The 43,413-nt window shown below is 63.5% G+C and carries 33 protein-coding genes and 1 tRNA gene (1 of these 34 running past the window's edge); 16 read left to right on the top strand and 18 right to left on the bottom strand.

Annotated elements, in window-relative coordinates; translation table 11 throughout:
- Positions 1-111: 111 nt before the first annotated feature.
- The 12 genes from rplI to V6584_RS07185 all read right to left on the bottom strand — a co-directional run bounded on the left by rplI (position 112) and on the right by V6584_RS07185 (position 13,131).
- The gene (gene rplI, locus V6584_RS07240) at positions 112-564 is read right to left on the bottom strand and encodes a 50S ribosomal protein L9 (protein WP_340469814.1); all 453 of its coding nucleotides are present in this window, start codon (positions 562-564) and stop codon (positions 112-114) included.
- Between the two features lie 14 nt (positions 565-578).
- Positions 579-827, bottom strand: a complete 249-nt coding sequence (gene rpsR / locus V6584_RS07235) for a 30S ribosomal protein S18 (protein WP_340469815.1) — start codon at positions 825-827, stop codon at positions 579-581.
- Between the two features lie 62 nt (positions 828-889).
- A complete protein-coding gene (locus tag V6584_RS07230; RefSeq protein ID WP_340469816.1) occupies positions 890-1,495 on the bottom strand; it encodes a single-stranded DNA-binding protein in 606 nt (201 codons plus the stop codon).
- Positions 1,496-1,636: 141 nt separating this feature from the next.
- The gene (gene rpsF / locus V6584_RS07225) at positions 1,637-1,933 is read right to left on the bottom strand and encodes a 30S ribosomal protein S6 (protein WP_340469817.1); all 297 of its coding nucleotides are present in this window, start codon (positions 1,931-1,933) and stop codon (positions 1,637-1,639) included.
- 263 nt (positions 1,934-2,196) lie between these two features.
- Entirely contained in the window at positions 2,197-3,216 is a 1,020-nt protein-coding gene (rfbB, locus tag V6584_RS07220; protein WP_340469818.1) for a dTDP-glucose 4,6-dehydratase, read from the bottom strand.
- Positions 3,217-3,290: 74 nt separating this feature from the next.
- Complete coding sequence (locus tag V6584_RS07215) at positions 3,291-4,547, bottom strand: ABC transporter ATP-binding protein (protein WP_340469819.1); 1,257 nt, start codon at positions 4,545-4,547, stop codon at positions 3,291-3,293.
- Positions 4,547-5,395, bottom strand: a complete 849-nt coding sequence (locus tag V6584_RS07210) for an ABC transporter permease (RefSeq protein ID WP_340469820.1) — start codon at positions 5,393-5,395, stop codon at positions 4,547-4,549. Before V6584_RS07210 ends, V6584_RS07215 begins: the two co-directional genes overlap by 1 nt.
- A gap of 115 nt (positions 5,396-5,510) precedes the next feature.
- The gene (locus tag V6584_RS07205) at positions 5,511-7,379 is read right to left on the bottom strand and encodes a glycosyltransferase (RefSeq protein ID WP_340469822.1); all 1,869 of its coding nucleotides are present in this window, start codon (positions 7,377-7,379) and stop codon (positions 5,511-5,513) included.
- A 52-nt stretch (positions 7,380-7,431) separates the two neighbouring features.
- Positions 7,432-9,249: a hypothetical protein gene (locus V6584_RS07200; RefSeq protein ID WP_340469823.1), complete on the bottom strand. Its 1,818-nt coding sequence runs from the start codon at positions 9,247-9,249 to the stop codon at positions 7,432-7,434.
- A gap of 95 nt (positions 9,250-9,344) precedes the next feature.
- Positions 9,345-10,331, bottom strand: a complete 987-nt coding sequence (locus V6584_RS07195) for a glycosyltransferase family 2 protein (RefSeq protein ID WP_340469825.1) — start codon at positions 10,329-10,331, stop codon at positions 9,345-9,347.
- Positions 10,332-10,384: 53 nt separating this feature from the next.
- Entirely contained in the window at positions 10,385-12,145 is a 1,761-nt protein-coding gene (locus tag V6584_RS07190) for a GH25 family lysozyme (protein WP_340469826.1), read from the bottom strand.
- 194 nt (positions 12,146-12,339) lie between these two features.
- Positions 12,340-13,131, bottom strand: a complete 792-nt coding sequence (locus V6584_RS07185; protein ID WP_340469827.1) for a metal-dependent transcriptional regulator — start codon at positions 13,129-13,131, stop codon at positions 12,340-12,342.
- A 197-nt stretch (positions 13,132-13,328) separates the two neighbouring features.
- Between V6584_RS07185 and V6584_RS07180 the strand changes: the two genes are divergently transcribed.
- The 8 genes from V6584_RS07180 to V6584_RS07145 all read left to right on the top strand — a co-directional run bounded on the left by V6584_RS07180 (position 13,329) and on the right by V6584_RS07145 (position 21,102).
- Positions 13,329-14,744 carry an Nramp family divalent metal transporter gene (locus tag V6584_RS07180; protein WP_340469829.1) on the top strand — a complete coding sequence of 472 codons (1,416 nt, stop codon included), beginning with the start codon at positions 13,329-13,331 and terminating at the stop codon, positions 14,742-14,744.
- A 277-nt stretch (positions 14,745-15,021) separates the two neighbouring features.
- Positions 15,022-16,467, top strand: a complete 1,446-nt coding sequence (locus V6584_RS07175) for a catalase (protein ID WP_340469831.1) — start codon at positions 15,022-15,024, stop codon at positions 16,465-16,467.
- A 193-nt stretch (positions 16,468-16,660) separates the two neighbouring features.
- Positions 16,661-16,748: transfer RNA gene (locus V6584_RS07170), tRNA-Ser, on the top strand.
- Positions 16,749-16,931: 183 nt separating this feature from the next.
- Positions 16,932-18,467 (top strand): hypothetical protein, encoded by a 1,536-nt coding sequence (locus tag V6584_RS07165; protein ID WP_340486337.1) that lies wholly within the window; start codon positions 16,932-16,934, stop codon positions 18,465-18,467.
- Between the two features lie 33 nt (positions 18,468-18,500).
- Positions 18,501-19,169, top strand: coding sequence for an NUDIX hydrolase (locus V6584_RS07160; protein ID WP_340469833.1), 669 nt, complete (start codon positions 18,501-18,503; stop codon positions 19,167-19,169).
- Positions 19,170-19,308: 139 nt separating this feature from the next.
- A complete protein-coding gene (locus tag V6584_RS07155) occupies positions 19,309-19,728 on the top strand; it encodes an SRPBCC family protein (RefSeq protein WP_340469834.1) in 420 nt (139 codons plus the stop codon).
- The gene (locus V6584_RS07150) at positions 19,721-20,173 is read left to right on the top strand and encodes a MarR family winged helix-turn-helix transcriptional regulator (RefSeq protein ID WP_340469835.1); all 453 of its coding nucleotides are present in this window, start codon (positions 19,721-19,723) and stop codon (positions 20,171-20,173) included. The genes V6584_RS07155 and V6584_RS07150 overlap by 8 nt, the downstream gene beginning before the upstream one ends.
- 431 nt (positions 20,174-20,604) lie before the next feature.
- Positions 20,605-21,102: a hypothetical protein gene (locus V6584_RS07145; RefSeq protein WP_340469836.1), complete on the top strand. Its 498-nt coding sequence runs from the start codon at positions 20,605-20,607 to the stop codon at positions 21,100-21,102.
- 65 nt (positions 21,103-21,167) lie between these two features.
- Here the strand turns inward: V6584_RS07145 and V6584_RS07140 are convergent, their stop codons facing one another.
- The 3 genes from V6584_RS07140 to V6584_RS07130 form a co-directional block, all read right to left on the bottom strand.
- Positions 21,168-22,160 (bottom strand): aldo/keto reductase, encoded by a 993-nt coding sequence (locus V6584_RS07140; RefSeq protein ID WP_340469837.1) that lies wholly within the window; start codon positions 22,158-22,160, stop codon positions 21,168-21,170.
- Between the two features lie 178 nt (positions 22,161-22,338).
- Positions 22,339-24,078 (bottom strand): ABC transporter ATP-binding protein, encoded by a 1,740-nt coding sequence (locus V6584_RS07135; protein WP_340469838.1) that lies wholly within the window; start codon positions 24,076-24,078, stop codon positions 22,339-22,341.
- 7 nt (positions 24,079-24,085) lie between these two features.
- On the bottom strand, positions 24,086-26,062 hold the full coding sequence (locus tag V6584_RS07130; RefSeq protein WP_340469839.1) for an ABC transporter ATP-binding protein: 1,977 nt from the start codon (positions 26,060-26,062) through the stop codon (positions 24,086-24,088).
- Between the two features lie 199 nt (positions 26,063-26,261).
- Here V6584_RS07130 and V6584_RS07125 point away from each other — a divergent pair, with 199 nt between their 5' ends.
- Together V6584_RS07125 and V6584_RS07120 are read left to right on the top strand one after the other, a co-directional pair.
- On the top strand, positions 26,262-27,323 hold the full coding sequence (locus V6584_RS07125) for a helix-turn-helix transcriptional regulator (RefSeq protein ID WP_340469840.1): 1,062 nt from the start codon (positions 26,262-26,264) through the stop codon (positions 27,321-27,323).
- 46 nt (positions 27,324-27,369) lie between these two features.
- On the top strand, positions 27,370-27,984 hold the full coding sequence (locus V6584_RS07120) for an isochorismatase family protein (protein WP_340469841.1): 615 nt from the start codon (positions 27,370-27,372) through the stop codon (positions 27,982-27,984).
- A 78-nt stretch (positions 27,985-28,062) separates the two neighbouring features.
- Here V6584_RS07120 and V6584_RS07115 read toward each other — a convergent pair whose 3' ends face one another.
- Positions 28,063-30,219: a DUF6541 family protein gene (locus tag V6584_RS07115; RefSeq protein ID WP_340469842.1), complete on the bottom strand. Its 2,157-nt coding sequence runs from the start codon at positions 30,217-30,219 to the stop codon at positions 28,063-28,065.
- 209 nt (positions 30,220-30,428) lie between these two features.
- On the opposite strand from V6584_RS07115, the gene V6584_RS07110 reads away from it, so the two are divergent.
- From V6584_RS07110 to galE, 5 genes are all read left to right on the top strand, one after another.
- Entirely contained in the window at positions 30,429-32,483 is a 2,055-nt protein-coding gene (locus tag V6584_RS07110) for a glycosyltransferase (protein WP_340469843.1), read from the top strand.
- 148 nt (positions 32,484-32,631) lie between these two features.
- Positions 32,632-33,027: a TIGR02328 family protein gene (locus V6584_RS07105; RefSeq protein ID WP_340469845.1), complete on the top strand. Its 396-nt coding sequence runs from the start codon at positions 32,632-32,634 to the stop codon at positions 33,025-33,027.
- 304 nt (positions 33,028-33,331) lie between these two features.
- Positions 33,332-34,414 (top strand): phosphotransferase enzyme family protein, encoded by a 1,083-nt coding sequence (locus tag V6584_RS07100; protein WP_340469846.1) that lies wholly within the window; start codon positions 33,332-33,334, stop codon positions 34,412-34,414.
- 47 nt (positions 34,415-34,461) lie between these two features.
- Complete coding sequence (locus V6584_RS07095) at positions 34,462-35,973, top strand: galactose-1-phosphate uridylyltransferase (protein ID WP_340469999.1); 1,512 nt, start codon at positions 34,462-34,464, stop codon at positions 35,971-35,973.
- A 194-nt stretch (positions 35,974-36,167) separates the two neighbouring features.
- Positions 36,168-37,187 (top strand): UDP-glucose 4-epimerase GalE, encoded by a 1,020-nt coding sequence (gene galE, locus V6584_RS07090; protein WP_340469847.1) that lies wholly within the window; start codon positions 36,168-36,170, stop codon positions 37,185-37,187.
- Positions 37,188-37,311: 124 nt separating this feature from the next.
- Here the strand turns inward: galE and V6584_RS07085 are convergent, their stop codons facing one another.
- Positions 37,312-37,761, bottom strand: a complete 450-nt coding sequence (locus V6584_RS07085) for a GNAT family N-acetyltransferase (protein WP_340469848.1) — start codon at positions 37,759-37,761, stop codon at positions 37,312-37,314.
- A 120-nt stretch (positions 37,762-37,881) separates the two neighbouring features.
- Positions 37,882-39,141: an MFS transporter gene (locus V6584_RS07080; protein ID WP_340469849.1), complete on the bottom strand. Its 1,260-nt coding sequence runs from the start codon at positions 39,139-39,141 to the stop codon at positions 37,882-37,884.
- A 301-nt stretch (positions 39,142-39,442) separates the two neighbouring features.
- Between V6584_RS07080 and V6584_RS07075 the strand changes: the two genes are divergently transcribed.
- Positions 39,443-43,413 carry the 5' portion of a Spy0128 family protein gene (locus tag V6584_RS07075; protein ID WP_340469850.1) on the top strand. 1,312 nt of this gene lie beyond the right edge of the window, so only the first 3,971 of its 5,283 coding nucleotides appear in the window; it begins with the start codon at positions 39,443-39,445; its stop codon lies beyond the right edge, outside the window.

Raw genomic sequence — 43,413 nt, 5'->3', positions numbered from 1 at the left:
GGTGGCGCCCGCACCCTTCACGGGTCCGGGAGCCACCTTGTCCAAGAACCGGATTCCGGCCCGCGCAGGGCCTCTCTCCGTGAAAGGACCCTGGCGGGGCCGGAACCGTGGCTACTTGTCCGCCGTCACCTTGACGGTGAAGCTGGCGCTGATTTCAGGATGGAGGGCCACAGTGGCCGGGAACTCGCCCGTCGTCTTGATGGTCTCCACGGAAATCGTCCTGGGATCCACATCCGCCATGGGGCGAAGGGCCTGGGCGATGGCTTCGGTGGAAATGCCGCCGAAGAGCTTGCCCGACTCGGACACCTTTGCGGAGATTTCGACCGTCTGCCCGTCGATGGCACCCTTGGCGGCGATGGCATCGTCGCGGGTGGCCATGGACTTGGCCCGGCGCGCCCTCTGGAGGGACTCGATCTGCGATGCGGCCCCCTTGGACCAGGCGAAGGCCAGGCCCTGGGGAATCAGGAAGTTGCGGGCATAGCCCGGCTTGACGGCGACGACATCACCCTTGTGGCCCAAATCGACCACAGTGGATGTGAGAATGACCTTTGTTTCCTTTGCCATGTCGGACTCCTCCCTCAGCGACCGGTCGTCGAGTAAGGCAGCAGGGCCATCTCGCGGGCGTTCTTTATTGCCTTGGAGATCTCGCGCTGCTCCTGGACGGTGACGCCCGTGATCCGACGGGAACGGATCTTGCCCCTGTCGGATATGAACTTCCTGAGGAGGGCGACATCCTTGTAATCGATGGTGTGAATCTTGGCCGCCCTCAGAGGATTCGGCTTCTTCTTGAAGGGCTTGACCGGCGGTTGCGGCCTCTTGCGTGACATATGTTCTCCTTATTGCACTTTTGAAATCTATACCTGCCCGGACCTCCGCCCGGGGTGGACTGTCAGAACTCGGGTTCGTCCCCTGATCCACCGAACTCGGTGGAGGAGCCGAACGTACCGAAGGAGTCATTGGAACCTGTTGAAGACCAGGGATCCTGGGCCGGGGCCTGCTGGGGCTGGCGGGGCTGACCCGCGGGAGCAGCACTGCCGCCTCCCTGGTAGGTGGATCCGCCCTGGTAGCCGCCGTTGGAGCCCGCGAAGCCCCCATGGCCTCCGGCAGGCGAACCGCCTCCGGAGTTCCTGGTGACCTGGGCGGTGTTGCGGGACAGGGCCGGACCTATTTCATCCAACCTCATCTCGATCACCGTGCGGTTGTTGCCCTCACGATCCTGATAGGAACGCTGGGTCAGCCGCCCCTGGGCGATGACCCTCATCCCCTTGGTCAGGCTGGCCTGGATGTTGGAGGCCATCGGATTGTAGTTGGAGTCCCATGCCGAGCAGCGCATGAAGAGGGACTCGCCGTCTTCCCACTGCCCGGAATTCCTGTTGTACTGCCGGGGGGTGGAGGCGATGGTCAGGTTGGCCACCGTTCCGCCGTTCGCAGTGGTGCGTATCTCCGGATCCGCGGTGAGATTGCCCACCACGGTGATGTACGTATCTCCAGCCATGTCAACAACACCTTTCCACAAGACTACGATCTGTCCGGGCCCGCCACTTGCAGGCCGCCGAGGGGGGACACCCCCGTCCGGCACCCGCTTGACCGGTCCCGGTGGACCCCGCGGGGTTCAGGCCACCCGGGCCCTCACAGGTTACTTGACGTCCTTGCGAAGGATCTTGGTCCTGATGATGGACTCGTTCAGGTTGAGAACACGGTCCAGCTCGGAGCTCACTGCTGGTTCGCAGGAGTACTCGACGACCACGTAGTTGCCTTCATTGTTCCCGTCGATCTCATAGGCCAGCTTGCGGCGGCCCCAGACGTCGATGTTGGCGACAGAGCCGCCTTCCTTGGTGACCACCTCAAGGTACTGATCGGTCAGTTTTTTCAGGGATCGCTCATCAAGCGCCGGATCGGCGATGAACATCATCTCATACTTGTGCGCAGACATCACCCACCTCCTTTGGACATTGTCGGTCGTGGACCTTCCACGACAGGAGGGTGTAGCGCGTCATCAGGGGCGGAGCCACCGGTATGGGGCACACGTCACATGAATAACTTTTTCATGATACACCGGCCAGGCGACCATGCCATGCCGGCTCCCCAGCCGGCGCAATCCCGCCTTCGCACCGTCCACCGTAAGGACCGGGACCGCTGGGTGGAAAGGAGGTCGTCACGCCCATGAGGACAGGCCACCCCCGCACAAGGCCCCCCTCAGTGCCCCTGCACCCTGCAGCGTTCCTCGGTCCGTTCCTTGCCTGGCCTCCACCAATCCTGATGGGTCCGGTACCAGTCGACGGTGGCTTCCAGTCCGGCGGCAAAGTCCGTATGCCGAGGCCTCCAGCCCAGCTCCCGCCTGATCCGGGAGGCGTCGATGGCGTATCTCCTATCGGCTCCGAGCCGGTCGGGAACCAGGTCATAATCATGGGCCGGCCGGCCCATGATCTGCAGTATCATTCCCAGGACCTCCCGGTCGGAATGCTCCCCGTCCGCCCCTATCAGGTAGGTCCTCCCGGAACGGCCCCTGGTGAGGATATCCCAAATGGCCCTGCAATCGTCATCGACGTGGATCCAGTCGCGCACACCTTTACCCTCCCCGTACAGGCGGGGACGGCGACCGCTGAGAATGTTGGTGATCTGTCGGGGGATGAACTTCTCCACATGCTGATAAGGACCATAGTTGTTGGAACAGTTGGAAATAGTCACCTGTGTGCCGTAGGTCCTCCACCAGGCCCGCACCAGTTGGTCCGCGGCGGCCTTGGATGCCGAATAAGGGCTGGATGGCCGGTAGGGACTCTCCTCGGTGAACCGGGCGGGGTCGGTGTAGTCCAGGTCCCCGTAAACTTCGTCCGTGGACACCTGGTGGAAGCGCAGGCCATACCGTCTGGCCGCCTGGAGCATTATGTAGGTCCCGTAGATGTTTGTCCGGATGAAGGGGTCAGGAGCTTCTATGGAATTGTCATTGTGCGACTCTGCCGCGAAGTGGACGATGCAATCCACCCGGTAGTCCTCGATCGTTGACGCGACCCTGTCGGGGTCGCAGACATCACCGCGGACCAGGTCGAACCGTTCCCGGTCCAATCCCGCCAAGCTGGCCGGGTTTGCGGCATAGGTCAGGCTGTCCAGGATGACCACGTGGGTCTCGGGATGCTCCGCCAGGACCTGACGGACGAAGTTGACGCCGATGAAACCGACTCCCCCCGTCACCAGGAGGTTATGTGGCTCATATGCCATGGTTACCCTTCCTGACCGGACGTCCGCCCGGCCCTCGTCCCCCTGTCGCCCCTCATCGAGGGAGGGCCATCCCCTCAGATCTGCCTGATCGTCATGGCCCTGTCGCTGAGGAGGGCGTACTGGCTGTTGCGCGGATCACGGACGGCGAACTCACAGGCATTGGAATCGATTGCCACGGCCAGGGCGTCGGTGGCATTCGGGTCGGCAGCGTTGGGTATGCGCAGGGAGGTGACCAGGCGGAACTCCCCGTCATTGAAGAGGTTGAGCGGCATGGAGAAGTGGACCGTGTGGTGGCCATACTCAGTCAGCTTGAATCCCTTCATGCCCGTGTCATAGGTGATGCCCCCGCGCCGGATGTCGTGAAGGGCTATGGCGAGATAGAAGTCCTCCGGCCCATCGAACCGGTACTCCACGTCGAACTTGAATTCATCGGCGCTGCTGACCACCTGTGGGGACACGGCTATGGTCTTCAGGAGGGGGCAGCGTTCGCTCAGCCCGTTCTCGTAGACCCCGTCCTTGCCGGGCTTCTTGTCGGTATGGAAGTTGTCAAGGGTGTACTGCTCTGCCACGGCGTCCTTGTCACCGCTGATGACGATCTTGCCGTCCTTGATGAGCAGGGCGTGATCGCAGTACTTCTTGATGGACTCCATATCGTGGGTGACCAGGATGACCGTCTTGGAAGGGTCCTTCTTGACGGCCATGAAATAGTCGTTGCACTTGCGTTGGAAGGCCTCGTCCCCCACGGCCAGGACCTCATCGAGGACCAGGATGTCACCCTGGGCCTTGATGGCCACGGAGAAGGCCAGCCTGACCTGCATGCCGCTGGAATAGTTCTTGAGTTTCTGGTCCATGAAGTCGCCCAATTCGGCGAATTCGACGATATCGTCATACATGGCATCCACCTCCTCCCGGGTGAAGCCCAGGAGGGAGCCGTTCAGGTAGACGTTCTCACGGCCGGTCAGCTCAGGGTTGAAACCGACGCCCAGCTCGATGAAGGGGACCAGCTTCCCCTTCACCTGGATGCTTCCCCCGTTGGGATAGTAAATCCCGGAGATCAGCTTGAGCAGGGTGGACTTGCCGGATCCGTTACGGCCGACGATGCCGAAGAAGTCCCCCCTCTTCACCTCGAAGGAGATGTCGTCCAGAACCTGCTGCTTCCGGTAGCCCTTGATCCCCTTGGTCCAGTTGATGAAGGCCTGCTTGAGACCCGTCGCCTGCTCGGTGGGGAGCTTGAAGTACTTGCTGACATGGTCGACCTTGAGGACCGTATCATCCCGGTCATCGCGACCTTGGGCCTGTGTGCCGGGCAGCTTTTCGGAATCGTTCGCCATCACATGACCTCCGCGAACTTGCGGTTGAACTTGCGGAACACGTAAACGCCAAGGACGAAGAGGGCCAGGCTGAGGACCAGGGGGACCAGCCTCAGGAAGGGGTTCCCGATCAGGTTCCAGACGGTCGGGGTGGAATCCGGGGCTATCAAGTTGTGCCTGATGTCCTGTATGGTCTGCGCTATGGGGTTCATGAGCATGAGCTTGGCTATGGTCTCCCCGTCAAGGCCCAGCACCTTCCCCTTGAGCTGTTGGACGGTCATCAACGGGTAGATGATGGGCGTGGCGTAAAAGAGCACCTGCTGGAGCACGTCCCATATGTGGGCCACATCGCGGAAGTACACGTACATGGTCGCCAGGATCAGGGTGATGCCGAGAGTGAGCAGGTAGAGCTCTGCCACGTTGATGGGCAGGAAGAGGACCCGCCAGGTGAAGTGGGCCCGATTCATGATGGCGAATATGATGACCACCACGAAGTTGATTCCCAGGCTTATCAGGGAGCCAACCGTGGCCGATACGACCACGATGTAGTTGGGGAAGTGGATCTTGCGCAGGAGGTCCCCCCTGTCGACCACCGATCTCAGGCCGACGGTGATGGCCTCGTTCACGAACTGCCAGGAGCTGATCCCCAGGAGGAGGACGACGGGGTATATGGACGTCCCGTCTGTCATGTGAAGGAACCGGGCAAAGACCAGGTACATGACGCAGAACAGCATGAGCGGCTTGAGGACGGACCAGGCCACGCCCAGGAACGACCCCTGATAGCGGAGCTTGAAATCGGTCTTTACCAGGCTTTTGAGAACCACCCAGGAATACCTGTAGCGGTCCGTGAGCCGTTTGATCACGTTCATCACGAACCCCAATCTTAGCAAGAGGGATGAAGGCGGGTGGCGGGGCAGGGCCTCTTCCACCCGACCGCTTCACTTACGAGCCTTCACCGGGTCGGGTAGAAAGGCCTTTCCCCTCTCACTTGGATGCTTCCAGGGCCTCCTTGAGGTAGCCCTTCCAGAATTCCTCGGTGGTCATCGAAGGACGGGCCTTGCGGTAGGAGGCCGCCACCGTCCTGTCGTTGAGCAGCCTCTCGGCCAGCTGGTCGAATCTGCGGACCAGGACATTGAACCGCCTGGCATCCAGGTGCCTTACGGCCCCCTTGGTCCCGGTGGGATCCACAGCCAGGACGGTACCGGCCTTGTGGAGGACCCGCCAGGGCTTGCACCAGCCGTCGTTGGGAATGATCGCGAACCCATCCCCCCACATCTTGGAGGTGAAACGGTGTCCGTATTCGGCGACCCAGTCATGTATCTTCCAACGGTAACCGATTTCCGGGTCGTTGGCATTGCGCTCGACATCGTAAATGTTGACGGTCGATGGCATGCCGGGAAGCTGCGACAGGGGCACCAGCTTCTCCGCCTTCCTGCCGGCGGCCTTGAAGAGGCGTTCGCCGACCGGGTGGCGGTAGTAGTCGGGTCCCCGCAGATAGTCCTGGATGGCGTCGCAGATCAGTTCCATGGAACTGTAATTCAATCTGCGCCCCTCGTCCAGAAGGGTCTCGCGCATATGGGCCACCAGGGCGGCGGAACTGTTCATCGCATCCGGGGTGAACGCCTCCTGGATGAGCATGTTCCTTGTGGCCAGATAGACTTCGACGGTCGGATTCCACCGCATGTCGAAGGGATCATGCCAGACGCAGATGCCGTTCATGGTCATGAACCTGACCCGGTGCCGCTCCTGGGCGCGGGTGCCGAACTCCACGTCGTCACGCCGGTAGAAGAGGGGGATGGGCAGACCGATGTCGCGGATCAGATCCACCGGAACGCAGGAATACCACCAGGCCGAGTACATTCCCGGCTGGTCGTCTCGTGGGAGGATCTCCTCGTTGAATGTTATGTCGTAGACCCTGTCCAGGAAGAGGCGGGGTTTGATGGGAAGCAGGTTGCGCTTGGGGCGGATGGAGCCGATGTCCTCCTGCTGGACCTCGAAGTTGCCGTTGGAGAGCATGGCCCCGGCCACTATTCCCTCCCTGTATTCGTCACAGGTGTAGGAGAGGAGGGTCAGTGTGCGCTTGAAGGCCTCCGGGCAGACGGTCACATCGTCGTCCATCATGAGGACGTTGGTGGCCCACCCGCCCTCAAGGGCATGGATCATCCCGGCCGCGAAGCCCCCGGCGCCGCCCACGTTGCCGTTGGGAATCAGGGTGATGCGTTCGTCGCCCTGGGTGACGGACTCCTCCAGACTGCGGCCGTTGTCGACCACGGTCAGGCGGAAATGGTCCTGCCAGCGAGGGTCGTGGAGGAGGGCCTGCTGTATGGAGCGGATGTTCCCCGTGACCTGTTTTTCCTTCTTGAAGGTGGTGGTCACGATTTCGATGCGGACGTCCCTCCCCTCCGGAAGTTCGGCCCCATAGGCCACCCGGCGCACATCGACGGGTTCATCACCGGATACCAGGGTGAAGGCCACGAGTGAGTATGGGATGTCCGTCGGATAGGCGATTTCATAGGAATACCAGCCGTCATCCGTCCTGCCGGTGGGCTCTTCCGTCGTGAGGATGAGGCGCTTCTGGGTCTTGTGGGATACGTTCCCCGTCAGGGAGACTCTCAGGGGGGCGCTGGATTCGAACCTGAGGATGGGGGTCAGGTCGGGCCTGCCCGTGTACATCCGCCACTTGCCCAGGGAAAAGGCCCCGAAATAGGTCATGAAATCCGCCCAGGTGCGGGGGGCCAGATGGAGGTCGCCATCCGTCACTCCGCTGAAGGACGGCGACTTGACATACATGAAGGGCCTGGCGCAGGAGGATGTCGTCGTATCCAGGATCGGCCGCGAAAGCTCAACGTACATACTTGAAAGCCTCCCTAAAGACTCATGCTGGGGCACAAAAACGTCTCCCAGACTACCACACGGGTTTCGGCGCCCTCTTCGCCCGTCTGGCATGGCCCGCAAGCCCCGGAAGGACCCGGAACCCGGCCGCCGGACCGGACAGCCTCCGCGCCGATGCCGACAGGCCCTGCGCGGCGAAGGGAAGGAGGAGGAGGTAGAAGGGGAGGGCATACACGCTCTTGGCCTCCCAGAAGATGTAGCAGGCAAAGCCGCCCAGAAAACCCAGGGAGAGCATGAGCACCGCCCCGACGCGTCCTCCGTCCCTGACGTGTTTGCCCATCAGACATGACACCAGACCGACCAGTGCGAAGAGGTAGATCACGCTCTGCATCACGTCGTCGTAGGAAAGGACCGAGGACCGCATGGGATCGGTCAGGAGGTGGAAGGCCAGGCCGCTGTCGAAACGGTATTCATGGTCGAACTGTGCCGCGTAGAAACCTGTCTGGAAGGTTGGGTCCGACCACTCGCTCATCAGCTTCCCGCTGAAAAAGCCCAGACCCCGACCCGGATCGCCCAGGTACTGCCCGAGCCTGTCCGCAATCGCCCTCTTGGCCATGTCGTTCATGGCCTCATAGTCGTTCCCGGTGGTGAAGTAATTGTCGAGGGCCTCAGGATGCCACCATCCGGGCATGCCGGACTTGGACCTCCCAAGGCCGATGGCTATCCATGACGATGCAGGCAGACCCCGGCCGAAGTCTTCTCCGCTCAGCCTCTGCAGCAGGACAAGCGGGAGGGATGCCGCCTTCCAGACAGCGGCGAAACAGACCGTGGACCATAGGGCCAGCAGGTACCGGCGCAGCCGGATACCCGCGATGAGAGCCGCCAGGACGATGGCGATGAGGAGGATGTTGAAGGTGCTCTTGACGACCACGGCCACCCCGCCGGACAGGAAGGCCGCCGTGGCCAGGATGATGGACCGGCTCCCCTGCAGGCAGAGGGCGGTCGACAGGAGGTACATGGCCAGGATGGCGAACAGGAAGCCGCCGGCGTTGGCATAGACGAAGGAGGAGTACATGACCATGGGGAGGCAGGTGATCATGAGGACGACGAGGATGCCGGTCCCCCTGTCATCGAGACCGGCCCGTTCCGCCAGAAGGCAGATGAGAAGGGCGGCCAGGGAGATGCAGACGGCGTTCACGAATTGAATCGCCAGGAAATTGCCGCTCCCGAAGATCCTGAAAATCAGGAGGAACCAGAGCATGGAGCCGCTCTGGAAGGGGTACCAGGAGAGGTACTGGTTGAGATTGCCCCTCCTCATCGGATCCTTGGCAAGGCACTGTGCCTGCTGTTTCGCCGAGCAGTATCCGAAAGAGAAGCTCTTCCAATCCCTTGCCAGCCACGCCTGTGCACCTCTGGACACCATCAGCGAATCCGGATACCAGGGTCTGATGCCATTGAGGGAGATGATCCAGACGCACTGGGCCACCAGGAGGAAGGACACCAGCAGGAACAACCGGCCCCGCCTGCGCATCTTGCAGATGAGGAGGCCGGCAAGGACGAGGATGGGGGGGAAGAGCAGAAGTCCGCAGAAGAAGGCCAATGATGGAAGCTGCCAGTCCAGGGGCGCCGTCTCGTGCAGAAGCGGATCGTGGGGATGGCGGTCGGCCGGAGTCCAACGGACGGTTGAAACGATGGAAATGCCGGCCAGGATGGCCAATACCACCACCTGGATGGCCAGGACCGCCCTCCCGCAGAAGGCGGTCACCCAGAGCCGTATCCTGGCAGGCCGGCCTGCGGGGGCGCCCGCATGCGGGTCAGGCTCTTGGGAGACCACTGCCCTTCCAGCACGACCGGTGGAGTCGTATGACGACTCAGAAGTGCCCTCAGGCATCAGGTTCCTTCCTCCTTGAGGCCCGGGCACTGGGGGCGCCCAAGCATGGAAACAGGAAAATCATACTCCCGCATCCTGGCTGGAGGGATCTGCCTTCACACCTCTTCCTCCACGATATAGCGGGGCCGGCCTTTGACCTCCATGTAGATCCTTCCGATGTACTCACCCAGCACCCCCATGCCCATGAGGTTGACGCCGCCCAGAATCCACACGGAACACATGATCGAACCCCACCCGGCGACCGCATGCCCGGTCGCCACGGAGACCAAGGTGTATATGAGCATGACGATGCCCACCACGGTGAAGAGGCAACCCAGACCGGTGATGAAGCTGAGGGGCTTGACCGAGAAGGAGGTCAACCCATCGACCGCAAGAGCAATCATCTTTTTCAAGGGGTACTTGGACTTCCCCGCAACTCTTTTGGAACGCCTGTAGAAGACCTCGGAGGTCTTGAAGCCCAGCGAAGGGACGATCCCCCTGAGGAAGAGATTGACCTCGTGGTAGCGGGAGAGGGCCTGCAGGGACCGCTTCCCCATGAGGCGGAAGTCCGCGTGGTCCGGGATGGTTTCAGTCCCCATCCAGTTCATCAGACGGTAGAAGCAATGGGCGGTACCCCTCTTGAAGGCGCTGTCCGTCTGCCTGTTGTTACGCACCCCATAGACGATTTCGCAACCCTGCCGGTACCTGCTGACCATCTCGTCGATGGCGTCCGGATCGTCCTGAAGATCCGCGTCCATGGATACCGCGGCATCGACCCCCACGGACAGCGCCTTCATCAAACCTGCGTAGACGGCGTTCTGATGGCCCTTGTTGTGGGCGAGCCTGATCCCGTGGGAAGTCGTCGGGTCCTTGCCATGCAGGGCCACGATCTCCTGCCATGTCGCATCGTGCGAGCCGTCGTCGACGTAGATGATGATGCTGTCCTCGGCGATGAGCCCCTCGGACCTCAGACCCTCCACCTTGCCTTCCAAAACGACAGCGGTCTGCTTGAGTGCATCCTCTTCGTTATAGCAAGGGATGACAAGGGCCAGTCGAGGCGGTTGCGCCGACTGAGACGATGACTCGCTCTCCTCCTTATTCATGACCCCTACTGTACATCAGGAACCCAAGTTGTCCGGTCACGGGCTGACGCGCCTCAGGACTTGAGCGCGCCGGTTATCAGGTCGAACTCATAAGTCCTTCCGTCGATCACATGACGGCCCTTGAGCATGCGTCCCTGCCGGTCGTAGTAAACGGTCTTGCCCCCGTTCGAATCGAGGTGCCTCCAGCCGGTGGCCCGGGCACCGGTCACCCTTTCCAGCAGGTACCAATACCCTCTGATGCATTGTTCGCCATACTGCATCCTGCCGGTCACCCGGTCATAGTGCACCCACTTGCCCCCGTTGGACGGGACCCACTGCCAGTCATGGCTCATGGCCCCGGTGACGGGGTCGAACCAGTACCAGCCGCCCCGCAGGCAACGCTCCCCATAGACCATGTGACCCGAGGGGTCATAATGGACCCACTTGCGGCCCTCCCTCAGGAAGACGTCCTCATCCCGGGCCATATGCCCGTCCACACGGTCGAAGAAATACCAGTATCCGCCTATAAGGGCCTCCCCGTGGACCATGCCTCCGTCAGCCGCATAGTAGACGCGGCGGCCATCGGGAAGGACGATGAAACCATGGGCCGGGTTGCCATCCCCGTCCATCCACATCCACTTGCCTGAAGGATCGAGGATTTCCACATTTGTCGGCCTGGCATTTCCGAATGCACTGAGGTCGACCTGCGTGTCATCCCCGTCTTTCCCCGAGATGCCGGGAATCACCCCGGTCGACGTGTACTGCCAGCCCCGGTAGTTGTCCCTGAAATCGAAGAGGGGGGTCGGACCGTAACTGGCCACCCACCTGGTCCTGTCGTGTATGTACCGGCTCTTGAGATTGCTCCCCAGATAGTCCGGGTAGGAGTAAACGGAAAGATCGCGGTACCCGGCCGCTTGCATGCCGCTGAAAAAGGTCCGGACTATGGTTTCGTATTCGCTCGGCTTTGAGGGATGCCTGTTGCCGGCCCATTGGAAGGGTTCGAGATCGTAGAAGAAGGGGTAGGCGAGCTGGGCCGGGCCCAGGCCGTTCCTGCTCAACTGGCTTACCGCCTCATCGGCTTCCTTTTGTGCGTCACGGCCGTTGCGCGCATATGAGTACCAGTAGATTCCGAAGGGGATGCCCAGCCGTCTGCATTCCTTGATGTTCCGTTTTGCCTGTAAATCCAACCTGTTGCCCCAGGCGAAACCGAGGCGGATGATCGCCCCCTCGACGCCGGCCTCCTTGACCTTTCCCCAGTCGACAACCCCCTGCCACTCGGATACGTCGATGACCATCCTGGCCTGGACCGCGAAGACGGTGTCGTTGTACTTGCCGCCCTGGAAGAAAGCCTTGAACCCCTTGTAAGTCCCCCAATGGGCACCCTGCTGATTGCCTGGCAGGCCTCTTGTCAGCCCTGGGCCGCCCTGCCGCCCGGACATGGCCCTGCGGACCTCCCCCGCAGACACGGGAGTGAAGGACCGCCCCCGGCTCTTGGCCAGGGGGTCGGGCTGGCTCGTGGCGGTGCCGACAAGGGCGGGATCCGAAACCGTCTGACCTGTCTTGATGTCAATCAGGTTGCCATCACCGTCTGCGGCATACCCATCGGCCACCAGCTGGTCGTCGTCGGCGATGGTCGGGGCGATATGCCTTGGCAGCCCCACGGCGGGGTTACCCGGCATGGTCTCACGGGAGGCGAGGGGCTGGTCCCCATCGGCCCGCGCCCAGGCCTGCCGGGGCAGGGCGACCAGCAGTGACGCGCCCATGGCCAATGCGCAGGTCATGGCTATGGCCCGGCCTGCCACCTGGTTCCTGCCTCGCGTGTGATTCCTCGTCATAAAACCCCGTTCGCTTCATCCTGCGTCTGCCGCCCATGCGGACATGACGGCTGCAGACTCCGGACCGACCTGGGCCAGGTCCGACAATCACTGAGGCGTCAAAGACCGGGGATATCCGGTCTTGCAGCCTTCCTGCTCAGTGCGACCATCCTAGCAGGCCATGCCCCTCCCGGGCTGACCGATTCAATATATGGTCATTCCTCACCGATGGGGCCGACCAGACTGACCCGGATCAGCTCCGCTGCCGAATCGCCCAGTGTCAGGGACCGGACCTGGCGTGGTGACCCGTCACCGGCCCCGCCCTCCCCGTCCCGGGGGGACGGCCCCTCCCCCTGCACGGCCCCACGGACCGCATGACTGGGTCTTCCCGCCTCATATGCCGTTATGGTCAGGGTCTGCGTATAGGGGCTCCCCCTGCCCACAAGGAAACATGCCCCCGGCACAACACCCCTGTCCTGCAGGTAACGGAGCATGTCAGAATCCTCATCGCTGACCCGTTCGATCCTCACAAGACTTCCCTCCCCTGCCTGGGAGAGGGCGATGGTGGGTCTGTGATCGGGCAGGGCACCATCGGAACCGGGTATGAGGTCGCCGTGGGGGTCGACCGAGGGATGGCCCAGAATATCATCGATTCTTGCGATCATCTTGTCGGAGACGCAGTGCTCGAGGGCATCGGCCTCGGCATGGACCTCGTCCCAGCCATAGTCCAGGACCCGCACGAGAAAGGTCTCCAGAAGACGGTGGCGGCGGACCATGGTGACGGCTGACCGCCGGCCTTCTTCCGTGAGGGCTATCCCGCCATAAGGTTTGTGGGCCACCAGGCCGGCCTCGACCAGCCTGGTCAGCGCCCCCGACACGGTGGAGGGCCTCATCCCTGTCTTCTCGGCCACCGCGCTGGGTAGGACCGGGTCGGACTCCCACTCCTGGAGGTCCCATATCGCCTTGAGATAGTCCTGGGCGCTCGGTGAAAGATCCTCGACTGCCATGGGTTTCAGTCTATCCGCACGAGCCGATAGTCCCTCATTCTTCCCCTGGTGTTAAACGAATCACACGGATGGTGGTGGAAATGTATCCCTTTCGCCATTAGACTTCGAAGGGTCGAAAAATATAATTCCACGCCTAGTGCCGCGCTCCCGCCACAGGGGGCAGGGCAGTGGGGTGTCCGGCCCGGAAGGCGATGACCATGCACGAATCTGAACAGGATGGCGCTTCAAAAGGGTCCAACCCCACCGAGGGGGACCGTGAAGGCCACCCCCTCCTCCAGACCGCCAACGGGAAGTCCCTGGAGGAGATAAACGCCACGGTCGCCGTGCCCAGGTCAAAGGACGGCTTCTGGCGCAACCTCCTGGCCTTCTCCGGTCCCGGAGCCCTGGTGGCCGTCGGCTACATGGACCCCGGCAACTGGATCACCTCCATTGGCGGAGGGGCCCAGTACGGCTACCTGCTGATGAGCGTCATCCTGATCTCCAGCCTGATCGCGATGATGCTCCAGTACATGTCCGCCAAACTCGGAATCGTGACCGGGCTGGACCTGGCCCAGGCCACCCGCCTGCACACCGGCCGCAAACTCAGTTTCGTCCTGTGGATCTGCACGGAACTGGCCGTCATGGCCACCGACATAGCCGAGGTGATCGGCGGGGCCATCGCCCTGAAGCTCCTCTTCGGCATCCCCCTGGTCTGGGGGGTGGCGCTGACCGTCCTTGATGTCCTCATCCTCCTCCTGCTGACCAGGATAGGGTTCCGCCGCATCGAGGCCGTCGTCGCCACACTCATCCTGGTCATCATGGCGGTCTTCGTCTATGAGGTTGTCCTGGCAAGGCCCGACCTTCCGGCCATGATCGAGGGCTTCATACCCAGGCGGGAGATACTGGGCAAGGGCCAGCTGACCATGGCCCTGGGCATTGTGGGCGCCACGGTCATGCCCCACAACCTCTACCTGCATTCCTCCATCGTGCAGACCCGCGACTTCGACCGCACGGACGACTCCCAGGTGTCCAACGCCGTCCGCTTCGCCACCTGGGACTCCAACATCCAGCTGACCATGGCCTTCATCGTCAACTGCCTCCTCCTCGTGCTGGGAGCCGCCATGTTCTTCGGCCACGGGGAGGGCCTGGATACCTTCACCGCCCTCTACAACGCCCTGGGCGACAAGACCATCGCCGGCCCCGTGGCCTCGGGCCTCCTGTCCACCCTCTTCGCCGTGGCCCTCCTGGCATCCGGTCAGAACTCGACCATCACCGGCACCCTGACCGGTCAGATCGTCATGGAGGGCTTCATCAGGATGAGGATCCCCCTCTGGCTGCGTCGGCTTGTGACACGGGTCATATCAATCATCCCCGTTCTCATCTGCACCATAGCCTTCGGCGGGAGGGAATCGGCCTTGGACAACCTCCTGGTCTACTCCCAGGTCTTCCTCTGCGTGGCCCTGCCCATATCGATGATCCCTCTGGTCTGGTTCACCTCATCAAAGAAGATCATGGGCAAGTACGCCAATCCCAGGTGGCTGGCCTTCATCGCCTGGCTGGTCGTGGCCATCCTGACCGGATTGAACGCCCAGCTGGTCATCCAGGATGTCGGTGAACTCATGACCCTCCTGTGAGGCGGGCGTCCGCACCGGCATGAGGGCGGGCCGGGGAGCCTGCCCTGTCCTTCAAATCAGGTGCTGTCCGTCCCCGCCTCGGAACCCCCCTTCATTACCGCGAATCCGCCTTTCCCGTGGATAGTCTGGATGCAGTCGGCGGCACACAGACCGCCGACCCGATCAGCGCCGGGGCGGAAAACCGGTGAGGGACATATCTGCGCCTTTCCGACGGCATGCCCCATCACCCGCCACCAGCCGAAGACGACGATGCGACGGCGCCAGGGAACGGAGACAGATGATGAATGACAGATTGACGACCAATGAGGGCCAACCCTGGGCGGACAACAACCACAGCCAGACGGCCGGCACCAGGGGGCCGATCCTCTTGCAGGACTACCAGCTGCTGGAGAAACTGGCCCATTTCAACCGCGAGCGCATACCCGAGCGCGTGGTCCACGCCAAGGGTGCCGGGGCCAAGGGGACCTTCACCCTGACCAGGGACATGGGGGCCTACACCAAGGCGGACCTCTTCAACGGGGAGGGGAAGAAGACCCCGATCCTCCTGCGCTTCTCCCAGGTGGCCGGCGAGGCCGGCTACCCGGACACCCTGCGCGACGTCCGCGGCTTCGCCCTGCGGTTCTACACCCAGGAGGGCAACTACGATGTGGTGGGCAACAACACCCCCGTCTTCTTCGTCAACGACCCCCTCAAGTTCCCGGACTTCATCCACTCCCAGAAGCGGGACCCAGCCACCCACCTGCGCAGCCAGGAGATGCAATGGGACTTCTGGTCCCACTCGCCGGAGTCGGTCCACCAGGTGACCTACCTGATGGGAGACCGTGGGAACCCGGCCAGTTACCGGACCATGAACGGCTACGGGAGCCACACCTTCAAGTGGGTGAACGCCCAGGGCGAGCAGTTCTGGGTCAAATACCACTTCATCAGCGAGCAAGGGGTGCAGAACATGACCAACGAGACGGCGGCCAAGGCCGCCTCCGAGGACACGGACTACCTCCTGCACGACCTTTACGATGCCATCGAGAGGGGGGACTGCCCCAAGTGGAAGGTCTGCGTCCAGATCCTGCCCTATCAGGAGGGGCTGGACTACAAGTACGACATCTTCGACGTGACCAAGGTGGTCTCCAAGAAGGACTACCCCCGCATCGAAATCGGGGAGTTCGTCCTGGACACCAACCCGACCAACTACTTCGACGACGTGGAGGAGGCGGCCTTCTCCCCCGCCAACTTCGTGCCGGGCATCGAACCTTCGCCCGACAAGCTCCTTCAGGGCCGCCTCTTCGGCTACAAGGACGCGGAGCGCTACCGTCTCGGGGCCAATTACGAGCAGCTGCCCGTCAACCGTCCGGTCAACGGGGTGCACAACTACGAGCGTGACGGGTTCATGGCCCAGGGCCAGGACGGCTCTGTCAACTACGAACCCAACAGCAAGGGGGGACCGGCCGAGGTCCCCGATGCACGGATGCACGGGGATGCCGTGCAGGGGCAGACGGAGTACTCCCGCCCCTACGACCAGGACTACTATTCGGCCGCCGGCCGCCTCTACCGGGTGATGAGCCCCGAGGAGCGGGACCGCCTGATCGACACCATCCGGGGGACCCTGGGCACGGTGGACAGCCGGGAGATCAAGGTCCTCGAGACCCGGCAGTTCTACAGGGCCGACCAGGAGTACGGCCGGCGGGTGGCCGAGGCCCTCGGCCTGCCCCTGGAGGAGGTCGAGTAGGCCCGGACCGGACTGGCAGGCGGCCGTCCTCCCATTGGCGGTCCACCCGCCGTAACCGGTCCTGAGCGGTTGCGGGACCCGGGATTGCTGGCGACACGAGGGCGGCCGCGGACAATCCCGGTCCTGTGCTAACATTTGTGAGTTGCCCTGAGCAGGCGGTGTGGTCACCATGGCGCAGGTTCGTGGGTAACGTGGAGGATTCGCCTAGTGGTCTATGGCGCACGCTTGGAAAGCGTGTTGGGTTCACGCCCTCACGAGTTCGAATCTCGTATCCTCCGCCAGCAAGGGTCCTGGACGGAAGTCCGGGGCCTTTTTCTTATGCCCGGAACGGCGGTTCCCCAACGTTTCCGTCGGGTTCCGGCCGGGTTCCGGGCTTTCCGTCCGGTGCCTTTTGATGACATTAGAAGCGCTCTGCCGGGTGATGAGTCAGAGGCCTTGTTTCGCCGATGCCCTACCATGAAACCATGGATCACGGCATACGCTCGGATGCAATCATGCTGACGAACTTCGACTCCGAAGAACAGTTGAAGGATTGGAACCGGGTCAGGAAAGAATGCAATTGCACGCAGGCCGTTGAACCCGGTTTCTGGTTCAAGGAGCCCGGCCACATCAGCTCCTGTGAAAAAACACTGAGGGACAATCCGGCCCTGGTACGACGGTTCGCAGGCATCGCCAGAACGGCCTTCCTTTATTCACCAAAGATTCTTCTGACCGAAGCCGAACTGTTCGACGGCATCTTCTTTCTGGCTCTGGGTCCTGACATGATCCTTGATCTTCTGGGACAGACCAACCGCGACTGCCCCGCAATCGTCGTGTCGGGCCGGCATCGGACCTTGGAGCAGTGTCTGCTCCACTTCACGACCGATCCTCGTTCCAAAGACCACCCTGAAACGGGGCGAAAAGGCAATCAGCCGGATATCGGAGCCCTTCGCCCCCTGCAGTATCAGGTCCTGAACAAGACCATCACCGCTGAAGACAGCAAGCGGACAGCGCCCTTGATCGAAGCGACCCTACAGGCCGAGGCAGGCCGGGATGATACGGTGGCGCACACGATCGCCCGCCTGTATGGGGCCGTCTTCACCGGGTCGGGTCAAGGCGGGGGAAAAAGCGCGGACGACAGTTTCAGATTCCTTGGTCAGCGGTGGCAGGAATGGATAGATGCGGAGCGTCAGGGACGCATCGAATACGAATCACAGGCAGACCGTCCGCATCACTCCGAAGGCAAGAGTTTCTATGACAGTTTCCTGCCCATAAGCCGGGCCAATTCCGACCGACTCCGGCAATGGTGTTGCGGCAGGGGGGAGGATGAGGCGGCAGCGGACACCTTCTTGAAGACCCTGGACAATATAAAGGGAGAGAACAGACGGTCCCAGGCTTTTGCCCTTATCGACGAATCCGCCCTGCCGGTTGAAGGTCAAGGGGGTCATGATTCGATGGGATGCGACCGGCGGACCCTGAAAGACTGGTATCAATTCGTATACCGTGCCGCCATGGCCGATTTCCTGGGCTGTCATCTGATGGCTGTGCAGACGGAGCCGAATTCGTACGAACGCTATGCGGGCGGCAACGGCTCCGAGGCCTCCCTCTTCCTCTCCGGAACCATAACCCGGCTGCTGGCGGAGATGCCGAATCCAAGATTCGTCGGATTCTGTTACGACTCCAGGACGGCCATCGGGCAATGGCGGGACTGCAATCCTGGCGACCCTGCCGGCAGGCAGAAGAAATACATCCGGAACCTTGCATATTGTGTCCAACAGGCAGCCCACCAGTTCGACCGGCAACATGAGAACATGAAGATATTGAAGCAGTTCCTCGCCACATTGGCCATCGCCCTGGTCTCCGTCTACTTTGACAACGTCATCCTGTCCGGACCGATTCCGATTGCCCTGATTCTCTTCGCCGGCTGGCTGATCGAGGTTTTCCCGGAGATGCTGACCATGCTGGATTGGCTGCGCGACCAGCGCTCAACCTCTCAAACCATCGTATTCGGGAAACGGTAAGGTCATGATGACGCACATGATTCAGGAGGTCAGATGATGAAGGACGACCGCGCGACAATCGATCCGAATGCGCAGATGCCACCACAGCCCTCACCCCTGCAAGTCCTGTCGTCGCGTCAGGTTTTCCGTGAACGGGGCGGAGCTGATTTCACCGTGACAGCGGTAGACGTGACCGTGCGTTCAACCGGTCAGCCCATGACCATACATGTCGCCTCCGTCAAGGACGGGCGCCCCGGTGCGGTCTGTCTGGCGGTACTGGAGGGGAACCGTCAGGAGTTCTACCTTCTGGCCAGGCACTGGCGCGTGGCCATAGGGACCTGGCAGTGGGAATTCCCCCGCGGCATGGGTGAACCCGGCGAATCGCCGGTGCAAACCGCCATCCGCGAGCTTGCGGAGGAAACCGGTCTGACCGCCGACCCCTCCCAGGTGTGCGAGCTTCACCGCATCCACGCCGATCCGGGTGTCATGAGGGACGATGTGCGTGTCATGGAGCTGACCTTCCCTTCCCCACCAGGCTCCGATGAGGGAGCAACCGGCACCATCCCCATGCAGGCCGGCAGCGGGGGGACCGATTGGGAGTTGTCGAATCTCCAGTGGGTGACATCACGACGGATCAGAGAGATGATTCAATGCGGCCAGATCATCGACGGCCTCACCATCAGCTCCTTTGCCATCCGCGAATTCGAACGAGGCACCGAGTAGTCCGCTGCCGGAAGTCGTCAGGGTCCCGCCCTCCTTCCGGCTGAGCCCCGCCTTGTGCCCTCCGTGATGGGTAGAGATCGGCTTGACAAGATATTATAAGTGTATATATAATATGTGTACTTATAAAAAAGGAGCACATATGAAATTCAGCTATGAAATGACCACGGACCTTTCCATGGAACAGCTGTGGCCCTACTATGCCGACGTCAAGCGTTGGTTCGCGTGGGAGAGCGACCTGGAGGACATCGAACTGGACGGCGCCTTCGCCACCGGGACCACCGGACGGATGACCATGACGGGTCAGCCCCCCATGCCGTACACCCTGGTCAAGGTGGAAGAGGGACGGTCCTTCACCGACAAGTCGACCGTTCCGGATGTCGGCGATGTCTATTTCGCCCACGAACTTGCCGAGAGGGATGGCAGGACGCTGATCAGGCACTCCGTGGAATTGGTCCCCGTCGGGGGTGTGGACACCCCAGACACCGCCCATGCGGCCGCAGGAATCTTTTCGGACGTGCCGGATTCGGTCTTCGCTTTGATAAAATCTGCGCGTGAGTGATTTCCCGTCCGAATACGGCCAGAACGCCTCGGGCTCCGTCGGCCTTTCCTTCATCCGGGTCTACAACCTCTGGCACAAGCAGGTCAAGGACGCCCTGAAGGGGATCGGCCTGACCCATCCCCAGTACGTGGTGCTTGCCTCCCTGGGGTATCTGGCCCAGCAGGGCAATGAGATAAACCAGGTGGATATCGCCAGAAACTCGGACATCGATGTGATGACGGTATCCACCATCCTGCGCAACTTGGAACGGGGAGGGCTGGTCACCAGGCGGACCGCCCCCGACGACCAGCGCGCCAAGACCGTCACAATGACCCATGCAGGCCGGTCGATCCTGAAGCGCGCCCTCCCCCTGGTCGAGGGGATCGATGCCGATTTCTTCGGTGCCCTGGGCAGGGACGAGGCCGCCTTCAACACGATGCTTCTCAAGCTCACGGTTGACCGGTAAGACCCCCGTGGGCCGGACGCGATCCGACCCGCCCCCACATGCAAGTCCGCCTTCCGCCGGAAGGCGGGGTGAGCCCTGACGCAGACGCCCGGAGATGGGCGCGGCACAGGCCATGAGTGCCCGGAAAGGTCCGCATTGCCGCAGGCCAGAGTCCGACCCGCCCCAAAACCAGGCCGTCCCTCCGGACGACGCATGCTCCCCTGCCCAACGATGCGATGGCGCATCGGTCTTCGATTGGATCAAAACCAGCCGAAGAGGGCACGGGACCCCTCCCGCAATCCATGTCAAGTTTCCAGGGGACCGCCTCAGCCGGCGGGACCTCGGCATGCCCATGTACGGCCCAAGCAGACCGGGATCCATGTGCCGGCGAGGTCCTGACGGACTAGTATTACTTCACACGTCCCGACTGAACATATGGAAGGTCGAAAAAGGTGTCCTATTTCATTGCCTTTGTCTCGCTGCTCAGTGATTGGCTGCTTTTTTCCTTCCCCCTCTACCAGGGTCTGATGGAATTGAACGACTACCAGGAACTCCTGGTGAACTTCGACGAAATCAGCGGTAAATGGAAGATGGTGTCACCCTGGTGGTGGCTGATTCCTGTCGTCAAGATCCAGATGGAGCGGACCAGGGGGTACCACATACTGCGTGAAGCGACCAAGAGCAAGAGCGAACGGCACAGGGCCATCAGCTTCATCGACAAGGCCACTGCCTGGTACTTCGTGGCACTGGCAGGCTGGCTGAAGATGATCGCCTCCTCCTATGAGCTGCTGGAGGCCTTCGGGGCCGAAGAGGATGTCTGGATCCTCCTGGTCATGGTCATCGTGATGACGGCCATCGGGCTTTTCAACGCTTACTACCGGATCAGCAAGAACCGTGTCCATAAGAAAGAGGAGCAGCTCAAGCCCTCTTCCGAGGTGGCCGACCGCTGATCCCGCGTCTCCCCCGCCATCGGGATGGCCGCCGGGCGGGGCGGGCACCAGGCCCGCATCTGCGATCACACCGGCCTGTTGTCAGCCATGACCCCGACCAGGGGGTGGGGGGCGTAGGGCTCCTCCAGATAGGCGGCATCCTTCAGATCCAAGTCCAGATCCACGGCCGCGGCCGCATCGTCGACCTGGTCGCCCCGGGTGACGCCGACCACCGGGGCCGTCGTCCTGCCCAGAAGCCAGGCCAGGGCAACCCGTGTCATGGAGACTGAGAGACGATCGGCGACCTGCCCCAGACGGGCGATGATCTCCGCGTCATCCTCACGGCCGGCACCGTACTTGGTCTTCGCGTAGGAGTCTTCCTCCATGCGACGGGAAGATACGCCGGGCTTCCTGGACAGGCGGCCGGCCGCCAGCGGACTGTAGGGCGTCATGGCCAGCCCGTCATGGCGGCACAGTGGGACCATTTCCCGTTCCTCCTCCCGGAAGATCAGGTTGTAATGTCCCTGGACCGACACGAAGGGAACGAAGCCCTCCGCCCCGGCCAGGGCATTGGCCTTGGCCAACTGCCAGGCATAGCAGTTGGAGATTCCCACGTATCGGGCCTTGCCCTGACGGACCACCCTGGTCAGGCCGTCCATGACCTCCCAGAGGGGGGTGCGGTAGTCCCACATGTGATAGATGTAAAGGTCGACGTACTCCATGCCGAGGTTGGTCAGGCTCTTCTCCAACATGGCCTGCACATGTTCCTGTCCGCTGACCCGGCCTTCGACCTCCTCATCGGTGCGGGGGAGGAATTTGGTGGCCACGACCATTTCCTCACGTCTGGCGTGGTCGGCCAGGAAACGCCCCAGGAAACGCTCGCTGGAACCGCCCTGATAGGCAGCGGCCGTGTCGAAAAAGTTGATTCCTTTCTCCAGCCCCCTTTCCATGACGGCGCGTGATTCCTTCTCCCCCAATGTCCAATGGTGAAAGCCGGCAGTGGAGTCGCCGAAGCCCATACACCCCATGCAGATCCTCGATACGGTCAGATCCGACGAACCAAGTCTCGTGTATTTCACAGCATCCCCTTCCCATCGGGCGCCTTGCATATCCCCACCATCCCCGCAGGACCACTGCAGGCACAACCGTCCATCACCCATGATCCTAGGGGGTTCGAGCGCTCGAAGTCGAGACGACCCCGCTTACGGGACTGCGGACAGGCCATGAAGGGGTGAGGGGAGGAAACGACGGCCAGATTCACAAGGTCCAGCCGGCACTCTCCTGCTGAAGGCCGACCATCCGGGCGAATTCGCCGCCTGCCGCAAGCAGGTCGGCAGGAGCCCCCTCTTCGACCACCCGTCCCTCTCTGAGGACCACCACCTTGTCAGCTTTCTCCACCGTCCTCATCCGGTGGGCGATCACGATTACCGTCTTGTCCGCCAACAGCCGGGAGAGGGCCCCCTGGACCTCGGTCTCGTTCTCGACATCCAGGCAGGCGGTGGCCTCGTCGAGCAGGACGATGGGGGCGTCCTTGAGCAGGGCCCGGGCTATTGAGATGCGTTGCCGCTCGCCCCCGGACAGCCTGGAGCCGTTCTCCCCGATCATGGTCCGATACCCCTGGGGCAGGCGATCGACGAACCCGTCACAGTTGGCGGCACGCGCCGCCGCCAGGACCTCGCTGTCACTGGCCCCCTTGCGCCCCAGGCGGATGTTGCCCATGACAGTGTCGTTGAAAAGTGTGACCTCCTGGAAGACCACGGCGTACTCCTTCAAGAGACTCTCCGGATCCACCCCGCTCACATCGACCCCTCCCACAGTGACCCGCCCCGAGGAGACGTCCCAAAAACGGGCTGCCAGTCGGGCACAGGTGGATTTGCCTGATCCCGACGGCCCCACAAGAGCCGTGACCTGGCCCTGTCTGGCCGTGAAACTCACATCATCGAGGACCTTGGGACCCTGCCCATAGGAAAAGGTCACGTGATCGAAGGCCACGTCATGGCCGGCGGGTTCGAATGCGACGACGCCCCTGGCCGCCGGTTCATCCATGACGGCCCCTATGCGTTCTGCGGCCGCCTGGGATAGGAAGAGCTCCGAGACCAGTGTCATGGCCTGGTCGAAGGGGGAGTATATCCGAGAGACCATGAGCAGGAAGAGGAACATGGTCATGAAATCGATCTGTCCCCCGGCGATCAGACCAGCCGCCGTCAAAAGGGTCGTCGCCAGACCCATGCGCAGGACGATCATGGCCGAGTTGACCACCAGACCATTGATCAGTTCTCCCCTGGCCGTCGTGCGTTCAGCCTGGTCTATGGTGGCATACAGGCCCTCCAGGTAGCGATCCTCCTGGTTGGTGGCACGGATTTCCCTGACGCAGTCCAAGGTCTCCTGGATCCTGTCGCTTACCTTGATCTGCCCGGCCCTCGTGTCCCGGCTGAGTGAGGTGACGTGTCCCCTGGCGGCGAAGAGCAGGCAGAATGCGGCGGGCACACTCCAGAAGGCGGCCAGGTCCAGTCGCCAATCGAAACCCAGCAAGGCCAGGAAGACCAGCAGGGAGGAGATGACGGCCCCGTAAAGCTCGGCCAATACGTGACTGTTGGCATGCTCCATGGTGGCCACGTCCTTGAGCATGGTGTCGGTCAAGTCCGCCAGGTCCCGACGGCCGAAGAAGGACAGGGGCAGCTTGCGCAGGCGTTCGGCCAGGCCCAGGCGCTGGGAGGTGGTCTCCCCATAAACCGCCCCGAAGGTGTAGGTGTATTGGAGCCACGTGGTGGCGAACAGAAGGAGGACAAAGACCAGGAGGCCGCCCAGGTAGGGCAGGAGGCGGGGCAGGGGCCGGCCCTGGGTCAGGTGGTCCAGGAAGCCCTTCATGACAAGGAGGAGGGAGCCCACCCCGGCCATGACCACCAGGTTGGTCAACACGGTATAGAGGATTCCGAACAGGGTGTTCCTCAGTCCCCTGTCCGAAAGACCGTATCTCTTTTGAAAGCCTGAGAACATTGCAGTCCTACCTCCCCTGGGGGGCCGCGGGTCCCCCGTCTTCGCCCTGCCCGGGCCGGGTGCCGTCCACCCCGCCGGAGTTGGCCACCTTCCAATCAACCGCCTGGCGGTAATCCTCCCAAAGCCTGGCATACAGGCCCCCTGCCTCCAAGAGCTCCGAGTGACGGCCCTGCTCGGCTACACGTCCATGGTCCATGACCACGATCCGGTCGGCCTCGGTCACCGTGGAGAGCCGGTGGGCGATCATGAGCACCGTGCGACGACCCCCCTCGCCGCCTCTCGTCAAACGGGTGAGAGCCTGCTGTATGAGCACCTCGTTCTCCGGGTCGGCGAAGGCGGTGGCCTCGTCGAGGACCAGGATGGGGGCATCCTTGAGCATGGCCCTGGCAAGGGCCACACGTTGGACCTCGCCGCCGGACAGGTAGGCCCCGCCTACGCCCAGCATGGTGTCCACGCCCTGGGGCAGCTTGTCGACGATGTCGGCGCAGCGTGCGGCATCCAGGGCCGTCATGACCTCCTGCCTGTCGGCATCGGGCCTTGCCGCCCTGACGTTGTCGAGCAGGGTGGCGGTGAAAAGACGGTTGTCCTGGAAGACGAACGCCACCCGGTCCATGAGGTCGTGCGGGTCCAGGAGGCGGATATCCTCCCCGCCCACCGCCACCCGGCCCTCCTGGGGATCCCGGAAACGCGGCACCAGGCCGGCAGCGGTCGATTTGCCACCTCCGGATGGGCCCACCAAGGCCACCAGTTCGCCCGGCAGCACCGGGAAGGTGACCCCTTGCAGGGCCGGCAGGGACGAGCCCCTGTAGGTGAAAGAGACCCCTTTCATATCGACCCCCGAACCCATGGCCCGCCTGGGCCGGTCGGCCACGGGAAGGGGACTGGCATCCAGAATCCCCCTGACCCTGCCCAGGGCGTCATCGGCATCGTCGAAAGCCCTGCCGATGAACAGGAGACGGGTCATGGCAGTGGGAATCAGGCCTGAAAAGACGGCATAAAAAGCCAGGTCGGTCAGGAAACGGGCGAAATCCGCCTGCCCGGGGGCCAGAATCAGGGCTGCAGGCACAAGGAAGACCACCAGGCCGTTGAGGGCGGTGAGCTCGATGGTCTGCGGGAGGCGGCAGGCCTGGAGTGAGTATTCACGGGCCCTGCTGGCATAATCCTCGATGGCGTCGTGGAAGGCCTTGAAGGAGTATACGGTCTGTTGGAAGACCTTGACCACCGGAATCCCCCGCACGTACTCGGTGCCGGTCTCGGACATGCGCAGGAGGGCTTCCTGATAGTCCTTCATGAAGGTTTTGCCCCGGCCGGTGCTCATCGCCACCAGGCACATGACGGCCACCAGGACCGGGACCATGCAGGCCAGCCCAAGCCGCCAGTCGAAGACAAAGAAGATGACGACCATCCCCGCCAGGAGGGCGAGGGATCCTGCGGCATCGGGCAGCATGTGGGCAAGCAGGGATTCGGTCTCCCCGGCGCAGCCATCGATGATCCGTCGCAGCTCGCCCGACCCATGGCGGTCGAAATAGCCCAGAGGGAGCTTCAGGAGATGGCCCGTGGTCTCCTTTCGCATATTGGAGGCGGAGCGAAAGGCAGCCAGATGGGTGCACATGAGGGCCGTGAAGTAGAGGATTATGGACAGGACGGCCGTCCCCAGTGCGGCCCAACCATACCCGGCCACACCCGTGGACCTCTCCCAATGGGGGGCATGGGCCAGAAGGTCGCGGGCCACCAGCCAGACACAGAGGTAGGGGCCGAACCCCACCAACATGGACAGGGCCGACAGGGCGCAGCCCAGATAGACCAGGGGCTTGCGCCTGCCGGCGAAGTCCACCAGCCGGGAGATGGACCCCCGGCCACTGGCCACCGGAGAGGCGGAGCCCTGATCCACCCGGCCGGGACCCGGCTCCGCACCCGTGGCGGGGATACCCTGGAATCCCTCTTCCCCGGCAGTTTTTCCGGGGTCTTCCCTCGCTGCCCCCATGGCATCCTCCTCTTGTTTGAACGACACAACGAACTTAAACTGGATGGACTTCGGGGGGAATACCGCCCCTGCGATGCGAACGGAATCGGAAGGAACACGGACGGATTCGAAAATCTGCAGAATCGGACATCGGCCGCCCGCATACCGTTGAGTCCGGGCAGGAGGGACCTCATACCCGGTGATTGGCCAAGGAGGCGGCATGCCTGGCAATGACGGGGAGGGTATAGGTAGGAGGCTGCGTCCCCTGTACCACCCCCAGATGGATCAGCTGGGCATCCGGCTGCGCCCGGAGGGCCGGGGCTGGTCCGGTCCGACCGGCCGTCCGGGTTTCCGGGGGCGGGCATGGGTCAGTGGGGTGGGGCCGGACTGCCTGGTCGTCAGGTACGACATCACCTTCCTTCATGACACCGAATTCGTGGAGACGTCCCCTTGTGATTACGCCTGCGCCTGGCTGTCCGGACCGGACGACGACACCCCGCCGACCTGCCTGCCGCCCAACCGGGTCCGCCAGGAGGCGGGGCTCTACTCCTGCATCCAACCCGCCGGGCTGACCCGTACCTTCATACCGGGCGGCAGCCGCCGGCAGTCCACCAGCATCAACCTCCTGCCCGCCTTCTTCGATGACCTGGACCGGGACTGGCCAGGTGAGTTTTCCGGGTTGGACAAGGTCTTCCTCGACACCTGGAAGAGGGAGGCCGCAAGCGCGACCTTGGAGGCCCTCAGCTGGACAGGGCCTTCCTGCGGCACCGGACAGGGGCTTATGCTGGAATCCCGAATCAGGCTGATGGTGTCCATGCTGGCCGGAAACGCAGAAGGAAAAGGGTCGACGGGCAGTCGGGGGCCCGACCCCCACAGGGACCGGCCGGTCTGCGACCAGGACCGTGCCCTGGTGGAAGAGCTCCAGGCCTACGTGGACGACCACCTGGGAGGAGACCTCTCCCTCGACCGGGTCGCCAGGGCCTGCTACGTGGGCAGGACCCGTCTGTGTTCGACCTTCCGGGCCAGGACCGGAACCACCTTCGCCGCCTATGTCCGCCGCCGGCGCATGGAGGAGGCCTGTCACCTGCTCAGCCGGACCAATGAGGATGTCGGTCAGGTGGGGCGACGGGTGGGATACCCCCAACCGGGGACCTTTTCGACCGCTTTCGCACGGGAGCTGGGCTCCTCCCCCATCCGCTGGCGCTCGGACCACCGCCTGGCCCAGGGCGGCGCCGCCTTCATCCCGGCAGAGGCCCCGGGTCAGACCCGCGTGAGAACATGATGCCCGCAAGACCGGCCCCCGCCCGCCGCCAAGGAGAGTGACAGCAATGACGAAAGCACTGATCATCGTCGATGTCCAGCCCACCTTCTGCGAGGGTGGAGAACTGGCCGTGGAAGGCGGCAACGCCGTGGCCCGGGCCATCGCCTCATATGTCGGTGACCACCGGGGGGATTACGCCTACATGGCCACCACCCAGGACTGGCACATCCAACCCGGAGGCCACTGGTCGCAGAACCCGGACTTTGTGGACACCTGGCCGCGTCATGGGGTGGCCGGCACCCCAGGGGCAGACCTCCACCCTGCGGTAGCCGCGCTGGGCATCAGCCATCACTTCAAGAAGGGTCAGTATGCGGCCGCCTATTCCGGTTTCGAGGGGGTCGAGGACGACTCCGGACGCATCCAGACCCGCCAGGAGGTCGGATATCTCCTTGGGCACGGCACCACCCTGGCCAAGGCCTTGAAGGCCGTCGGGGTGGACCAGGTGGATCTGGCCGGCATAGCCGAATCCCACTGCGTCAAAGAGACCGCCCTGGATGCCAGGAGGCTGGGATATGCCGTCCGCGTCTTCGAAGACCTGACCGTCCCCGTCAGCGAGGAGCTCGGCAGGGCCGCCCGGCGCCAGATGGAAGAGGCCGGCGTGACCCTGGTCCCTTCCCGCTGATCCGGACTCGGCCGCATCACCACCCCATCCCGTCCTCACCCCCTCGGGACGGCCATCGACAGGGTCACCCCAGCCGCTTCACAACCCGCAGGAGGTGATCCGGTAGAGGACGGCCCTGCCCTGCCGGTCGACCTCCTGCATGGCCCGGGGCACTGGGTGCAGGCCGGCGAAGGGGGCATGCTGGGGGTCGTCGCGCATGTAGGGCCCCTGCATGTCCAGGTACCAACGGACATTGTTGTCCTTGAGGATGGAGCAGGAACGCGGGTCGTCTGGACTCTGCGAGAAGGTGCGCGCCAGGTAGAGGTGGTCCTGGTCCCATACCGTGTTGAGATGGGCGTAATAAGGGACCCGGCGGGACATGGCCATGACGAAGGCGCTTCCGTTCCAGGGATCGGCCAGGACCTCATCGCCTGGGGCCACGTGCCGGTCCAGACGTTTGAGCAGGAGGTACTCGTCGCGCGAGAGCATGGGAGAGTCGGCATCCGGGCCGGCGAAGGCATATGCCCGGCCTACCGCCCCCTCCATGGCATCGAGTTGCGGATTGGCGAAAGAGCATACGAGGACGAAGGCCAGGGCCAGCAGGACGGCCAACCAAGAGCCCGGCCGCCAGGTCCGATTCCCCCCATGCTTTTCAGCGGGGGCGGAGGTGGAGGAGGTGACGGTCCCGGGCCCCGGGACCCTCCCCCTTGCAGCGAGTCCACTCCCCCACCGGACCAGAACGGTCAGTCCCCGGCAGATCAGGGGGATGGCGACGATGGGCCAGGCGGCGAAAAGCCGGCGTTGGTCCTTGTACCACAGGGCGGTCACCACCTTGGCCCAGTCGGCGTGGGTCCCGTCACATGCCACGAAGACGAACCCCAGGAGAAGGAAGGAGGCCGCCAAGATCAGTCCCTCCTCCCGGTGCTCCGCGAGGACGGCCAGTAGGCAGACCATGAGGAGGACGGCCAGGGGCCAGAATACGGGGAGACGGTTGTAAGCGGAGTCGATGGGCTGTCCCGTCAGGAAGCGGGCCATGGCCCCCGCCATGGAGTCGGCCGGCCTTGTGAAACCGCCGTTGAGGTGCCCGGATATAGGCCGGGTGTTGTGACGCAGGTACATGCGCGCAAAGATGAGCCCCCCGATGTCCCCGACGGCCAGGATCAGGGCGGCCAGACCCGCAAGGGCCCAATGGAAGAGCCTCCGGCTGCGCCGCCTCAGTGCGGCCCCTGCCTGGAACAGCCAGACCAGGACCAGGGGGGCCGCCAGGAGAAGACCTGTGAGCAGGACCCGGAAGTGGGCGAAGGAAACGGCTACACAGGCCAGGATGACCCAGGCCAGGGAGGGCAGGACCCGGTCGGGACGGCGCCAGTCCTTCCGGCACCAGGTCCACAGGAGTCCCAGGAAGACCGGGAGGATGGCCTGGGCGGCAAACATGGGATAAAGGGTCCCCCAATCCAGGAGGAGGAAAGGGAAACCGGCGCAGCAGGCCGACAGGCCACCGGCGAGGAGGTCGGTGGCGGGCCGGGCGCCGACGGCGCGGCGGACCAGGAAGAGCATGGAGATTGGCCAGACCAGGGCGGCGAAGACCAGCCAGGTGCAAGTGACGGCCGCGCTTATGGGCAAGGAGGGGAAGGCCAGGTCCCCCAGGGCGGCGAACTCGTGGAAACCCACCGGATAGACATCGCGGATGCCAGGAAGGGCATGCAGGGAGGTGGCCTGGCCCGTCATCAGGATCCGACCCACCACGTTGTAGTGGAAGACCGTGTCGTAGTTCTGCGTCACCTGCTCGGGGGAGGGAACGGCATGGATCAGTCCCATGACCGTGGTCACCGCAGCCAGCAGCACCCCGGTCAGGGCTGGCAGCCAGCCAGACGGAGATGGCAGGCCGGTCCGGATTTTGACCCCGGTCCCGGCAGGGAGCCCGCCGCCTGATCCTGCTGGGCGGGAGGGACTACCCGCCCTCCCGTTCTCCGGGGGGAGGGCCGCTCCGCCCCTCCGCCCGACCCCGGTCCCCCGCAGCCGGGGAAGGGACCAGCCGACCAGGCCGATGATCAGGGCCATGATCGCAGCAGAGGCCAGGTAGGAAACCCACCCCCACGACAGTCCCACCCGGGCGAAGATGATTCCGTCCACCCCGGCCAGGGCCAGGGAGGGCAGGGGGGCCAGGGCCAGGAGTTCCGCTGGACTGCGGCGGCCGGTCAGACGGACCAGGACCCCACCGGGCAGATAGAGGGCCAAGAGGATCGCCAGTGCCATCGGCAAGGCCTGCCACCAGGTGAGCAGTTGCATTCTCGCGCCCTCCCCCTTCGATTCCAAATGCGTACGGCTTATAGGCTACTCCGACGGGCCTGCCAGGTCATGACCCGGTCCTCACAATCTGTCCGCCCCCTCGTCGGCCCCGCAGGCTAACCACCCAGGAGGCCTGATGCCCGGCCCACTTCGTGATCTTTCCATATAATGGGACCATGCATAGCGAAAACGAGCAAGAGCGACCGGACGACCCCCAGGGCTGGCAGGAAGTGAACCGGGTGGTCTACCCCATTCAGGACCAGGACCTGATCATGCCCCTGTACGCCATCGAGTGGACCCGCCCCGTTCTCTCAGACGCCGTCATCGACGGTCGGACCGACAAGCGCCTGCTCCATTTCGGGCATATGAACAAGTCCACCTTCGAGGGCCTGATCAACGAGAGCGTGCGCAAACACCCCGGATCCAGCGTGGACCTTTTCACGGTGGACTCGCGCACCTCCATCACCCTCAAACCCGGCAGGCACATCTCCGCCTGCACCTACTTCAACGCCTTCCCGGCCGCGTACTGGAAGCGGTGGACCCTGGTCAGCGAGGTCCGTTTCACGGCCAGGACGGAGGGCAGGGGGTTCGTGACACTGTTCAGGTCGACGGGTCGCGGACTCAACAAGCCGGTCACAAGAATCAGGGTGGGCTCCGCCGACGGCGTGGACGCGGTAGACGTGACCATCCCAATGACCGGTCTGCTCGACGGTGGTTACTTCTGGTTCGACGCCGAGGCCGACGCCGACCGCCCCCTGACCGTATCCGATGCCGCCTGGAGTGTGCGGGAGGACGAGCGCAAGGCCACCGGGAAGACCACGCTCTCCATAGCCATCACCACCTTCAACAGGGCCGGTTACTGCCTCGACCAGCTCAAGACCATCTGCGCCGACCCCACCCTTCGGGCCCGTCTGGACACGGTCTACTGCGTGGACCAGGGGACCGACCTGGTCCGCGACCAGCCCGGTTTCGCACAGGTGTCCCGGGAGATGGGAGACCAGCTGACCTACCTGCGTCAACCCAACATCGGCGGTTCCGGCGGCTTTTCCCGCGGTATGTACGAGACGCTGAAAGCCGCCAGGAGCGCCTACACCCTCCTCCTGGACGATGACGCCATCAGCGAGCCCGAAGCCATTCTGCGGGCGGTGCAATTCGCCGACTACACAGTCAGGCCGACCATCGTCGGCGGCGGCATGTTCCACCTGGACAACCGCACCGTCCTCTACACCGAAGGCGAAAGGATGGACCCCAACACCGCCTGGATGAGGTCCTCCCAGGGGCTGGACTACAACCACGACTTCGCCTTGAACCCCCTGCGCGACTCGCCCGGCCTCCATCGCAGGATCGACACCGATTTCAACGGATGGTGGATGTGTCTGATCCCAACGGCCGTCATGCGCAGCATCGGCCTGGCCATGCCCTTCTTCATCAAGTTCGATGACACCGAGTTTTCCCTGAGGGCCTCGGAACACGGCTTCCCCACGGTCTGCCTGCCCGGTGTGGCGGTCTGGCACCAGGCCTGGCACGACAAGGACCCGGCCCGCACCTGGGAGGAGTACTTCTTCCAGCGCAACCGGTGGATCTCGGCCCTGATCCATTACCCCAAGCCCCGCCCGGGTTATTTGTTCCAGATGCTCTACGGGGACATGAACGTGGGGTTGAAGTTCTTCTATTCGGCCATGTGCCTGAGGCACATGGGCCTGAGGGACATCATGAAGGGGCCGCGGTACATCGTGGAGTCCATGCCCGACAAGCTGGCCCAGGTCCGCAAGGCGAGAGAAGGATTCGACGACGCTGCCACCGCCACCCGGGCCGATGCCTTCCCCGAACCCGCCCGCGAGTTCGACACCTCGATGCGGCCCACATCCGGACCTGCCAACAACCTGGAAGGCGTGAAGGCCGTCGGTTCCTTCCTCCTGCCCGGCCGCGACGGCACCAGGGATGCCCGGCCCGAGGTGGCCATCCCGGCCGACCGCACGGTCTGGAGCTCCTTCTCCGGCATCAGCTCCGCACTGGTGACCACCCCGGACGGCAACGGCCTGACCTGGTGCCGCAGGGACAGGCGCCGCTTCCGCCAGGGCATGGAAGAGGGGCTGCGGCTGGCCTCCACCCTCCTCAAACACTGGGAGACCCTCTCCCATCAGTACCGTTCCTACGACATGGCCAGCATGGACTCCTGGCGTGCCATCTTCACCAGACTTGGCGTAGAGGACGGGAACACCGAGGAATAGGGGCAAAGCCCGACCCCGTGACCGGGAATCATCGACCACCCGGCTGCGGGGCATGTCGTCCTGCGGCAATCCAACAGGGCCCCCTTCGACGACGTAGGGTGGGGTCCATACGTGGACCGCGAGCAGAAGGGCGGGAGGTGTCCTCATCATGCGCCTGTGGCATCAGGATCTGATCCCCCTCCTCCCGCGCGGGCAGCTCCTCGGCCAGCACAGGGAGATCGCCGCCCTGCGCGGACTGGGGTGGGGCCGCAGGCACTCCACCGTCGATTATGTGTTCCGCCACCCCCCTTACAAGCTGTATCAATTCCACCTGGTCGTCATGGACGAGATGAAGAGGCGGGGATACCACCCCGACCCCCGCTGGTATGACCCCCTGTACAGGGGCGGACGGTGCGAACCATACGGGATAGCGGTGCCCGTACCGCTCACCAGACCGATCTACCCGGAACATGACGACCGATACCTCCGAGAATGCCTGATCAATCTCAAGGCCAAGGGAATCGACATGGCGGCCGCCATACCCGACAGGGGATGCGGTGCATGAGGCCGGGGCCGTGTCCTGACTGCGGCCCGTCACGATGGCAGCCCGTCACGATGGCGGTCCGTCACGGGCCCGGATATATTGGAGACCGGTACCCGCACAGCAGCGTGGCGGTGATTCGTGAAGGAGCAGGGGGCAGTGGCGCAAACGGCAGGAAGCCTGCCATGGCACCGGTCCCGGCCGGGTCGCCTGCGTCCGCCCACCGCCAGGGAGGGGCCCGGACCACAATGGTGGCATAAGGCCGGCAGAGGGCAGGGACGGCATGCAAGGCCGACGGAATCGGAAAGCGACGCGGAAAGAGGCATCCATGGCGGTCGACGAAGACACCTTGAGAGAGGTGGCGGACCTTTTCCTCCTTGAGGGGGATGTCAGGTCCATCGAACCATACGGCAGCGGGCACATCAACCTCACCTACCTGGTCACCACCGGCAGACGGCGCTACATCCTGCAGAGGATGAACTCCGAGATCTTCCCGGACATACCCCGACTCATGCGCAACGTCGAGCTGGTCACCGGCTTCCTGCGCTCACAGGGGCAGGAGACCCTTGACATCATCAGGACCAAGGACGGCGCCTTCTACGAGACCATCCCCTCCGGCGACTACCGCGTCTACTCCTTCGTGGAGAACACCGTCTCCTACGATGCGGTCCCCGATGCCGGGGTCTTCCGCAATGCCGGTGAAGCCTTCGGCCTCTTCCAGAACCACCTGGCCTCCTTCGACGCCTCCCTGCTCACCGAGACAATCCCCCACTTCCACGACACCCCCAAACGCTTCCGCGACTTCCGCAGGGCCGTCAAGGAGGACAGGGCGGGAAGGGCGGGGGGCTGCCACCGCGAAATCGACTTCTACATGGCCCGCGCAGGCAGGTACGGCACCCTGATGGAAGGTCTGGCCGACGGGTCCCTCCCCCTGCGGGTCACCCACAACGACACCAAGCTTAACAACATCCTCATGGACGCCGACACCGGCAGGGCCAGGGTCATCATCGACCTGGATACCGTCATGCCCGGTTCCATGCTCTTCGACTTCGGCGACTCCATCCGCTTCGGTGCATCGACGGCCCTTGAGGACGAGCCAGACCTGGACCGGGTCCACTTCGACATCGACCTTTACCGTGCCTATGCCCAGGGGTTCATCGGGGCCGTCCGGCCCACCCTGACAGGGAAGGAGGCCAGCCTCATGCCCCTTTCCGCCAGGATGATGACCCTGGAATGCGGAATGAGATTCCTGGCCGACTATCTGGAGGGGGACACCTACTTCGCCACCAGCTATCCGGAGCATAACCTTGTGCGCACCCGCACGCAGATCAGGCTGGTCCAGGAGATGGAGGCAGCCGACGGAAGGATGGGCCGGATCGTGGACCGGATCGTGCAGGGGGAGGACCGTTGACCGCCGCCGAAGATCTGGGGGCCGTCTACCGGGCCATCGACCGCCTGATGGACCATGCGCGGACCAGGCTGGATCTGGACCCCAGGGATGAGGACTGGGCCCGCAACGGCATCTTCGCCCTCTTCGGCCTGGACTCCTACCCAGACGGCCCCGGCCATGGCCCTGGGCAGGGCGCAGGGCGGTCTGGCATGACCGGGGACCCCGCCGGACAGGGGGATGAAGACGGCCCGGGGCAGGGCGCACATATCGAAACCCTGCTCGCAGGATTCTGCGACCTGGCCGTGCAGGCCGGTCTCCTTGACGCCGGGAGGAGGGGGGAATGCGAAGATGCCGTCATGGGTCTTCTCACCCTCAGACCCTCGGCCATTCAGGACCGTTTCGCACAGATCGAAAAGGAACGGGGCGGCATGGCGGCCATGGACTGGTTCTACGGCTACTGCGTCGACGACACATACATCAAGAAGGCGGCCCTGGACAGGAATCCCCGGTTCACCTCCCACGGCCTGGTGATCACCATCAACATGGCCAAGCCGGAATTCAAGGACATGACCAGGGCGGCGGCCGGCAACCGAACGGCGGGCGGCTATCCCAAGTGCACTATCTGCCACGAGAACGAAGGGTTCGCCGGGCGCGACAAGCGCACCCTGCGGACCATCCCGGTCGACCTGGGCGGCCGGCGCTGGTTTTGGCAGTTCTCGCCCTATGGGTATTTCAACCAACACGGGATCTGCGTGAACCGGGAGCACACCCCCATGCACGTGGACCGTTCCACCTTCAGCAACCTCCTGGACTTCGTCGACCGCTTCCCCGGCTACTTCCTGGGGTGCAACGCGGCCCTTCCCCGCATCGGCGGCTCCGTCCTGGCCCACGACCACTACCAGGGCGGAGGTGAGATCCTGCCCATGCACCGGGCCGGTGTCTGGCAGACCATGAGGGCCGAAGGACACCCGGAAGCCAGGGTCGAGATACTTGACTGGCCCGGAACCGCCGTACGGGTGGTCTCCCACTCCAGGCGGGAAATCGTAGACCTGAGCGAACGAATCCGCCAGGGTTGGGCCACCTTCGACGATCCGGACCAGGGGATCATCTGCCGGGGTGAGGACGGCCAGCAATCGGCCCTGTCGCCCACGGTGATCGCCAGTGAACGGGGCTATGAGATGAGCCTGATCTTCCGCAACAACGGTGTGAGCCCGGATTACCCGGACGGGATCTTCCACATCCATCCCGAGTACTACCCCATCAAGCAGGAACCCATAGGCTTGATCGAGGCCCAGGGGCTCTTCATCCTTCCCGCCCGCCTGGTCGGCCAGCTCGCTGACATCAGGCAGGCCCTCATCCAAGGGGACCCCCTCCCGCAGAAGGAATCGGACTTCACGCTGGAGTGGGGGGACCTGACCGCCCGCCTGGCCGGAGGGCGGGAACCCGCCCTGGTGGAGGAGGCCATCAGAGACGAATTGGGCGGCATCTGCGAGCGCATGCTCGAAAACACGGCCGTATTCAAGCGCAAGGAGTCCACCCGCTCCTTCCTTGAAGCCCTGGGCTTCAAGCCGACCGACTGAGCCGCTGGGCCCATGTACTTGGCCGCCCCTACCCTGGTTTGAGGAACCACCCGGCCCTGCCGACCGGGGAATCAGGGGGCGGCTTTAGGGAGGGGCCCCTTGGGAACCCGGGCCCCGCTTCCGGCATACGGGCTGATTCCAGCCCGTCTCATGGCATGACAGGGCAGACGGGAAGCACGATCACAGGAGGAAAGATGACTACCATTCTGGTCACGGGGGGCGCCGGCTACATCGGCACCCACACCGATGTCGAGCTGATGAACAAGGGCTACGACGTGGTCACGGTCGACAACTACGGCAATTCCCGCCCCGAAGCACTGAACAGGGTGGAGAAGATAACAGGCAGGACCTTGAGGCGCTACGACGGCGACGTACGGGACGAGGCCCTGATGAACCGGATCTTCGACGAGAACCCCATCGACTGGGTCATCCACTTCGCCGGGCTCAAGGCCGTGGGAGAATCCGTGGCCAAGCCCATCGAATACTACGACAACAACCTCAACAGCACCCTGGTCCTCCTCAAGGCCATGAGGGCCCACAAGGTCAAGAAGCTGATCTTCTCCTCCTCGGCCACCGTCTACGGAACCCCCAAGGAGCTCCCACTGACCGAGGAGACCCCGACCGGCGGGACCACCAACCCCTACGGGACCTCCAAGCTCTTCCAGGAGCAGATCCTGCGCGACGTCGAGGTGGCCGACGACTCCTGGACCATCGTCATCCTGCGCTACTTCAACCCGGTGGGCGCACACGAGTCAGGCCTCCTGGGCGAGGACCCCAAGGGGATCCCGGCCAACCTGACCCCCTACATCGCCAAGGTGGCCCTGGGCCAACTGGATGCCGTCCAGGTCTTCGGGGACGACTATGACACCCCGGACGGCACCGGCGTGCGCGACTACATCCATGTGGTGGACCTGGCCAAGGGGCATGTGGCCGTCATAGACCACATCACCGAGCCCGGTGTGCATGTGTACAACCTGGGCACCGGCCACGGCTACTCCGTGCTGGAGGTCATCAAGGCCTACGAGCGGGCCGCCGGCCGCCCCATCCCCTACGTGATCAAGCCCCGCAGGCCCGGCGACATCGCCGCCTGCTACTCGGACGCCTCCAAGGCCGCCCGCGACCTGGATTGGAAGGCAGAGCTCGGCATCGACGAGATGGCCGAGTCCTCCCTCAACTGGCAGACGAAGAACCCCAACGGGTTCGACGAGGGCTGAGACCCATCGGCATGTCGGCGGCCACCGGTGCGGGAACCTGTTTGACGAGAGGGTCCGAATCACCCTGGCCGCAACCTGCCACAAGCACGGCAACCAGGTGACGGGCCGACGGCGAGCGGACCGGCTAGACCAATGACTTGACGCACCTGTCCCTTGCCGACGCGATCCTGTATCCGAAGTCCCGGCAGAAGCTTCCCGCCCGGTCCTGGTCCTGGTCGCACTCATAGCGGACGTCGTGGGCGCCGATCGCCCGCCCCCAGGCCTCGACCACGGACATGAGGACACGGCCCACACCCCTGCCGCGGTGGTCGTCGTCCACGAAGAGGCCGACCAGGTTCACGGCCAGGTCCTCGTAGAGGGTCCTGGTCCGCCCGGCATGCACGAAGCCTACAGGGCGATCATCCATCTCCGCCACGGCGATGATTTCGCCGGGGTCCTTGATCAGAGCGACCAGGCGGGCCTTGGTCTCCGACACGTCCACCCGGTCGGCCCCCTTCCACAGTCCGTTGATGAAGGCCGCATCATCAGACCTTGCGGGGCGTACGGATATTCCCTCTTCCTGCTCCAAGACCATGGCAAACCACCTCTCCGGCCTGTGAAGGCCAGCCGGGCAGGACGCGGCCTGCCTTTCGATTCCTTGGGAATTGTAGCCTCGTCCGGCACCGGAAGGGTCCGGGTGTCGCGGATTACGCCTTCAGGCGCGAGGATGGCCTCCAGCCAGGGTCTTAACCCGGGTGACCGGTCCGACCAGGGCGGTGACCAGGACCAGGATGACCGACAGGAGGAGGACGGATGCCCTGACCCCCATATGGTCCCCGAGGAAGCCGATGGCGGGGGGGATGATCCAGGAGACCCCGTAGTAGGCGGTGGAGATGACCGATGCCCGCTGGGCGGCCATGGAGGGGTCGACCGTTGCCAGGGTGGTGACGATGGGGACGCCCAGGGCCGCCCCCACACCCCACAGGGCCGTGCCGACCAGACTGCCGGCCAGGTTGGGCGAAAGGGAGTAGACGGCGATGCCCAGCGCCGAGACCAGGAGGGTCAGGTAGAGACCGACGGCGTGACCCAGACGGTCGATCACGGCCGGTCCTATGAAGCGGGAGACGATCATGGCGGCGGCGAAGACGGTCGGGGCCAGGTTGGCCATGTGCTCGGGCACCTTGAAGGATTCGACCAGGCCGATGCTGGCCCAGTCGCTGACCGCCCCCTCGCTGGCCTCAAGGGCTATGTCGATCAGGGCCAGCATGAGGACGAAGGGCTCCACCCAGGCCGCCAGCTGCTTCCTGAAGGCCGAGGGGGTCTCCACGGGGGCCTGCCCGTCGGCTCCCGCTGCCGCCGTCTTCGGACCGGCCTCCCCCGCCTCCCCTGTGGTCACATCCCCCAGGGGCCGGGTCGGGCAGATCATGATGCAGGCTACGATCAGCAGGAGGGTGGCCAGGGCGTTGAAGGCGATGTGGACAGGCACGCTCACCCCCCGGCTGGAGAGGAAGGAGCCCAGGGCCAGGGCCAGGAACATGCCCAGACTGTAGGAGGCATGGAAGCGCGACATGACGGACTTCTCACTGGTCCGCTCCACAGCCCCCGCCTCCACGGTGTTGACCGTCCCCCACAGGCTGATGCCGGCCGAGTTGAAGAAGAGGCCGGCCACCACGCCGGGCACCGATTCCACATGCACTGCATAGGAGGCTATGAACATGCCCAGGCACCAGGTGGACACGGCCAGGAGCATGGACTTCCTGACCCCCAGCCAATTGGTCAGCACCCCCGAGAAGAGCATGGCCACCAGGGCTCCGCAACCCCCCAGGATGGTCATCAGGGCCAGGGCGGAGGGTTTGAGCCCCAGGGCCTGCTTGACCGAGGGCAGGCGGGAGAGCCAGGCTGTGGTCCCTATGCCCATGAAAATGAAGAAGCCGTAAGTGGCCAACCTGTCCATCCGGTATCGTGCCCTGGTCATGGGGACAACTCTATCGGTGGGGAGGAACTCACGGCCCCCGGCAATGAACGGAATCGATGCGACCCGCAAGCATCAGGATCGCAATGGGGCGAAGACCCCCTATGGGCGGGGAGGGGAAGTCAGGGAAGCGTTTCGATGATTCACCCCCGGGCATGGCCACATTATGATGTAATCAAACTTGTCGGCCGCCGTCCACGATGCGGTACGGACATGAGAGAATCGCGGACCCCCCCCCGGGTCTTTCGACTATGACGGAACGGCAGCCGGCCGAATAGGCGGACTATGGGAATACGAGGATGAAATGAAGTTCAGGTTGACACGCCTTGTGCTCACCGCGGTCACCGCGATTTCACTGTCAGCTGCCACCTGCGCAAGCGCCGTGGCCGCCCCGGTAATCGATGATGTGGATACGGCCGCGTCCAGCGGGAACACCCTTTCCGCCGGCAGGAGTTCAGGCGGCCGGGGGGACAGACCGGCCGTCCAAAAGCGGAAGACCGACTCCCAGATGCCCGGTGGGTCCAAGGCGGAAGACCTGCCGTTGAGGGCGGCCGCTCCTACCGGGTCCAGCATCGTCAGCGACATGCCCGACGGCCCGGGCCAGGCCCGGATAAGCGAATTGGAACTCTCCCGCAGGTGGACTGGAACCGCCCCCTTCGACAAGGACGACGGTCCCGGGGACGACAGGGACGACACCAACGACATCGTCCGTTCCTTCGACTGGGTGACCTACGAGTATTCCTTCCAGACGGAGGCCGTCAAGGGGCATACATACTTCCGCAACGCCAGGATAGGATTCCGTTTCGTCCTCCGGCAGCCCGACGACAGGGTCACCTTCGACCTGAGCCAGATGAACTGGGCGGACCAGAGCCTGGGGTATGCCCCGAAAATCCAGAAGACCGGTACGGGAGACCAAGAGGTCCAGACCCTGACCATCTACCGCCTGCTCAGGTCCACCGACAACGTTCCAACCGTGGTGCCCGGTGGTTCCAAGATAAACCTGGTCCTCAAGGTGGGCGGCGCCCCCAACGGCACTGAATTCTCGCCGGAGGCCGCCTCCTGGGTCTCCACAGACCCCAACAGGGATGATGATGACCGGGCCGAGGCGGGGTCCGCCCCGCCCGTCACCGTCTCCGCAAAGCCCAACATCAACATCAGGATCACCCCCGGCAGCAACGAGGGAAGCGAACAGCGCGTCTTCGACTTCGCCGCCGAGGGGGCGCAGGGCTATGCCAACTACGACCTGGGCAAGCGCAAGGGCACCATCAGCAAGATCAACTGGGCCGTCGACATGCGCTCCCCGGACAGGAGCAAGGGGCTGAAAGGCCTGGAAGCTCCGACAGGAGACATCACCTTCTCGCTGGTCGTTTCGAATAGGTGGAAGCAGGCCACCCATAACGCCTTCTTCGGTTATGAGAAAGACCTTCAACCCTACTTCTGGGACATCGGCACCATCGACGGCGGTTTCGGCAACGGCGGCCGCGACACCAGGAAGCAGGACAAAGAGGGCAATGCCAGCGTGAACGGGTCGGACGGGTGGTATCCCAATTTCTACAACTACGACTATGCCCGCTCCGACGGGGGCCGCGTCGGCCATGACCGGGTGAGCGGCAACGGCACGTACAAGGTCAGGGAAGACAGGCTCAAGGACAGGACTGTACTGACCTTCACCCTGAGCGGATACAAGGTGGATGGCACCGCCTTTCCCAAGCTGGGGATCACCCATGCGAACAATGCCGTCTGCTCCCCCGTATTCATGTCCAACGACTGTGGCAGGCAGGAGGTGGCCGAGATATCCACCGGTTACCTGTACGTCTTCAATCCGACCACCGTCAAGGACGACAAGGGCCGGGAGCAGGCCGTGACCGACCACTACGGCGACGACCGGATAAGTCTGCAGAGCACCTTCAAAGACGGCGGCCTTGTGGTGAAATCCGCCTCGGACCAGCAGGCGGGCGAGGTCACCGGACCGGCAGACGCCTCCAACCAGACTGCCACTGACGACGATCAGTGGAGCAACTCCATGTATGTGCAGGGCGACGGCTCCAGCGCAGGAATCAGCAACCTGATCCAGTACAGTTGCCTGAGCGCACCCAACTACTTCGACAACGGGGTGGACTGCGGTTGGTGGACCGCCCCCGACAACCTCCACGGAACCGATTCGACCATGATCGGGACCCAGGTCAGGATCTTCGCCGGATACGGTTTCCACACCCCCCAGGCGGAACTCCCCCTCCTCAGCCTCTCCCTTGTCAAGGTCGACCCGCAATACATAGACATCCCCGATTCCGACCACCTCGACCTGCCAAATTATGGCAAGACGGAGGGCAGACAGACCCAGTGGTCGGGCAACGGGATATGGCAGGACGGGAAGACGCCCGACGAATTCGGAGCCCATGACCCTCTGACACTGGTGAAGTACGTGACCAAGGCAGACGGGAGGTCCTGGTCCAGCGATCAGGAACAGTCCAACGCCGATATCGGCGACTCCTTCCTGCGGTATTACGACACCAAGGCCGAAGCCGAAAAGAAGGGACCCATCGTGGGCATACTGCTGGGAGCACGTACGGCTGCCAGTTCCCAGAAGGCCGACGAAGATGCCCGCTTCGGTTTCGGTGGATTCAAGGTAAACGCGAAGGACGACATAGCCAACATAGGTTCCGTGGCCCAGTTGACCTCCACGGTCCACGCCTTCTCCAGGACCCAGCTGGCGGCCGCAGCCGGACTGGATCCGGTCAAGTCCTCCGATGAGAAGTGGGAGCAATGGGCCGAGAAGCAGGACCCATTCGCACTCTGGCAGTCCGAGAAACCTCAGTTCTCGCCTTCCGTGTCCGGCTACCAAAAGGCCCGTTACGATGCCGTCCATGGTTATCTCGGCACAGACTCCGGAGGCCATATCCTGGGCGACTCCCTCTACCTGACGGGCGAGAAAGCGACCATATCGAAGAGCATCGAGCAGAAGGGACCTGACGGCCAACCGAGGAAGGTCTTCGACATCGACCAGAACCAGCGCGTGGCCGACTGGCGGCTGACCTCCTCCGTCAAAGGAGTGTCCTCCCTGGGGGGCGCCGTCAGCGATCTTTACGTGAGCGATGTCTTGCCCGCGAACCTGTCCTACGTGCCCGGAAGCGCCGTTCTCGGAGGGACCTACGACGAAGATCGGGCCGGCAACGGCACGGTCACCGGGGGCACCCCCCTGACAGAGACGAAGATCAGGAAAAACGACCAGGGCCAGACCCTCCTATCTTGGACGATACGAGGGGTGAGGACCGACGGCGATTCCAAGGTGGTCATCCACTACTCCACAAAAATCGGCTCGGGAACCGATGCAGGCCTGGTCAACAACCAATCGTTCACCAACGTGGCCACGGTGCAGAGCAGGCGGAACATGGCACAGCCCAGTTCCTTCAACGGGACCTACGACACCGCCTCCTTCTCCATATCACACCTGAACGCATCCTTCCTGTCGACCTACGCCGCCAACCCCGTCAACGAGCTGCACGCACCCGTTGAATTCCTCTCGCGCATGGGCAACACCTCGTCCGACAAGGAGGAGGGCGGTCCCTACGGGGTGGATGTCCTCCCCTATTCCGGTGGAGACAGGACCGGGTCCTACCACGGCACCTATGCCTTCACCGGCTTGAAGGCCACCAGTTCGGCCGAGCAGGGCCTGTCCGGGCTGAAAATCTACTTCACCACGGATGCCTCATGGAGGACGGCCAGGATCATCAAACGCCAGGATGTGGCCAAGTGGACCCCGGCGACCATCGACCAAACCACCGGCGATGTCTCGGTCCCGGAGCTGATCGACGGCAAACCCATCGTGGCCTGGGCTTATACGAACGACTCCCTCCCGTCGGGTTCCTACTATGAATTCCGCACGACCATACGGCCCAAGGACTCACAGCCCGGAGACACCTTTGTCAACAAGTGGGCCAACGACCACAACAAGGACCAGGCACTGGCCCTGGTGGTCGGCAGGAGCGTCAACGGGACCGCCTGGTACGACCGCAAGGGAGACGGAATCAGAGATGCGGACGACCCCGGGCTCCCCGCCGTCAGGGTCACCTTAATCAGACAGGACGGGAATCAGGCCGTAAAGTCCCTGGTGGACGGTTCGGACCTGACGACGGTCACCGACTCTCAGGGCTTCTATCAGTTGAACGGTATCCCCTCTGGCAGGTACCGGGTCAAGTTCGAACCCGCAAGGGGCACGGACTGGTCGGCCTTGAACGTGACCAGGCGGAAGAACCCGAAGGCCGGTGCTAACAACGA

It is taken from the genome of Bifidobacterium favimelis (assembly GCF_037963085.1).
Lineage (GTDB): Bacteria > Actinomycetota > Actinomycetes > Actinomycetales > Bifidobacteriaceae > Bombiscardovia > Bombiscardovia favimelis.
The sequence above is the reverse complement of the archived record's forward strand: the minus strand, read 5'-3'. Positions and strand labels throughout refer to the sequence as shown.

What these genes read in the sequence shown, in the direction of transcription:
- V6584_RS07135 (WP_340469838.1), bottom strand. Translation starts at nt 24,078, where the DNA reads ATGTTCTCAGGCTTTCAAAAGAGATACGGTCTTTCGGACAGGGGACTG.
- V6584_RS07160 (WP_340469833.1), top strand. Translation starts at nt 18,501, where the DNA reads ATGATGAAGGACGACCGCGCGACAATCGATCCGAATGCGCAGATGCCA.
- V6584_RS07190 (WP_340469826.1), bottom strand. Translation starts at nt 12,145, where the DNA reads ATGACGAGGAATCACACGCGAGGCAGGAACCAGGTGGCAGGCCGGGCC.
- V6584_RS07095 (WP_340469999.1), top strand. Translation starts at nt 34,462, where the DNA reads ATGGACCATGCGCGGACCAGGCTGGATCTGGACCCCAGGGATGAGGAC.
- V6584_RS07175 (WP_340469831.1), top strand. Translation starts at nt 15,022, where the DNA reads ATGATGAATGACAGATTGACGACCAATGAGGGCCAACCCTGGGCGGAC.
- V6584_RS07080 (WP_340469849.1), bottom strand. Translation starts at nt 39,141, where the DNA reads ATGACCAGGGCACGATACCGGATGGACAGGTTGGCCACTTACGGCTTC.
- V6584_RS07120 (WP_340469841.1), top strand. Translation starts at nt 27,370, where the DNA reads ATGACGAAAGCACTGATCATCGTCGATGTCCAGCCCACCTTCTGCGAG.
- V6584_RS07195 (WP_340469825.1), bottom strand. Translation starts at nt 10,331, where the DNA reads ATGAATAAGGAGGAGAGCGAGTCATCGTCTCAGTCGGCGCAACCGCCT.
- V6584_RS07185 (WP_340469827.1), bottom strand. Translation starts at nt 13,131, where the DNA reads ATGGCAGTCGAGGATCTTTCACCGAGCGCCCAGGACTATCTCAAGGCG.
- V6584_RS07130 (WP_340469839.1), bottom strand. Translation starts at nt 26,062, where the DNA reads ATGGGGGCAGCGAGGGAAGACCCCGGAAAAACTGCCGGGGAAGAGGGA.
- V6584_RS07200 (WP_340469823.1), bottom strand. Translation starts at nt 9,249, where the DNA reads ATGCCTGAGGGCACTTCTGAGTCGTCATACGACTCCACCGGTCGTGCT.
- rpsR (WP_340469815.1), bottom strand. Translation starts at nt 827, where the DNA reads ATGTCACGCAAGAGGCCGCAACCGCCGGTCAAGCCCTTCAAGAAGAAG.
- V6584_RS07180 (WP_340469829.1), top strand. Translation starts at nt 13,329, where the DNA reads ATGCACGAATCTGAACAGGATGGCGCTTCAAAAGGGTCCAACCCCACC.
- V6584_RS07230 (WP_340469816.1), bottom strand. Translation starts at nt 1,495, where the DNA reads ATGGCTGGAGATACGTACATCACCGTGGTGGGCAATCTCACCGCGGAT.
- V6584_RS07165 (WP_340486337.1), top strand. Translation starts at nt 16,932, where the DNA reads ATGGATCACGGCATACGCTCGGATGCAATCATGCTGACGAACTTCGAC.
- V6584_RS07155 (WP_340469834.1), top strand. Translation starts at nt 19,309, where the DNA reads ATGAAATTCAGCTATGAAATGACCACGGACCTTTCCATGGAACAGCTG.
- V6584_RS07125 (WP_340469840.1), top strand. Translation starts at nt 26,262, where the DNA reads ATGCCTGGCAATGACGGGGAGGGTATAGGTAGGAGGCTGCGTCCCCTG.
- V6584_RS07100 (WP_340469846.1), top strand. Translation starts at nt 33,332, where the DNA reads ATGGCGGTCGACGAAGACACCTTGAGAGAGGTGGCGGACCTTTTCCTC.
- V6584_RS07205 (WP_340469822.1), bottom strand. Translation starts at nt 7,379, where the DNA reads ATGTACGTTGAGCTTTCGCGGCCGATCCTGGATACGACGACATCCTCC.
- V6584_RS07215 (WP_340469819.1), bottom strand. Translation starts at nt 4,547, where the DNA reads ATGGCGAACGATTCCGAAAAGCTGCCCGGCACACAGGCCCAAGGTCGC.
- rpsF (WP_340469817.1), bottom strand. Translation starts at nt 1,933, where the DNA reads ATGTCTGCGCACAAGTATGAGATGATGTTCATCGCCGATCCGGCGCTT.
- V6584_RS07110 (WP_340469843.1), top strand. Translation starts at nt 30,429, where the DNA reads ATGCATAGCGAAAACGAGCAAGAGCGACCGGACGACCCCCAGGGCTGG.
- V6584_RS07115 (WP_340469842.1), bottom strand. Translation starts at nt 30,219, where the DNA reads ATGGCACTGGCGATCCTCTTGGCCCTCTATCTGCCCGGTGGGGTCCTG.
- V6584_RS07085 (WP_340469848.1), bottom strand. Translation starts at nt 37,761, where the DNA reads ATGGTCTTGGAGCAGGAAGAGGGAATATCCGTACGCCCCGCAAGGTCT.
- galE (WP_340469847.1), top strand. Translation starts at nt 36,168, where the DNA reads ATGACTACCATTCTGGTCACGGGGGGCGCCGGCTACATCGGCACCCAC.
- V6584_RS07210 (WP_340469820.1), bottom strand. Translation starts at nt 5,395, where the DNA reads ATGAACGTGATCAAACGGCTCACGGACCGCTACAGGTATTCCTGGGTG.
- rfbB (WP_340469818.1), bottom strand. Translation starts at nt 3,216, where the DNA reads ATGGCATATGAGCCACATAACCTCCTGGTGACGGGGGGAGTCGGTTTC.
- rplI (WP_340469814.1), bottom strand. Translation starts at nt 564, where the DNA reads ATGGCAAAGGAAACAAAGGTCATTCTCACATCCACTGTGGTCGATTTG.
- V6584_RS07105 (WP_340469845.1), top strand. Translation starts at nt 32,632, where the DNA reads ATGCGCCTGTGGCATCAGGATCTGATCCCCCTCCTCCCGCGCGGGCAG.